We start from the raw sequence: 55207 nt of genomic DNA on the forward strand, positions 1-55207 counted from the left end.
GACGTGGTACATCTTCGAAAAGGGCGTTCCGGAAACCCAGACTGCGCTGGTCTCGCTCGTGCAGGACTGGTTCGTCCAGAACTCGAAGTCGGGCGAGGTGCCGGATGAAAGCACCATCCGCAAACGGCTGACCTCGCTCTGGCGCAAGCTGCGCGGCGAGGATGCCACGTGAGGGTCAGGCCGATTTCGGCAGGTCGGCCCCGTCCTGCACAGCGTCATGCACAAGGCGCGGCCGCGGGCGCAGGAGGCTGGCCACCGTGTCGACGCCTGCCCGCAGGGGGGAATCCATCAAGTGTGCGTAGCGCTGGGTGGTCTGCATCTGGCTATGGCCCAAGAGCTTGCCGATCATTTCCAGCGACGCGCCACCGCTGACCAAGAGCGAGGCGAAGGTGTGGCGCAGGTCATGGATGCGGACGTCGGCCAGCCCGGCATCCTTCTGAGCCTTGGCCCAGAAGCGGCGGATTTCCCGCACCGGTTGGCCGACGGTGTCGCCGGGGAAGAGCCACGGGTTGCCGCTTGGTACCGCCTGCTGCCGCAGCCGCACGATGGCCGCCACATCCTGCGAAATCGGGACGCGGTGGATCTTGCGCTGCTTGGTGGTCGAGGCGGGTTTCGACCAGATGGCATAGTCGAGGTTGAACTGCTCGAACCGTGCCGTCCGGACCTCGCCCACGCGGGCGCCGGTCAGCATGCACATGCGGATGATTCCCGCGGCGCGCTGATCCTCGGCGGCATCCAGCACGGCCGCCAGCCGAGTCAATTCTTCGGGCGACAGGAACCGTTCGCGGGCATGTTCAATGCGTCGATGGAAACCCTGTGCGGGGTTGTCCGTCCGCCATTCCCAATCCACCGCCAGCGTGAACATCTTGCGCAGGACCTCGCCCATGCGGTTGGCCCTGATCGGGGTGGGCTTGTGACCCTGCAGCTTGCGCGCCCGGTTGTTGGGCTTCGCCTTGCAGGGACGGGGGCGCCCCTCGGCCACGAAATCAAGGAACTTCGCGACGTCGGTCTTGGTGATCTCTGTCACCAACCGGTTGCCCCAGGCAGGTTCGACCATCTTCTTCAGCATCGACACCTGGTCGCCCGCGTTGGTCTTGGCGAGTTTCGGCAGATGCTCGGCGATGTAGCGGTCGATCATGTCCGTGACGCGCGGGGCCCCGCGCCACTCGTCGCGCGCCGCCAGAGGATCTTGCCCCTCGTCGATGGCGCGCCGCAGTTCCTTGGCGCGTTCTCGCGCGGCCGTGACGCTCCACTCCGGCCAGCGCCCGATGGTCATCCGCCGCTGCCGCCCGGCGTGCCGGTAGTCGATGGTGAAGGTCCGCGCGCCCGAGGCCTGCACCCGGGCGGCAAAGCCGATCACGTCCGTGTCGAAAATCTGATAGCTGACGCCGGGCTTGGGTTCCGCATCGCGCAGTGTTTTCTCATTCAGCTTCAGTCGCCTTACCATCCATCCCGCCTCCTTGCCCGACGACACAGGCGTAGACCCGCGCCACTATCAAGTCGGACCACGGAGCCGGGACCGGAATACAGGCGGAAGGTGGAATTGGGCTGGAGAGGGGCGTTCCGGCCAAGGAGATCAACGGGTTAGACCGAAATGCCCAGCGCACGACATCATCGTAGCACCAAATTGAGGGTGAAGCGCCGCTGCCGGTTTGATCGTGGCCGTCTCATGGGCTAGCACTGGTGGCGATCCCAAAGTTCGACAGCGCAATGCCAAGTACCAAGTCCCCGCGAAACCTTACCCCGGTGCTCTGCCAGCGGCTCCAGCAAGAGATGCTGAAGGCGTGCCAGGAAGTCGCCACCGGCCACGGCTTGGTGGTTGAGGCAAAGGAGATCACCGGCATGAATCTGCGCTGGGGGTTCGATGCCGCATTCCGGGTGTCGATTCCGATGGCCGACGGAACTGCTCTCGACCCCGAACGACTGCGCTTCGAGGCATTGGCCGAAGCCTTCGGGTTGTCGCCGACCGATTTCGACCGCCATTTCAGCACGGGACGCGAGCAGTTCAGGATCACGGGCATCGACCCCCGCCGCCCCAAATACCCGATTTCGGCCGAACGCATCCCGGACGGGCAGGGGTTCAAGTTCACCGCCGAACAGGTGGCACTGTTGCTGCACAAGGGGATGAAGGATGTGACGCCGAAGGGGTAGGGGCGGAGAGTTGCCCAGAGCTGCCATTCGACTTCGTTGCAACGAAGGTCCACTTGGAGCCCAACTCGCGCTTTCGACGGACCGCAGCGAACGGCCGCTCGAACCAGTGAGCCGCAATCGTCCCACAACCCCGAAGGTTTTGCCCGAGGGTTGTGCCCGTGCTAAGGCGCTGATGTGAGGCGGAGCCGTAGAGAGGGATAAAAACGACCGATTTCGCCGCTTTGCTGCGCCCGACCCCTTTCGTATTCGCTTTGGTCAATTGTCCTGAGGAGGCGGACCTCCGCGGTCTCCGCCTGGCGGCGGTGCCATGTTTGCGCCACGCTCGGCAGTGAAGTCTATCGGGATGGTCAGCGTTCCGCGGTAGCCGCTAATTGGGTCACCGGTCAGGCTCAATGTCTGCTGCTCGATCTGCGCCTCGGTATTGTCCGCGAATACATTGTCGCTGGCCAGCGTGATCCGGCCGAGGTTCCGCGTGCCGTTGGAATAGCGCGCGTCGGCGGCGTAGACGTCTGCGGACTCGGCTTCGGGCAAGGCTATCTGGGCGGTCAGTACAGAGGCTTCCCCACTCACCGCGGCTTCCGCGCTCGTGAACACCTCGAAGTGAATGTGCGGCCAGCGGCCATCATAACAGCCGGGAAAGATCGTCGTGAACCGCACGAGACCGCTCTCATCGCTGATGCCGACGCCGCGCAGGTAGTTGGCGTCGACAATATCATAGAGCGAGTAGTTTCCTGTCGTGTCGCAGGCCCAGACATAGATCGCATGGCCCGCGAGCGGCGTGCAGGAAGCTGCATCCTGTAAAGTCAGCTCGATGTCCAGAGGAAGGCCATCGGCCGTTCCGGAGAAGGCTCCGAAGGAGGCCCGCAGGTCTTCCCGGATCACGCCTTCCTGCGTCAATACATTGACGATCTGACCGGCCTTGGAATTGGTCCCGTCCCCGGGATAGGGACCGGCGGTCTCCCATGGAAGGGCAACGCAGTCGAGTGCCGAGGCGGGTGCGGCCGCCACGCCCGCGGTAAGAGCGCCGAGCATGGTCAGGACCCGACGGCGACCCAGCATTCTCTGCAGGTCGTCCGCAAAACCGGCGTCGTGGGCGTGATGGCCATTGTCGTGATGAATAGTCATTACCCGATCCTTTCAGATTTGCTGAGCCATAGGCTCGTCTTCGCGCGCAACGCGCAACCACAGGTGCTTCAGGCCCGCGATGATATGAAGCGCCAGAACCCCCGTTATGGACAATCCTAGCGTCCCGTGCATCCAATCCGCCAGTGCATCCAGCCAGGCGATCTCACCCAGCGACGGCAAGAGTGTCACGCCAAACACCTGAAGCTCCCGACTACCGGCCACAGTCATGAGAATGCCGCTGAGGGGCATGAGCAGGATGGCGGCCAGGAGGGCGATATGGACACCGCGGGCGATGCGGCGCTGCCAGACAGGCGTGGACAGATGGTCCGCGGCGAAGCCCTGAAGTATTCGCCAGCCGACACGCCAGAGGCCAAAGGCGAAGACAAAGACGCCGAGGGCCTTGTGCCAGTCCATCAAACCGCCGACCGCTTCGCGGTCAAGGCCACCATAGGCCATGACAAGACCAAGGCCGAGCGCCCCCATGAAGCCGACGGCGGCCACCCAGTGATTGACGCGGGCGAGAAGGTCATAGCCATTTCTTTGCGCACGTTCCATTGTCTCAACTCCCTTAGACCCAAACAAAGCTCAACAGCGTGGCGAAGGTCGGCGATCCGATCGCGAGGTCGCGGGCATTGACTTGGCCGTCGCCGTCCGCATCGGCGTTGGTGAACTCCCATAGAGCCTGTTCCCGGGCTTCCGCGGAACTGATCACACCATCTCCGTCGCCGTCCCAAACAGCGAAGACGTCCAGTTTTGCCTGCGCATAGGCGCTCGCTTTGCCGCGCTCATCGGCGAGATGGGCAAAGCCCATGTCCCAGGCAAAAAACTCGTCGCCATCGATTGTGTAGCTTTCGTCACTGTCCATGGACAGGAACGCCACTTCGGTGAAGTCACGGTGCTCCGCAGCAGCGACGACCCCGTCATTGGTCGCGTCGATGCTGGCCGCGATGTTTTCCAGCGTCTGGACGGGTTCTGGCACCTCCGTAGCGGAGCCTAACGTGGCGGCGAGGGCAACAGCGGACGCGGCTGCATAGCCGAGGGCCAGGCGTTTGGCGGATGTCGTGTTCATGGCTCGGTTCCTTCTTGCATGATTTAGCTTTCTGGAAAGATATATAGAGCGCACTATCTTTCTTGCAAGATATTTCTTCACCAGCTACAAATCCGGCATGACCGACAGCATCGAAGAGATCGTGGAAAGAATGCGCAGGAACTGGCCGGACGTATCTGCCGATCAGACGCGCGAAGTAATGTCGCTCACGCGTCGCACGAGGCTATTGCAGGAAGCTGCACAGACGGCTCTTAAGGCTTTCAGCCTGACCCGGTCGGAGTTTGAACTTCTGGCTGCGCTCAGGTCGCATGATCCTCCCCATATTCTGACACCGACCGATCTCTACGATGCGATTCTCATGTCTTCGGGAGGATTGACAAAGTTGCTAAAAGGCATGGAGGCTCGCGGGCTCGTCTCGCGCCCGGCAGGAGAAGGCGACGGTCGCTCCAAGCCTATTCAGCTGACGCACGCCGGTTGTGATCTGGTCGAGAAGGCAATGTCCGCCGTCCAGAAGGCAGAGGCACTGCTACTCGCAAAGCGGTAGCCTGGAACTGTCGATGAAGCGCCAAGCGTGCCAAAACCCATACGCTTCTGTCACCGGCGATAACGATCGTTTCTGTCGCGCACCGAAAGCTGCCGTTCGTCGGAAGTCCGCTTTGTTCGCATTGCTGACCTCCATCCTTTGCGCAGCGACCGTCCGCTCTTCGCCCTTCGCGTCGAGACCGATCCAAGGGATGTAGGGATGGCTTTCGCGTTCGATGAACATCGCTTGTCAACGTCTGGTCAACCCGCGAATGCGTCGCTGTGCGCACGTTGATCCGTCCAAATCCGGCGAGAAGCGCCGATAGTTCTCGAAAAAGTCTGCCGTCTCAAAGGCTTGTACGTTAAGCCTCTGAAAAGAAAAGAGTCATGAGAATTTAGGAGTTCGGCTCATAACCTGAAGGTCGTAGGTTCAAATCCTACCCCCGCAACCAAAAAATCCCCAGATATCAAATAGATATGCCGGTGGTAGCATTGTACCATCGCTCAATCGCGCGTCTACATCAACGCCACATCAACACCAGACACCAAAAACTGCAACAGCACGCATAGAGCGGCAGCCACAGGCATTGGCGGATGAAGAGGCCACGCTCAGCACTGTCACGGTCTGATGTTTGCCGATCAAATCGCTCCTCGCCGAGTCTATTGCAGGGCGGGCGCACCACCGAATCCGTGCGCCGGGTTGATGCGACGAATGATAGCATGCTGGTCGCGGTTCGTCCTGAGAAGCATTCTGGCGACGATTGCGCCTGCTCAATGAAAATCCCGGCTTGGAAACAGCTTTCTGGCCTGCTCTCTTGGGTGCCGGGCGGTTGACCGGATGCTGCCACCGACCGGCCGTTTGGTCTCGTCCGCACGACCGTCGTTTGCTTCGATCATAACGGGGCGACCGAGGGTGGCGAGCAGGTGCGAGACATCCTCGACCTGCTCAGCGATCAGATGCGTCACAGGGCCATCGCGTTCGATCCGGCCTGTCACCTGGATCAACCTACCGGCAATAACGGCTTTGCGGAACGTCTCGTAGACCTTCTTCCAGACCACGACATTTGCGGTTCCCGTCTCGTCCTCCAGCGTCAGGAAAATGACCCCAGAGGCGGTCCCGGGCCGCTGGCGTGTGATGACAAGCCCGGTCACCGTGACGCGGCCGCTGGCTTGCGACAGCCGGTCATGGGCCATGCTTTCGGGCAGGCTGGCCCGCAGCAGTTCAATAGGATGGGCGCGCAGGCTGAGGCGAAGCGAGAGATAATCCTCGATCATCTCCTGACCCAGCGTCATCTGCGGCAGATCGACAGCCGGTTCGGTCCCGCCTTCGCCATCCGCGCCAAACAGAGGCAGCGGCGCGGGCGCAGTCAGGGCCTTCGCCGACCAGAGCGCATCCCGCCGACTGAGGCCAAGGTTTGCGAAAGAATCGGCTTCGGCGAGTCGTTCGAGTGCGGAAGGATGAACGCCCGCCCGGCGCCACAGGCTTTCCACGTCAGGATAGCCGTTGCCACGTGCGGCGGCGATCCAGGCGGCGTCCTCCTCGCGCAGACCCTTGATCTGCCGGAAGCCGAGCCGCAATGCCAGCCCGCCATCGGTGCGAGGTTCAAGCGTGCAATCCCAGATCGAATGGTTGACGGAAACCGGCCGCACCTCGACGCCATGGTCGCGCGCATCGCGCACCAGTTGGGCCGGGGCATAAAACCCCATCGGCTGACTGTTCAGCAGGGCGCAGGTGAACACCGCCTGATGATGGCATTTCAGCCAGGCGGAGATATAGACCAGCCGCGCGAAACTGGCGGCATGGCTTTCGGGAAAGCCATAGCTGCCGAACCCCTCGATCTGGGCGAAACAGCGCGCCGCGAAATCGGCATCATACCCCCGCTCCAGCATGCCCGAGACGAAGCGGTCGCGGAAGGAACCGATGGTGCCCATGCGCTTGAAGGTGGCCAATGACCGGCGCAGCCGGTCGGCCTCGGCGGGGCTGAACCCTGCCGCGACCACGGCGATCTGCATTGCCTGCTCCTGAAACAGCGGCACCCCATAGGTACGGCCCAGGACCTCCATCATCGCGGGGCCGAGATCCTCGACCTTCTCGCGACCCATGCGACGGTTGATGAACGGGTGAACCATGCCGCCCTGAATTGGACCGGGGCGGACGATGGCCACCTCGCAGACAAGATCGTAGAATTTGCGCGGCCGCATCCTGGGCAGGAAATTCAACTGTGCGCGGCTTTCGACCTGAAACACCCCGATGGCATCGGCGCGGCAGAGCATGTCGTAGACCGGCGGATCCTCGGGGGGCACATTGGCAAGCGTCAGGCGCTGTCCACGATGATCTGCCAACAAGCCGAAGGCCTTGCGGATGCAGGTCAGCATGCCCAGTGCAAGGATATCGACCTTCAAGAGGCCCAGCGCGTCGATGTCGTCCTTGTCCCATTCGATGACGGTGCGGTCCTCCATCGCGGCATTCTCGATGGGGCAAAGCTCGTCCAGACGGCCATTGGTGATGACGAAGCCGCCAACATGTTGCGACAGGTGACGCGGAAAGCCGATGATCTCGCCAATCAGTTGCACAGCCAGTTGCACACGCCGATCCTCGACGGACAGGCCAGCATCGCGCAACCGCTCCTCGCCGGGTGCGGCGGAAGACCAGCCCCAGATTTGCCCGGAAAGCCGCGCGATGACGTCCTGGGACAGGCCCATGACCTTGCCCACCTCGCGGATGGCGGCGCGCGAGCGGAAGTGTATCACCGTCGCGGTCAGCCCGGCGCGCTCGCGTCCATAGCGGTCATAGATCCACTGGATCACTTCTTCGCGCCGCTCGTGTTCGAAATCCACGTCGATATCCGGCGGCTCGCCCCTCTCCTTGCTGATGAACCTCTCGAAAATCAGGGTAATGCTTTCGGGGGGCACCTCTGTGATGCCCAGCAGGTAACAGACCACCGAGTTCGCGGCCGAGCCACGCCCCTGACAGAGGATGCCCTGCGCGCGGGCAAACTGGACGATGTCATGGACGGTCAGGAAATATGGCGCGTAATCCACCTCGCGGATCAGGCTCAGTTCCTTTTCGACGCGGTGGACGATCTTCGGCGGCGGACCGGCCGGATAGCGCCAGCGCAGTCCTTCGCGGGCGAGGCGCTCCAGACGATCTTGCGCTGGTTCGCCATCCTGGGCCTCGTCCGGATACTGATAGCGCAGATCGTCAAGACGGAAGGCGCAGCGGTCGGCGATTTCCAGCGTGCGGCGGATCGCGGCGGGGTGGCGGTGGAAAAGTCGCGCCATTTCCGCCCCCGTTTTCAAGCGGCGCTCGCCGTTGGCCAGCCGCTGCTCGCCGATGTTATCGATCGTGCAGCCGACACGCAGGCAGGTCAGCACATCAGCCAGCGGACGACGGGCAGACCGATGCATCAGCACATCGCCCAGAGCGACCATCGGCAGGTTCAGGCCTTGGGCCAATATGGCCAACTGATCAATGCGGTTCTGGTCGCGCCCGTCATAGAGCGGTGCCGCACCGAGAAAACACTGACCGGGAAAGAGGCGGGCTAGGGATTGCAGATCGGCACGGGTGTTCAGGGGCTGCGCATCGTCCAGAGGGTCGGGCGGCAGGGCGATCAGGATCAGACCCGTGCCCCATTCCGCCACATCGCCCCGGTTTAGATGACATTCCCCTTTTGCCGCGCGGCGCTTGCCCAGCGACAGAAGCCGGGTCAGGCGCGACCAGGCCGCGAGATCGGTTGGCAAGGCCAGCCACTCAACGGCGCTGTCGGTCAGCACCAGCCGCGCGCCAGCGATCAGTTTTGGCAGGGGTGCATCCTGCGGCGCGGGTGCCGCCGTCCGGCCGGTGAAATGCGGCACGGTCTGGCGGCTGGAATGATCGGTGACATGCTGTGAGCGGATGGTCGGGCCGTCCTGAGCCGCCTCAGTCGTAGCAGAAGCCTCATCCCGCAGGCGGGCCAGTTCCTTCAGCGCCGAAAACGCCCTGACCACACCCGCCACGGAGTTGCGATCGGTGATGGCGATGGCGGCAAGGCCCAGTTCCGCTGCCCGCGTGACCAGTTCCTCGGGATGCGAGGCGCCGGTCAGAAAGGTAAAATTCGAGGTCACGCAGAGTTCGGCATATGGCTGGACGCAGGGCGCGATCATGCAAATTCCCCCTGCACATACCAATTCTGCGCCCGCGCGGTTGCAGGCAAAGCCAGCCCGGCGGTTGTCTGGGGCGTCACAAACAGCCAGAGCCGCGGCCCCTCCCTTGTTTCGATCCGCCAGTAGTCGCGAAGGCCCGAGCGCCAGGCCGGATCGTCGAACCACCACTCCGGGGTGATGCGTTCCGGCCCGGCCGCGCGCAATGTGGTGAAGCGCATGCGCCGCCAGCGGAAACTGGCAGGTGGTGTCCCGGATGCCGCTGTCACCGGCTCTGGTGGGAAGAGTGTGATGGGCCGCTTCGCTCCGCTGTAGTGCACCAAAGGCTCAGGTTCCGAATATGCGGCAGGTGCCAGCAGAAAGCTGCGTTCAGGGATCAGGCTGGTTGCCGGAAGAAGACGCAGCACGCGGTCAAATCCAATGCGATTGCCGACCGAAGACAGCAGGTCGGCCAGGACATCCTCGTGTCCGACCGTTGGTCCATCGCCGATCTGCTCTGGGGGGAGTGGCTCTGTCAGAGGCGCGCTGAGCCGCATCGCCTCGATCCCGAACCCGGACTCGACCCCTTCGACACCCTTTGCGAACAGCGCCGCGATCCGCACCGGATCGCGCATGGGCCGGGCAAGACCAATCTCGATCTGTGCAGCTACGTGATCCACGCGATGCAGTTCCAGCCTTAGCCGTCGCGCGCCCCGATGGGTGGCGAAAAGTTTGTCGCACAAGCGATCCAACAGGCGTTCCAGCCCAGCCATCACGTCAGCCTGCAGCCCGATGGGTTCGGGCAGGGTCATGCGCACACCGAAATGTGGCGCGTCAGGTTCCGCAGCCACCGGCTCGGATTGCGCGCCCAGCGCCTGATCGAGGCGCAGGATCAGCCCCGGTCCGAAGCGACGCGCCAGAGGCGCACGGGGCAGCGCGATCAGATCGGCGATACGGACAAGGCCGACCCGGCTCAACGCCTCGGTTGTGTCATGGTCGACACGCAGCGCGGATATCGGCAGAGGCCCGATCCCCTCGGCCAACCGTCCATCGGGAATGATTCCGCCGCCGTGTCGCGCCAGCGCGTGTGCCGCGCCACGGGTTCCGGCGATGGCGCTGGTGACATGCAGCCCAGCCCGCTCCAGCCGCGCCTTCAGGTCGTCCCGCAGGGCGTTCTCGCCACCAAAGAGATGCGGCACGCCCGAAATGTCGGCCATGAGCCCATCTGAACCATCACTCGCGACCATCGGCGCATAGCGTCCTGCCCATCGGCGCAGGGCGGACAATGTCGCTGCCTCGCGGGCCAGATCGGCGGGTCTGGTCGTCAGGTCGGGGCAGATGGCCCGCGCATCGGCCAGTGGCATTCCCTGTGAAAGGCCTTGCGTCGTCGCCAGAGGATTGAAGCAGTGCAGATGATCGGCATTGCCCGACCGGAGGGTCAGGGCAAAAGGCCCCTCAGCGGGGCGTCTCCGCAGGCTCGTGTCGCTGGCGAGCCTCGGAAACCAGATCGACAGCAGACGACGCGCCATTCCAGTTCAAGGTCCAGAATCCTGATGTTCCCATTTTGTTCTTACTAAGGGTCCAGTGGTGCAGAGTCGAGTCCGGGGATGAGCTGGCCTGTGGCGCGCAGTGCCACCGGGTTTCGGTGGCATTGCTGCCTGCGCCTTCACGGATCAGAAGAAGTCCGGTGGTGCGCCCGGCCTCGGCTGCCAGCTGGAACCGCCGCCCTGCGGTCAGCGACAGGGGCTTTTCCGGTTCGGCGATCACGAGGCCGACCGGAACCGCGCGCAGAGCCTCTTCCACGCACCACAGCAGATCCGTTTCACCCGAAGGGCGAAGCAGGTGAAGCCGCTCGCCCACACCCTTCGGCAGACCGCGCAGCATCGGAAGTTCGGGACTATGCGCGGGCGTGATCCAGACCAGTGGTCCCGGATGTCGCAACGCCTGAAACAGCGCGAAAGACCTTCGCCCCCGCCCTTCGGCCTCATGCACACGGTGCGGGCGCAGTTCGAATGGATCGGAAGGGGGCGGTTCAGGCCGCATCTTCCCTCACTCCTTCGGCGACGATCTGAAGCATTCCGTCCGGCAGCGGGCGCTGAAGCTGCAATGCTTCAGGCGTAGGGGCAGTCAGCCAACGCCGCCACTCTTCGGGTTTGGTCAGGATGACCGGCATCGCCTTGGGATGAACCGGCGCCACCTCAGCATTGGGCGGGCAGGTGAGAAATCCGAACAGCTCGGCTGTAACCTCGCCTTCCTTCAGCTTCCTGACCGAGGTCCATTCGGTGCGGATGCCGGCAAAGAAGGCAAGGGGGCGATCCGCATCGAGTGCGAACCAGACAGGGTGATTGCGTGGGGCGTACCCACGGTTGTCGATTTCGGAAAAGCTGGTGAAGGGCACGAGGCAGCGGTGTTCGATCCCCAGCCAGCGCCTCCAGTGAGGCGACCTGGTATTGCGGATGTTGGTCACGCCGGGGTCGGTGCGCTTGCCCTTCAGAAACACCTGCGGCGTTGGCATACCCCACCGCGCCATCGCCAATTGCCAGCCACCTATAGGTCCATGCCGTATGATCGGTGCGGAGTAGTCCGGAAAGATCCCGGCCATCGATGGCAGGTTGCCCGTCAGATCGACCAGTTCCTCATCGCCCTCACGGATGTCATCGAAGACATGGCGCATCGCGTCCTGGCTCTTGGTTTGGGAGTATAAATTACACATTGGCGAGTCCTGGAATCACTGAGGGCAGGCTGGAACATTGCCAGAACTTTTGCGTTGGCGAAAGCGCGGCACAACATGGCCGGATTCAGCATCTGGGCTGAGGATGTCATTGCTGGCCCGAGATGCAGGTGCAAAATTGTGCCCATTTTCGTGCGCGACAGGCTTGGCCCTCCTATGCGAACATCCCCGTGCAGCGAATCCCTGCCGCTTTTTGACATCGTTAACTATCGTACGTCAGATATTTCTGGCTTTTCGTCATGCTGCTGGCACAGATGAACAGCGGACCTTCGCGCAAAGCGCGGCGAATGCAGGGTCAGAGCCCATTCTCCCGTACTGCGCAGGCACAGCATTTTGCAGGTGCAGAGAAAGAGCGTCGGCAAGACCGGCCCGAAGCGGTCGGTCAGCTGCCCGGAATGCTGCATGGCCGCATTCACCAAAGCTGCCCTTCGACGGATGCCGCAAAAAAACGACAAGTGGGGTAGCTACCAGCCTTTCAGTTCCAGTTCGAGGATTGATTGCGGCTATCAAGTTGTCGTGCCATGGTTATCGGAGAGTTATTCGCACAGGTGAATTCTTGAAGGGTCTATACGTTCCTAAATTCGGCGATCTTGATGGCATGCACGACTTTGCCAATGAGCTAAGGTCTTCGTCCGATCTTGCCTTGGACTTCTCAAGGGTAGGCTTTGCTACTCCCACAGGGATGCTGGTTCTAGCCACACTAATCGAGGACGCCGTGAGAACTGGCCGCGTGCCCATCCAAAGCGGGATCACTCCGCGTGACTACCCTTCCAACATGGGCTTCTATGCTGCATGTGGCATCGATGTACCCAGGGACAAAGCGCCTGGTAGCGCCACCTACTATCCAATAACCCGCCATGATGTTGCTCAGCTTCGGTCCCGCGCTGCGGAACAAGGAATCCCGATCGGCGCGCACGTTAACCTGACGGTCGGGCGGCTTGCTTACCTAATCACTCAGCAAACCAGCGGCGACCTCTTCTATACGGTCAAGTACTGTCTCCGTGAAATCCTGCGCAATGTGGCCGAGCATAGCCAAAGCGATCATCTATTGGTGATGGGGCAGTACTGGCCGCAGCTAAATCAGGTCGAGCTGGCCGTCCTGGATCAAGGCATAGGTTTACGTGCCGCATTGTCGGAAAATCCGAAATTCTCGGGTTTGGCATCAGATCGATACGCAATCAGGCTTGCCCTCCTGCCGAGCACTTCAGGCAAGAAAGTCTACGACGCATCAGAAAAGGTGGATGAACCTGAGGCCGAAGGCAAGTGGGGCAACTCAGGGTTTGGGCTCTATGTAACCAGCCAGATGGCGCGGAGAACTGGCTCATTCATGATTGCTTCTGGCGACGCGAGGCTCGAGATAACTGGTAACCAAAAACGCTCCGGAGCATTCTTTCTTCCGGGGACGCTAGTTTCCGTGAAGATGGATCTCGCGCGACTCGGGCGTTTAGAGCCTGCTCTCAAACAGATAACAGATCGGGGCGAAACTATTGCCAAGCGCTTCTTGACCGCGGGCGCTGACGTGCTGGCGTCCGCGGCCTCGCGACTGATCATGGAAGATGAGGACTAGCTGGGCTGCTTCAATCATCCGTTTCAATATCACGGAACTCCTTGGTTTCTGAGTTCCAAAGCTCCCAGGCCCAGTCTTGCCCAGTTCGCTCGATCTGTTCATGAGGAACATACTGACTTCCGCCCTCTGGCGCAGGGTACTTATAGTAGAGCGCCGGGGCTGCGCCGGGCAGTTCGACAAGCGCCGGTTCGAGTATCTCACGTTCGAACAATACCCCATTCCTGTAGATTCCAACGATGCTTCCTCGCTTGTAGACCAGCCGCCAGCCATCTGGAACTTCGATATGGCTGACGTTCAGAGTTCCGGCTGGGGTGAGGGATTCTGCCCAGGCGCAAAGGCGCTCTGCCACAACATTGCTGACCATCGCTTCATCACCAGCAAGTGACGCGCCGCGTCCCAATCGAGCCAAATACTTTGTGAAAGCATCGTATAGAGGTTCTGTAAGCCTTAGGCTTCCATAGACGGCATCATAGATCACGATGGCATCTGTTAGCCGAGCTGGCCCAGAAGCAGTCAACAACCCTATGTTCGTGGAAGCCGAGTCAACGTCAAAAGGCGCGATGCCAAATTCGCTCGACAATAGATCGCGCAGACCTTCGGCAATGTGTTCTCGCACCAGTCTTTGAGCTTCGCTTGATCCCCTAAACCAATCCTCCTCAATCCGGAGGACAACGCCCGTAGTCCTGAAGTCGCGTTGCTTTCGCGACATGGCGGGGTTCTCAGCCCTGAGGTCGCGATACATTTTTGTGGTCCGGCCAATCCGGTATCCTTCAACGCTTTCATTCACTTGAACGTAGACCTCTGCGAGCAGTCCTGTCTCGTTCGACATCACTCTTCCGTCGATGACCCCATCTGCCTGAAGGCTGAAGTTCACTTGCTTTCGGAGGATCGGCTTCGTGGGCGCTGAAGACTTCGACGCCCCGACCCTAATGGCTCGCTCCCCTCGGCTCGTTCGCCACTCGTACACGGAATAGGCGCGACCTGCGTGCAGGTAGGTCGCGCCCGGGTAAGCCTCGCGTATCGCTTGGTTGACTGCAATGCTTCCTATCCTTGACGGGTCATTTCGGGCACCCTCTTGGATGTCGAAGCTGCTCTCACCTACTTGCCGAAGTGGGTAGTTGAAGTGTGGAGCATCAGCCCCAAGCTGAGCAATGAAGTCAAACTCCCGAGACCGAGCTGCACCGGGCCGTGCAGACGTGAGAATTTCACCAAAGCCTGTTGGCCAAGTTACGCCAGCAGGCAACGATGCCATATCCGCGCCAAGCACTTCCATCTCTTCAAGAAGGCAGCGAGCCTGTGCAAACTGAATGAACCGATTGCCTAAGTAAAGATTGGAAGGTTCGACCGGCATAAGAAAGTAGTCATTGAACGTTAAGCCCAGGCGCCCAAATGCGGCAGGAGGAGCGATGACAAAGAACGTGCCCGGTTTCGCGCGGCCAATTCGCCCGAGGCGCTGATGGAATGCTTTTCGCGACTGAGGAATCCCGAGCGTGACGCCTATTTCCATGTCCGCAATGTCGATTCCTAGCTCAAGTGCAGATGTGGCAACAACGCCATGGAGACTGCCATCCCTTAGAGCCGTCTCTATTCGCTCTCTGTCCTCTGCTTCATACCCACTTCGATAGGGCAGTACGCTGCTGTTATCGATGGAGCGCACAACACGCTCTACGCCTTGACGCGAGTCGATGAAAACAATGAAGCGACGCCGCTTCGGCAGATCCATTATGCCTCGCACAATGTCTGCAACGGCTGCTTCACCAGCAGCGCCGTAGTCGGCACCGCTTAAGTGCAGTATTCGACGTTGAAAATGCGGTGCCCCGTTTTGTTCTTCATCCACTACTGCAAAGTCAAGGCCGGTCAACAGGCGCAAATGCTCCGAAGGAGCTGACACCGTCGCCGTGGTGGCGATGCACTGAAACGGCTTCCTTTTAAGATCGCCTCTAGTTGCTTTTCTTTTCGCCGCGATCAAGCGGCGCAGAAGAAATGCGACATTGCTTCCAAAGGCAGATTCGTAGATGTGAGCTTCATCCAAAACGATCAGAGAGAGACCTTCGAGAAAACGCCTTACAGGGCCGCTGCCAACATTGCGCATCAGCCACGCGTGACAGACATCTGGTGTCATAAGAAGAATTCTTGCATTCGACAGTGTTGCGTCGCGCTCATATGTCGGCACATTACCGTCGATTCGGCCGACGATGCTTTCATCGATACCTATCGACTTGACGAGACGCTTCCAGCGCCCGAACTGGTCCGAAGCTAAGGCTTTCAAAGGATAGATCACTAGAATTCGTGACGACGTGTCGGAGGAGAGACGTCTTATGGCGTCAATCTGAAACACAAGCGACTTACCCGACGCTGTGCCAGTCGAAACAACCACGTTTCTGCGATTGGTAAGATGTTCGATGGCCTTTGCTTGGTGCTCCCATACAGTGAGGTCTTCACTCCCAAGCAGCCGCTTAAGGCGGTCTGGCATGGTGCCGACTAATATCTCCTCGGGTAACTTGCGTCTCTGCTCCAGACGGCTATCTGTTTGAATTTCTGAGATAACTTCTAGATTCAGCGCCTCAATCAACTCTTCGACGTAGGTATTCACGATGGATATCCCTTTGGGCCTAGCCTTTGCAGGTTAGCGAACCAAGGCATAGACTTACAATCGGCAACTGCACTTGCGCTTCTGGCGTTTCGCCCGATCCAGAAGGTGTCAGACTCCCAAGCTCGAGCGTACCCGGAGAAGAAATTTTCCAGCCAGTGCGGTCTGCATGGTGGCGGTCCGCAGTCTGCGCATCGGGTCCACCCTTGTTAGATGGCTAACGATCACTATCGCGACTTTCTGCGGATGCGATGCTGCAGTATCACAGTCCACTTTCCGCCCTCCTACCGGGTCGTGTCGCGGAAGTGGTAGAAATTGGATGGTGGCGTAATCTCCGGGTGAACCAACACCCACCCAACCGGCGGTGGCAACCGCCAGGGAGATCACGCCATGAAGCAGAATACCGACAGCTCATCCTTTTCGCTACTGCCCGACGCAGGGGCGTATGATCCGATCGAGGATCGCCTGCGGGCAAATGTCCGTGCCACCATTGAGGCCATGTTCGAAGAGGAGCTGGCCGACTTTCTTGGTCGGCTTCGTTACGGCCGCGGCAAAGAGCGGGCCAGGGGCTACCGACACGGGCACCGTGATCGGCAGCTGACCGGCACATTCGGCACCGAGACGGTGCGGGTTCCTCGTGCCCGGATCGAGGACGAGGCCGGCAAGATCACCGAATGGCGCTCGAAGGCACTGCCCCGCTACAGGCGGCTGACAAAGAAGGCCGAGGCCCTGATTGCAGCAGTCTATCTGGCCGGCACGAATACCCGGCGCGTCAAGCGGGCGCTGTTCGGGCTGTTCGAAGGGGCGGTGAGCAAGGACGTGGTCAGCCGCGCCTGGCGCAAGGTGAAGGTCGATTGGGACGCGTGGTCCACCCGCGACCTGGCTGAGGAGGATATCGTTCGGCTCATCCTCGATGGCACCGTCATCAAGACCCGGCTGGACCGCAAGGCCACCAACATCTCGGTGCTGGCGGCGATCGGCGTGCGGCGCGACGGGCAGAAGGTGCTCCTTTCTATCAGGAACATGGGCGGCGAAAGCACGGCTGCCTGGGGCAGCTTCCTCGCCGACCTGGACGCGCGGGGCCTCAGGCGGCCCGAGTTCGTAATTGTTGACGGCGCCCCCGGTCTTGAGGCCGCGCTTGTGGCGCTCTGGGGCGAGGATTTGGCTATTCAGCGCTGCACGGTTCACAAGCACCGCAACCTGCTCGGCCACGCCCCCAAGCGCCTGCATGACGAGCTGAGCGAAGACTACCGCGACATGATCTACGCCGACAGCGCCGCCGGGATCGATACGCGCCGCAAGGCCTTCCTCCGCAAATGGAAGCTCAAGTGCCGGGCCGTGGCCGACAGCGTGGAGGAAGCAGGTGACCGGCTCTTCAGCTTCACGCGCCTCGATCCCTCGCAATGGAAATCGGCACGGACCACCAATGCCATCGAGCGTCTGAACGAGGAGTTCCGCCGCCGCATCAAGACCCAGACCGTGGTGCCCTGCGCCGAAACCGTGCCGATGCTGCTCTGGGCGCTCTTGGCGTCAGGGCAGATCCAGATGCGCAAGGTCGATGGCTGGGAAACCCTTTCTCAGCCTCTCGTGCCGATGTCCCTTGACCTCGCGGCCTGACTGGAGCCAACGTTACATGCCCGGAGCCCGCTGCTCGGCAATTTCCACCACATTCGCGACACGACCTCCTACCGCATGGCTTCGCAGTTGCAGAGTAATCTGAGCAGGTGCGGCGAACGGCAGAAAAGTGTCCGCATCTGGCGAGTTCAAGCCCGCCGCAGCGAAGGTCCGGTGCCGGTTTGAGAATGCCAGAATCTCGTTGTAGGTTCAGGTGCCAGTGTTGCCCAGCGAGTTGCGGGAAGCCCGCCGCAGTGCGCCAAATACTTCGGTTGCATCTGTTGTCAATTCCCGGGTGCGACCGGGCGGATCAGAACCCGCCCGGTCGATGTTCATTTCGCCTCGCACACCCGTGCCTGCGCCCGCATGACCGCATAATCCGCCATCATCCCGACCAGCGCGGTATCGTCGGGCAAGGCCTCCAACTCTGCCGCCGCCCGGTCCCGCATCGCCTGATCGTAAGCGACGACCGGCGGGCAAGCCGCGCTGCCTGGATCAGAACCGCCCGTCGCGCAGGCGGTCAGCGAGATCGTCGCGATCACGAGGGCGGGTGCTGGCAGCCTCCAGCATGCGGCGTTGAGTTTCATTCTGGCGCTCCATCTGGTTCAGGCGCTCGGCGTGTCGGCCGGCGGTTTCACCGGCCCGCCGCAGGTTGAGAAGAAAGAGGAGGACCGCGCCGATCAGCGCGATCCAGATGGCCAGATGCCGCGCCCAGCGCGTGGCCAGCAGTGGAGACAGGGCACCCATCACCGACACCCCCGGTTCCAGTCGTCGATCCGGGCCCAGACGGTCAGGGCAATTCCGGCCAGCGCCAGGGCGATAAAGGCCCAGCGCAGGGTGTCGAGATAGGGGATCAGCGGTTGGATCGCCGATTGCGCATCGCTGAGCGTCTCCTGTGCGATCTCGATCCCCGCCGCACCGACGGTGGCGATCCCCGCCGCGCCACTGCCCTTCATGGTGCGGCTGTCCGCCAGATGTTCCCGCGCGGGCGGCTGATCCTCGGCGAAGGGGATGGCGCGGGCGGGAAAGGGCTCTCCCCAGCGCCGGGCAGGGCCGAGATCGATATGCATGAAGCCCGAGCGCGGATAGGTGCCGAAGCCTAGGAAACCCTCCGCCCGCGCAGCCTTCTCGAAGGCTGCGGGGTCGTGATTGGCCATGGAGATGTCGAAGGCCGTGCCTTCGAGATGCTTCGAATGTTTGGCGCCGCCGACGCGCCGGTTATGCTCCGGGCTGCGATAGGCGGAATTCACGATCAGCGGCTTGCCGAGCCGCGTGCGCAGCGCCTGCAGCCGGTCGAGGGCCTCTTCATGGATCAGGATCGATCCGGTGCCGCGACAGGCGATCTCGGCGGGTGAGAAGTTCGGCCAGCGCCAGATGTCTTTCGGCACGTCGCGCCAATGGCGATAGAAACGGGCGGTCATGAGGATCCTCCGGATACGAAAAAAGCCCGCCGGGAGGGCGGGCCGTGGGTAATGGGTTTGGTGCGGTTGGCGGTGTGCGCCGCGTCGCGCGTCAGCCGCCCTCGCCGAAGAGTTTCAGCTTCAGCGCAATTCCGGCCAGCAGCGTCAGGATCAGCCCGGCGGTCAGCATGCGAATGACGGTCTGGGCGGCGGTACGGCGCATGAGGCGGATGCCTTCCAGCAGGGCGCGCAGGTCGCGGATATCGAGGGCGGCTTCCCTGCCGTCGAGCCCGGCATCGACAAGGGCGCGTCTTGCGCCTTCCTGAGCGGCCCGGGCCAGCAGTTCTTCAAATTCGCTCTCGCTCATCTGCAGCACGTCGTCGAGACGTTTGGGTGTCATCCGATCTTCGCTCCCCAGAAAGTGGTGTGATCAGCGGCGAAATACCCATCCGCTGCCTGGAAGCTGCCCTGCAGCGCGACCGTATCGCCCGCGTCCAGCAGCACCATGGTCTGAAGCCAGAGGGCCGTGGCCTCGGACACATGCGCCCCGGATATCTCGCCCAGCGAGCCCCGGATCTCCGTCGACCCGTTCAGGACCAACCGTCCGCGCATCCGGGCGCTAGTATTGGCATTGATCTTGAAGAGCAGCGACGCGCCGAAGAGATAAGTCCCTGAGACCGGCGCGACGAAACGGTTCGTCGCGGCATCGAAACAGCCCTGGTCGTTATAGTCCGCGACATTGATCCCGAGCGTCGTCCAGCTGTCGGTGGCGACGTAATTGTCGTAATTCGTATAAGCCTTGAAGCGCGGCAGGTTCGGCTGGTCCACGATGCCCGTCGCCGGATCGACGCCCAGCGCGTCGCGGAAATTACTGCCATCGGGCGAGACAGCGATGCGCAGCCGGTCCGATCCGAACATGCCGATCAGCGCCCGGGTCGAGAATGCGGTCTGCAGGATCAGCCCGGCATCGTCAGTCCCTGTTTCCCGGTTCAGGGTCTGGGTCAGATCGCCGCTGCCGCCATCGGCGGCGTAGAGGGCTGTCCAGAGGGCGCTGTTCAGCTTGGCCGAAAAGGGGGAACCTGCGCTGGCCGACATGCCAATGCCGAGCCGGGTCAGATCGTCGAGGGCGGTCGGGATCACCCGTTGCCAATCGGCACCGTTCCGGACCAGCAGGACCGCCTCACCCTCGACCCATGCCCGCCAGCCGTCGCGCGGGGGTAGGCGCAGCCAAGCGCCATCGGTCCAGAGGGCCACGTTCAGATCCCAGCCGGCCCAACCGCCCGTCGCGCCGGGGGCGACAATATAGCGATCACCGTCGGACGGGCCAGCCGGCGGCACGGTCAGCCCCCGGCTTTTGACCGAAAGCTGCACCAGCCCGTCCAGCAGGCGCAGGGCCTCGTTATGGGTGACGTGCTTCTGCGCCTGCGCCGCCATCAGATATGGCAGCAGCAGGTTCGTCGTGCTGTCGGGCATTTTCTGGTTTCCCGGTCTTCAGAGATAAAGGGCGGTGGTGTGTGCGGTGCCGCGCCCGATGCGGGTCGAGAGCTGGCAGATGCGGAGCGTCACACTGTCACCCGTCGCCAGTTCTGCGCCCCAATCGGCGGTCTGTTGCGCGGCGCCGTAGGTGACTGAAGGCGCATTGCTGGTCAGGGTCCGCTTCACGACGTGCCCATCCATGATCCGGACCTCGTAGCTTTCCTGTTCTTCGCCCGGCGGCACTTCCATGCCCTGCCAGCTATCGGCGGCGAGAGTGCGGGACCGGCGTTTCCAGCGGATTGTCAGATCGCCCGGGACATGCGGGCGCCGCCACGGCTGGTCGATATGGACCGGCGAGAACGGCCGCAGGCCTTCGCCCTCGGGCGTGAAGGTAAGGGCGGCGAATGTATCGCTGCTGACCGGATGGCGGGCGGGTCCGATGCGCCAGTTAAACGGGATGCCGAGATCAGCTTCCGGGATCGGCAGCGGGGTCAGGGCCTCGTTCAGCAGCACCACCCGTGCCCCGGCCGGAGTCGGGTTGCCCATGGCATGTTCGGTGCCGCGTTGGCCGCGCAACAGCCGGGTCAGGCGGTATCGCCCCGGCGCGATCAGCTCGGCACGGCCTGCCTGGACGATCTCCCAGCGCCCCGGCGCGGTGTCCACGGCCAGCGCATTGGCACCACTGAGGAGCGCCAGATCGGTGACGCTGTCCAGCTGGCCGCTCATCAGATCGAGGATGAGGACATTGCCCAGATCAAACCGCGATGTCGGACCGGGCCAGAGATCGGTGGCAAGACGCCCGAGATTTGCCCGGCGGCGGATGGTTGTGACCAGTTCGAAGCCATCTGTGCCCGGGCTGCGATACACCGCCAGCGCGCCGGGCCATGGCTTTGCCGTGGCCGCGATCAGCGGCTGATGCGCGGGAACGTCGTCGCGAAGCTGGGGCAGATCGAGCAGGATCACCTCCGGCGGCCCGAAGGTCACTGCACGGGGCAGGGTGGCCGGTCGCTCAGCGCCGGGCGGCTGATCATAGGCCTCGCGGTCCTGCCGCACGGCTTCCACGCCGCGCGCCTCGGCATCGGCGATGGCGGTCAGACGAAACTGCTGCTGGCGCCCATCGTGATCCAGCGCAATGACATCCGCCGGGTCCAGCGCCAGCCTTGAGGGCGGCAGCCGAAACACCGCGCTTTCGCGGCCCGCCCAGGCTTCCTGCAGGGCGCGGCGGCAGCGGCGTTCAGCCTCTTTCGGCGGCACTGCCATCGGGAAACTCTCGGAGGCGATGCGGCTCGTGTCCACGGTGATGCGGGACGCCTCGACCAGCGCCGCGTCGTAATCCTCATCGGCCCGGGCCACTTGCCATTTGAGCGCCTGCGGCAGCTCGGTTTCCTGCGCCCGTGTCAGCTCGATCGCCTCGCCATCCGTGTTGCCCGCGACCAGATCGTCATGGGCTATGGTAGCAACCGGCGCCCGGCCGCGCATGATGAAGCGGATGACACCTTCGCTCTCGACCGCATCGAAGCCGAAATGCCGCGCCAGCGTGGTGATCGAGGCGCGCGGGCTTTCAAGCGCGGTGATGGCATAGCCCTCGGCCGCGCCCCAGAGGCCGGAGACATCGATGCGGGATTCCAGCAGCCCGGCGCGCAGGCAGAGATGGCGGACGAGAGCGGCCAGCGAGACCGCGCCCAGCCGCCCGGTCAGCCAATGCCCCAGTCGCCAGTTGGCGCCGTCGGTCCAGACATCGCTGAGCGCCGGAAAGAAGGGATAGGGTCGGGCATCCCAGGTCCAGGCCGCGCATTCCTTCACCTCGACCATGTTGCCCGCATACTCCGTCGAGACGGGGTTGCTCGCCGGTTTGCCCCAATGAAGATATGTCGCTTCCAGATATGCGCGCTGAATGGCATCGTCGCGCCAGCCGCGCGAGAAATATGGCACGAAGCTTTCCGAGGATTTGGGGTCATAGAAAACGTTCGGCTGGTTGGTGCCGCGGTCGATGGCCGGGCAGCCAAGCTCGGTGAAGCGAATCGGTTTTGATCCGGGCAGCCACGCCGTCGGTGTCACGGCCTCGACGCCGCCCGGCCGATCATAGTGCGGGTTCGACCACCAAGCGCGCAGGTCTTTGGGTCTGAACACCCACTGCTTGCCATAAGTCCCGTCGGTGATCGGGGTCCGGACCTGTGCCGCGCGGTCGGCCTCCGTGGCATAGAACCAGTCGAATCCCTCTCCGCCTGCGATGTTCGACTGCAGATAGGCTCGATCATGGATCGCGGGCCAGCCAGCCTGCGCGTCAAGGTGATCGAATCCGTCGCGCCAGTCCGACAGCGGCAGGTAATTGTCGATGCCGATAAAATCGATGGTCGAGTCGGCCCAGAGTGGGTCCAGATGAAAATGCACGTCCCCGCTGCCGTCGCTCGGCTGATGCCCAAAATATTCCGACCAGTCGGCGGCGTAGCTGATCTTCGTGCCGGGCCCGAGGATCGCGCGAACATCGGCCGCCAATGCGCGGAAGGCTGCGACGGCCGGGTAGCTGTTGCCAGCGGCGCGGATCGTGGTCAGCCCGCGCATCTCGGAGCCGATCAGAAACGCATCGACCCCGCCCGCCGCCGCGCAGAGATGGGCGTAATGCAGGACCATGCGACGAAGCCCGTGGTCACCGGGATCGCCGGCCCAGCGCACCTCGTCGCCGCTGACGGTGAAATCGCCCGCGCTGGCGCTGCCGAAAAAAGCATCAACCTGATCAGCTGCAGCCGCCGTCTTGTCGACTGTGCCTGCCTGACCAGCGGCAGGCGAACAGGTGATCCGCCCGCGCCATGGGAATGCGGGCTGACCGGTCCCAGCCGCATGGTTCGAATAGGGATTCGGCAGGGCATTGCCCGGCGGCACATCCATCAGAATGAAGGGATAGAAGGTCACCCGCAGCCCGCGCGCCTTCATCTCCCGGATCGCCTGCACCACCGCGAAATCGGCCGTTGTGCCGCCATAGACCGGACGATCCTGATCATCGCGACTGACGAGATGCGCATTGGCCCGGTTGACGCCATTCACCGACCATGTCTTCGGACTGCTCGCCTTCTCGGCGACCTCAACGCCGGGCCGGATGGTGCAATTCCCGCAGCGAAGATCGTTGCCGAACCAGGCGACGACGAGGCTGACACTTTCCACCTTCGGCGCCATTGCCTGCAGCCGGTCCAGCGCCACGTTCATGTCCGGGCTGCCGGGCATGGCGTTCAGATTCTCGGTCGAGGTGGTACCATTGCCGCCCTTGCGCACCGGCTCGGTGGCATAGGTGAACTCGCCCGAGGCCGGGATCAGGGTGACAGCCCGGGTCAGCCCTTCGGCGGTGTCGGGATCGGCCAGCGGTCGGAACACTTCGAACGAAAGCTGCGGCAGGCGATTGCCGTAATCGTTCAGCGGCAAATCCTCGAAGACGACATAGGCCGTTCCGCGAAAGGCAGGTGTTTTGTCCGCGCCCATGGTGGCAGCGATGAAGGGATCCGGCTCCTGCCTCTCGCTGCCCGGATACCAGCGCCACGTAATCCCCGATGTATCGAGCGGCTTGCCGTCCGCCCAGATGCGCCCGATGCCGGTGATCTCGCCCTCCGCCAGCGCCACGGCAAAGGATGCATAGTAGAGATATTCCGTGGTCTCGACCTTGGGCCCGCCGCCCTTGCCGCCGCCCTGACGGCTGGTCTTCGTCTCCTCCCGAAAATCCGTGGCCCAGATAATAGTGCCGCCCATGCGCATCCGGCCGAAGACCCGCGGGATGACCGCGCCCTCGGTCGAGGCGGTGATGCGCAGATTGTCGAGCCGGGCGCCTTCGATGCGCTGGGCTGGGGCGAGCGAGGAGACGATCCAGCTGTCCACGGCCGCGCCGATGGTGGAGCCGATCATGCCGCCGATGGCCGCGCCGGAGACGCCAAGAATCGCGCCGCCGAAGCCGCCGCCAATCGTGGCGCCGACCGAGGCGAGAACTAAAGTTGCCATGATGAAAAAGTCTCAGATGCTGGGGAAGAGGAAGGCGAAACCGATGCGACGGCGCCAGGCTTGTGTCAGCGGTTCTTCGATGACGCCCAGCCGCTCATAGGCATGGATGAAGCGGTCCGGTGCGGCGAGAATCCCGATATGCTTGGCGATGGCGCCGGGGCGCATGCGAAACAGGATCAGCGCGCCGGGACCGGCATCAGCGACCGGTACCTCGATCATCATCCGCCGTGCGCCTTCGGCCAGCACTTCACGGGTGCCGGTCTCGCCCCAGTCGCGACTATAGGGCGGGATCGGAAAAGGCTCTTCACCCACGACCTCCCGCCAGACGCCACGCGCCAGACCGAGGCAGTCGCAGCCGACACCCTTCAGGCTGGCCTGATCGTGATAGGGCGTGCCGAGCCATGCGCGCGCGGCGGTAATGACGCGGTCCGGATCGGCGGCGTTTTGCGGCCGGGTCAAAGCACACCGCCATCATGCCCACCGCCCGATGTGGCATAGCGCAGGATGGTGTCATGGCCGGGGATATGCGGAAAGCCCCGGAAGTTTACCACGTTGCCGAATTTTGCGCCGCAGGTGGCGATGCGCTTGTCGCAACCCGCCCGGAGGGTGAAACCATCGCCCGCGCCAATGGGACGGATCGGTGCTTCCAGCAGCGTCAGGACCGCAATGCCACCGCTGCGGTCATGGGCCAGGACCTCTGCGCGGCGCCCGGCATTGGGGCCAGAGGTCCAGACCAGCGTGCCGAAGCGGAACCAGCCGGGCACGAAACCGCCGAGCCCGGATGCGGTGAAGGCGCGGTCGCGCAACCTGTCGATGACGGTGCCGGTGCCCCGATAGGCCGGATCCTCCAGATCGACCCCGCAGCGGACATCGCCCAGCGCGGCATCGCAGCTGGCCTGAAATGTCCGGCCGACGGTCTGGCCGAGGAGATGCGACATCGAGCGGATCTCGGCCACGAAGGCATGTCGTCCGCGCCTGATCTGACCAATGGCGCCGCGTCGCATCAACACCCGCTGCGCAGGGTTGGCCCAGTTCACCCGCCAGAGCTCGACTTCGGCATTGTCCCAGCGGCCGTCCAGAATATCGGCCTCGGTGATCCGGTCGGAGCGCAGCGCGCCCGCCGCGTCCTGGGCATCGACCGAGAGATCGGCACCGGAGCGGATCTCGCTGGCCGTCAGCCCGCTTTCCGGTTCGAACTCGGTGCCATCGAAACTGAGGGGGCAATCGTGATCGGTGAAGCCGAAAGCCGTGCCATCGGCGCGGGTGATGCGCCAGCACCAGGCCAAGGTCGTGGTGCCGCTGTTCAGATGCGCCTGCAGGGCGGGCGGAATGTTCTTCATCGCCGGATCTCCACCAGCGGAATGGAGGCGATGGAGCCGAGCCGTTCGATATCCAGCGTCACATCCAGCGCATCGCTGTCGAAGCGCACCGGCACGTCGAATTCGAAACCCGCCGTGATGGCGATGCCATCGGTTGGCGCGGTGTCGAAACTGACGAGGCCGGTTTTATGATCGACCGACCAGCCGCCGGGCTGCGGCACAGCGTTCAGGGCGATCTGGACGGTGCCCGCGACCGGCTTGGTGATGGTCCGCACCCAGCTTTGTCCGCCCGAGGCATAGCGTTTGACCAGCTGAAAACTTGTCTTCACGCCATCTCCAATGCCGATCTGCTGATCCATTGCTGCTGGCGCCCGCGAAGGCAGGCAGGACCGATGATCGGCCCAGTCCTTGAAACGAAAGCCATAGAGCCTTCCGCTCCGGGCCTCGAAGAAGGCCACCACCGCCGCCAGATCGTCGGCGCGGCGGATGCCGTAGCTGACATCGTAGCGGCGGCGCGAATTGGCCCAGCTCGCGTTGCGTTCCTCGTCGCCCGAGGCCAGTTCGACGATCTGCGTACGACGCTCCGGCCCGCCGCGCGCGCCGCGGCTGATATTGTCCGGAAACCGGACCTCGTGAAATGCCATGCTTGGCGTTCCTTTAGTGCAGGTTCTGTCAGAGACCGCGCCGCCCCAGCGAGACCGCACGGGCGATATCGGCGGCGATCTGGGTGCGGGACTGTCGAAAACTCTCGGCGTCGCGGGCGTTGATGTTCACCGTGACGGCATTGCCGTAATCCTGCGCTTCCCGGCGCGACAGCACCCGTTCGCCGCGCTGCAGGATCGCGGGCACCTCGTCATGACGCAGCCCGACCATCCCGCCGCTATGCATGCGTGGTGCGCCTGCGAAGGCGAGTGCAGGGACGGTGCGGCCAGGACCTGTGGCACCGACCATGCCGCCCGTGTGCATGATGCTGGCAAAGATTCCGCCTGCGCCGCCCAGCGCGCCCGAAAGCGCGTTGGCGATGGGGCCGAGCAGAAACCGTCGCGCGGCCAGCTTCGAGAGATCGGCCAGTAGCGAGGTGACTAGATCGCGAAAGTCGAGCTTGCCGGTCTTCACGAATTCCCCGACCGCATTCTCGGCGCTCTGGAACGCGCCGACCAGCGCCTGGCCGATATCGGCACCGATCTCCTTTGCCTTCTTCGCATAATCCGACAGAGCCTCGGTCACGGCCTTCCAGTCGGTGGCGGTGGCTTCAGTGGCGGGTTTGGCCTCGTCAGCAGCCGCCTTGCCCGCGGCCCCGGCCTCCTTCGCGGCGGCGCCTGCGCCGGTTGCGGCCGTTTCGACCCCGCCCAGCGCATCTTCATAACTCCCGGCCGCTTCGGTCGCCACGTCCAGCGCCGCGCCACCGGCGTCATCCTCGCCGCCCGACATCGCGGCGCGCAGCGCCTCCATGGCCGGTCGGACCCCATCGAAGGCGGAGGCGCGGCTGGAACTGGCCCGGTCGCGATAGCGGCCCGCCATATGGGCGGAATTGCTGGCCGCATGGTCCAGCATGGAGGCCCGGCCCAGCGCCTCGAACACATCGATGCGGGTGTCCGAGCCGATTTCTTCGGCGACCTTGTTGAAAGTGGGCGCGATCATGCCCAGAAAATCCGACCATTTCCCGGCGAGGAATGCCATCAGCCGGGTCCAGATCGCCTCGATCTCCGATTGCATGGCCCGGAAATCGTCGGCGAAGGACATGGCCGTGGTCTTGATCCCCTCCCAGACCGCTTTCGCCACATCACCCATCAGCGCCATGGCATTGCCGAACCCGCCCGCGCCTCTGACCAGCCGGGTGAACTGATAGACGAGTTCCCCGGCGCCGACGATCAGGGCGCCGATGCCCGTGCGGATCAGCGCGCCACGGAGGACCACCAGTGCGGTGGCGAGACCCCGGACCGACAGTGCGGCCGCCGCCAGCCCTGCCACCCAGCGTCCGGCCATGAAGGCGGCGAAGCTGGCTGCGTAGGTGGACAGCCTGCCGATCTGGTCGAAAAGCCCGCTGATGGCCATCCCCAGCGGTCCCGTGCGGCTGGCCAGAGCTGCCATGGCATCGGCGACGGCTTCCAGCGCAGGCGCGGCCGCCACCGCCAGTTGGTTCGACAGACCCCGCCAGACAAGTCCCAGCCGCGAGATCGCGTCATTCGTCCGTTCGATCCTGTCGGCATCCTGTTCGGAGACGACGACACCGAAGGCGCGGACATCCTCGGTCGCCTGCCGCAGGGTGGCGGTGTCGATGCGGGACATGGCAATCGAGCCTTCCTCGCCGAAGAGTTGCCCTGCCACGGCCGCACGCTGGGCGACTGGCACGAAATCGGCAATGGCGGCATTGATCGCCCCGACGCGCTGATCCAGCGGCAGTTCCAGCAACTCGCCTGCGGTCAGGCCCAGCCGTTCCAGCGCATCTGCCGCCGGACCACCGCCCGCCGCTGCCTGGCTCAGCCGCCGGGTCAGATCCTTGGTCGCCTGTTCGATGCCGGACATCGAGACACCGGCCAGTTCCCCGGCACGCTCCAGCGTCTGGATCGAGGCAACGGTGGTGCCGAGCGACTGCGCTAGCTTCGCCTGCGCATCCACTGTCTGGAGGCCCGACCGCACCATGGCGATACCAGCAGCCGTGGCGGCGGCCACCGCAGCGGCAGCCGCGACGCCGACCTTGCGGGTGAAACCGGCCATGCGGGCATTCGCAGCCTCCATCTCGCGCGAGAGCCGCCCGAAGCCTCGCGATCCGGCCTCGCCCACACCTTCCAGCTCGGCGCGCACCTGCCGCCCGCCCACCGCCGCGAGGCGGACGCTGACCCGTTTCTCTGCCATCTCATCGTTCCATCTGTTCGTTCACCTTCCGGACCATCACCGCTTCAATGATGGGCAGCAGCTCAGCGGCGGCCATGGCCGGGATGCCCAGTGCTGCCGCCAGCCCCAGCGCGGCCGTCAGATCCCAGCCGATCACGGCGCTTGGGATCACCCGCAGCTGGCCGCCAAGGCGCCCGACCAGATCCCAGACCTGCCAGCCCTCGAAGGTCAGAGGCTGGTTCTGCCGCGCCGGGCAGTCTTCGCAGGCTTGCGTGCAGGTCGCGCAATAGCTGTCGCCACCGCCGAAGGACCATTCGGCAAGGGCGTGGAGACGTTTTTTTCCTGCTCCAGCAATAGTCCCTTCGAAACATAGACCAGCTGGAACGCCTCGAAGATCGGCCAGATGTCCAGAAGCGCGTCGATGGCCTGCGGGCTGGGAGTGATGACATTTCCATCGGTATCGCCGACGCCCTCCCAGTCCAGCACCGCACGGCGGGCCAGCGCCTTGGCGAAGACCAGTGCCCGTTCCTCATCGCTGGTTCCGTCCGGGACGGCTTCCACACCCGGATCGCTGCGCGTGGCGACCATCAGCGCGGTGGTCAGCGGGCGCAGCAGCACCCGGACGCCGGTGGCCAGATCGTGCCAGCGGGGTTCGTTACTCAGGTCCAAGGTCAGCATGGGTTCAATATTCCTCGCGGTCGTTGATCAGGGTGGCGGTGCACATGCGGCCCAGCGCGCCGTCGCGCGCGGCCTGCCAGTCGAATGTCGCCTGCACGCCCTGCGGCCCGGAAATCTCGATCCGGGGACGGGGCAGGTAGACGGCGTGCACGGTGAAGGTGAAACTCTCGCCCGATGGCAGGGCATAGGAAAATTCCAGCGCGCAAGGATCGCCAACCATGGCCTGGGTCACCAGCGAGCTGTCGGCGAACCGGACCTCGATGGACCCGGTCAGCGCGGCAATCGACGGATCGGCACCATCAATGCGGCCATCGGCGCGGATGGTCTCGATCCGGTCGAGATTGTTCGCATAGCTGATCTGGGCTGAGACGACATTGCCCAGCGCCGCGCCATTGCGGGTGATCGACCCGTTGAAATGGCCGAAGCGCTTCAGGCCGATCGGCGCGGGTGTACCGGCGATGCTGACGGTGCCGACCGCTTCGCCCTGCGCGACCAGCCGGGCGGTCGCGGTCAGCAGCCCGGATCGCTGCATCTGCCAGCTGAGCTGGTCGAGCACGCATCCGGAATAGATGGCATAGCGTGGCACCTCGGGCATGCCGGTCTCGATGGAGAGGCTCGGCAGCGTCCAGGCCCCGGACCGGAACTCATGCGTCCAGGGACCGGTGCCGGTTGTGACCGGGTCGCCGAACGCTGCCTTCAGCCAAAAGCCGAAACCTTCCGCATCGATTGGCACCACGACATCGCCATCGGCTGTCACCGCGTCCTTGATCGGCGCCAGCGGATCGCGGCCATAGCCCAAGAGTTCGGAGTTCAGCAGCGGCTGTTCGGCCCCGAGCGTTGTGCTGGCAAAGGGCATCTTGGTGAAGCCGCCGACCGGCGGCGTGCCGTAGACGGTCTCGAACGCCAGCGCCATCTGCGCCCGCGCCCCCTGGGCTCGTGCCATGAAAGATCCTTTCGGTCAGTGTCGGGTTAAGAAGGTTTGCGGCGCGCGGTTGCGGGTCCGAGCGCCGCGCCACAGAATGGGCAGGTGTTGGGATAATGGTCGTGAGGAGCGGTATGGTAGGACTGGGATTGCTAAGAGCGGCGCATTGGCTGTCCGGAGTGCAGGTGACCCTCGCGGTCATGGCGGCCATGGTTTTGACAGGATGCGTGCCGACAGAAGTCGCGGCACCCGCGACGCCATCACGGTTCGATTTTGCCGGTCAGGTGACGCGGGTTGTCGATGGCGACACGTTCTGGATCAACTCCCAAAGCACCCGAATCAGGGTCTGGGGGCTCGACGCGCCGGAGATCGGACGGGCGGGAGGGTCAGCCGCCACGGCGCAATTGGCGGGCCTCGTCTCCGGGCGATCCGTTCAGTGCAACATGCGCGATGTGGACCGTTACGGACGCATCGTCGGGCAATGCTGGCTGCCGGACGGTCGCGATATCGCGGCGACGATGATCGCCAGTGGCACCGCGCGTGAATATTGCCGCTTCTCGGGCAATTATTACGGCACCTGCTGAGAGCCGCTTATGCCAGCGGGTCGGCGGTGGCGTAGTGCAAGATCACCGGGATCACCGCCGCCTTCAGGCTGGCCGCGCCCTCGACCGGCAGATCGACCGGGCGAGGCGCCTCGGCTTCGACCCAGTCGCAGAGACCGCCCAACGTTCGGTCGGCTGCGATGGTGGTGCCGATGCTGGCGCAGAGGGTGTCAAAGGCTGCGTCACGGTCAGAGCCCTGAATGGCCGCCTCGATTTCGGCGCGGTGCTGATAGTGATAAGCGACCGGCGACAGCGTGACCTCGGGTTCTCCAGGATCGCCGTCGCGCAAGACCAGCAGGCCGTCGGGAGGCACGCGTTCGGGCAGGACGTCGCCGCGCAGTGCGGAGGCGGGCAGGGCAGACAGGCGCGCGTGCAGCGCGGTGAGAATGGTTTCGCGGAAGGTGGGCATCGTTTATGTCTTAAGCCATGACTTTTATCGAGGAAGGCAAATGAATTTCGAAAGCTGCGGACCATTTCATTTTCCAAGGGAGCGGACCGGACGCTGGAGAGCGGCTTTCTGGGACGACGTCGAAGAATATTGGGACGGCCTAAGCCGCTCGGTTGGCTGCTACGCCTTCTGTACAGACAATGGTAAGAAAGTGCGCCCATGGTACGTTGGGAAGACGCTTGCGCAAGGAGGTTTTCGAGATGAAGTATTCACTCCTCATAAACTCCAACACTACTCGGAAATCTTAGCTCCGCAGGATGTCGACAAATCATATCGTCGCGGAAAGCCTTGTATCCTTCTGTTCCCTCTTGTGACTGAATCTTGGCGACTATCTAGCAACCGCAGCAGTTCTGAGCCTTACATCGACTGGCTGGAGACAACCCTTATCGGCATGGCATTGTCGCAGAATCCAGAAATCGCAAATACAAGCAAGACCCGCTTCCACCGGGAGGTCTACGTTAATGGGCTGATAGGAGGACAACTCCAAGGTCGACCCAGCAACGACGCCAACTTTGCGAAGCGGGCGTTCTTGTCAAAATAGGAGAAGGTCTAGTTGACCGTCCATTTCCCGACGATCCTCCCCGGCACCGCATCCACCGCCCGTTCCGCATCCCTTGCCAGATCCAGCCGCTTGGGCAGCCTGACCTGCGGCACCAGCAGGAAGATCGGCACAGTGGCCCGTCCGCGCCCGGTTTTGGACCGCGACACCACCGCGCGGCCCTTGGTATTGAGCCGCCCCTCGGCCACCAGCAGGCTCGGCCCGCGCCGACGATAGACGAAGCGCAGGCGCAGCCCGGTCCGTCTTTCCCATTCGCCCGGTGTGATGCGCCCGCCTCGCAGGGACTTTCCGGCAGCTTCGGTGGGGATCGCCAGCCAGAAGCCGTCCTTGGACCGGATCAGCGGCCCGGCATTATGGGCACCGATGATGACCGGCGCCTTGGACCAGACCAGTGCGGTGGCGTTCAGGCTCTCGCCAGCTTTGGGATAGGTGGCGTTGCGGATCGAATTCGCCAGCCGCCGTCCCAATCCTGCCCCGGTGATCTGCCCGCGCCAAGCTGTCTTGAGGCCTGCGCCCGCTTCGCGCATGGCGCCGGTCACGGCCTTCTTGCCCGCCTTGATTTCGGCCTGCATCATGGCGACGATATCGGGATCGATATCGAGTTTCAGCCTCACGCGGGCACCAGGTCCACGGTCCAGATCAGCCGGTCGCGGTCGCGGATCGGCTCGCCGTGGATCGCAAAGCTGTCGGCGCCGATGACGATCAGATCGCCCGGACGGGGATCGGGGAGATCGCTGACGCGGATATCGGCGGTCAGGGTTTCGGACAGGATCCGCGCCGATCCGAACTCGGTGATCCGGTCCGGCGCGCGGCGGATGAGGCGGATCGGGCGTTCTTCGGATGTGCCACCCGCGATCCAGACGGCGGATACCGACATGTCTGGATGGCCGAAGATGCGATCCATGGCGGCGCTGAAGGCGTTCATCGCGTCGCCGATCAGTTCGAGCTGTGCAGCCGGATCGCCAGCCGGGGCCGCTTGTTCACCGGCAGGATCGAGGCCTCGGTCATCAGGTCGATCCAACGGCCCTTGGGGTCGAGATGCTGGCGGGCATAGAGCGGCAGGCCGATGGTATTGGCGGTTTCCAGCAGGTTCGCCGGGCCGCCATAGGTCGTAAACGTGTCCATGGTGCCGGTCGGGAAGGCGATGCCCTCATTTGCCGGAACCAGACGCTCCGAGGTCTTGGTCGAGAGCGTCACCGCGCCCGCATATTCCTCGAACAGAATCCCCGCGAAGGGGAAGTTGCGCCGCACATCCTGCCGCAGAGGCTGGGCGCCGGTCGCGGCATAGAACTTATAGGCTTCTTCCGTTTTGGGGTGCGAGATCAGCTTGTCGAAGAATTCGCGGCTGACCAGAGCATGGACGCCCGACATGCTCTCGCCTAGCAGATTGTCCTCGACCGCGCGCAGCACCTCGCGGACCTTGCCTTGCACGTTGGTGCCAGCTGTGCCGAGGACGAAATCCACGGAGATCTGCGCGATGCCGAATTCGGTAAAATAGTTGTAGAGCATGGTCCCGGCCCCATCCTTCACGATGCCGCGGAGCGCGTTCATCTCCATATATTCGCGGGTCTGGGCGTGTTTGCGGCGCATCAGGGTCAGCTTGCGGGTCATCACCGCGACCAGGGGATCGGCCTCGTCGCCTGCGCCGATGGCGGGCACGCCCTGAATATCGGCGGGCAGGATCACATCGTCATGCGGGATCCAGGGCAGGGCAAAGCTGCGCATGGCACGGCCTTCGCGGCTGCCGACGGTGGCGGGACCGCCCAGCGGCACCGAGGGCAGGAGGTTCAGCACGCCCTCGATCTGCTCGATGATGACGCTGCGCTGGGAGACGCCCTCGAAGCGGAAGAGGCCCAGTTCTCCGAGGCGGGTATAGAGGTTCGGCAGGATATTGATGGCCTGCGTCATCTCGGCCAGCGAATAGCCGCCGGCATCGAAGGGATTGCGGATGATGGTCATTGGGAAGCCTTGTCAGGAAGGAGGAAGAAAGATGCGATGCCGCCGTGACGGTTCGAGCCCGCCGGGCGGGTCCGTGACGCCCGGGACGGTTCGCAGCCGCCGGGCGGGTTTGTGACCCCCGGGCAGGTTCGTAACCCGTCAGGCGCTGTCGCGGATGACGATGCCCAGCGCGGTCAGTTCCGCGTGCTTCAGGGCGATCTTGGCGGCATCGTCGACGCTGCCATCGTAGAAGAGGGCGTCGCGGGACAGGATCGCGGGGCCACGGGCGAGAAGGATGCCGGTGGCTTCCGCCAGCCTTGTATCGACCGGATAGAGCAGAATGCCCGCAGCCAGTTCCGCGCCATCGCTGCCGCCATGGCTGGCGAAGGTGTATTGGCCGCTGACGGTGACGCGGCCGAGGACCGCACCTGGTGGGTATTCGGTTCCCTCGGCCAAGGTGACGGTCTCGCGGGTATAATTGGGGTTCAGCTCATATTTGAGCGCATCGCCCATGCTGGGCGGCTGGGTCAGGACGGGCATCTTGGTCTCCGAAAGGTGTCAGGCGATCAGCGGCTGGCGCTGTCGGCGGATTTGCGGACGGCAGCGACGAGCGGGCTCGGTTTGTTCGTCGGCGCGGGCGCGCTGGCGAGAATGCCGCTGGCCTCGCTCTTGGCTGCGAGGCTGTCGAGGATCTGGCCGCGCAGGGCGTCTGGGCCTATGCCGCGCCGCACCGCGTCAGCGGCGTCCAGGGTGACGCCCAGCTTTGCCGCCTGCGCGCAGATCGAGGCCACTTCGGCGGCTTCGGCGCGGATGGCATCGGCGGTGGCATCGACCGGGGTGGTAGTCGCTGCGGCGCCGGGCGCGTGCGGCACTCCCGCCGGTTCCTGTGCCGTCGACGCGGCGGTTTGCGTCGGCGCGGGGGCTTGCTGCTCTGGCGTTCGGGCATCATCATCTGTCTGATCACTCATGATCATCTCCTGCTTGGGGTGGGGTGGTGAAAGGGTTTGGCGCTGCGGCGCGAGAGCGATCGGCATTGCCGGGCGGCCGAGACTGTCGGCGAAGGCGCGGAAGGCGGCGCGGGGATCGGCGACGGCATCGACGAGACCGGCCTCGACAGCCGCCGCGCCGCGAAACACTGCCGCTTCTGTGGCCAGCGCCGCCTCTTTGCCGAGCTTCGCCCCGCGCCCAGCGGCAACCGTCTCGGCGAAGAGCATGCGCAGATCCTCCAGCTCGGCTTGCAGCCGGTCGCGAATGCCGTCGGGCAGGGCGGCATAGGGATTGCCATCGGCTTTTTGGGCCCCGGCATGGATCAGCGTCACCGCCACACCCTTCTGGGCCAGCATGCCGGACATGTCGGTATGCATGGTGATGACACCGATGCTGCCCGCCGCCCCGGTGCGAGGCAGGGCGATGCGGTCGGCCTGCGAGGCCAGCGCGTAACCGGCCGAGAGCGCATTTTCCGCCAAGAAGGCGTGAACCGGCTTTGCATCGCGCGCCGCGCGGATGCGGTCGGCCAGATCGAAGGCCCCGGCCACCTCGCCACCAAAGCTGTCAATCTCGAGCGCAATGCCGCGAACGGCGGGGTCGTGGACCGCCGCTTCAATCTGGGCGGCGAGGCACTCATAAGAGGTCACGCCCGAACTCTGGCCGATCCAGGCGCCGCGATGGACCAGCGTTCCGGCAATGGCGATCACCGCCACGCCATCGATGACCGGGAACGGCGCATCGGCATCATCGCCATGCCGCCCGACCAGATTGCCGCCGATCAGCGAGGCACGGGCCGTCTGACGCGCGGCGATCAATTCCGGTTCTGCGACTGTCGCCCCATCAAAGCGAATTTCCTGTCCGGTGATGCGGGGCCCAAGTCCGGAGAGAAAGGCCAGTGCCTTGGCGGGGGCAATCATCAGCGGCGTATCGAAGGCGCGCTGGGCGATCTGGACGTGGTGCATCAGCGGTCCTCCCCGGGTTTGGCACCGTCATCGTCGTCGGCTGGGTCGGCGACACGGTCTTCGTCATCGTCCTTGCCATTGCTGACGTCCGTGCCATCGCCAGCTGCCTCACCCTTCGGCCCCTGCGCGGGCGAGCCTGGGCGGCGGAAATCGAGGCCCAGCGCCGCCTCGCGGTTGCGCTCGGCCGCGATCTCGCGATCCACCTGTTCGGCGTCATAGCCGCGCTCGGAGATGGCCTGGCTGCGGGATTTGAGGCCCGCCTCGATCTGCAGGATCTCGGCCGAGGCGTCCTTCATCGGATCGACCCAGTCCCAGCGCGTCGGCAGCCAGCTGACGGATTGGTATGCCCGCCGGTCGCGGTCATAGTCTGGCAGGTCGATGGCGCCCGAGAGCACCGCCAGATCGAGCCAGCGCTGCCAGACCGGTCGGCAGAGCTGATGGACGATCACGCTGTGCTGGATCGCCGAGACCCGGCGCCGAAAATCCAGCAGCGCGACGCGGGTATTGGAAAAGTTGCCGCGCGCCGCATCGCCGGTCAGATAGGGGTAGGGAATCCCCAGCGCCGCCGCGATCTGCAGCAATGTCCGGTATTGAAAGGGCTCATAGGTCGAGCCGGAATCCGGAGTCGCGGGTGTCGAGACATCCTCGCCCGGATCCAGACGCACGACCTGGCCCGGTTTGACCTCCAGATCCTCTTCGGCCGGTTCCAGGGGCGTTTCCGGGGCGGGCGAGGTGATGAACATGGCGAACATCGCCGCGGTCTTCTTTCGCTCCAGTTCGGCATCGTCATAAAGATCCAGCGTGAAGAGTTTCACAATCGCCGGGGCAAAGCGCGAGACGCCGCGCAGCTGACCTGCCTCGACCGGGTCCAGCACATGAATGATGTCGCTGGCCGACACGCGGACCGTTTCGCCCACCAGCCCCGGATCGGTCATGTCGCCGGGATGACGGCGCAGGAGGTGATAGGCGATCCGCCTGCCGATGCCGTCGAATTCGATGCCCGCCCGGATGGACCCGCCGCCGGGCAGTTCGCGGTTCAGATCCATCGGCAGCATCTCCGAGGGCAGCATCTGCAGCTGCAGCGGCACCGACAGCCCGTCCTCGGGGCGGCGAGGACGCAGCCGCAAGAAGACCTCGCCCGCCAGGAACAGTTCCCGGGCAGCGCGGCGTTGGAGCCCATAAAAGTCCGTCAGCCCTTCGGCATCGGCCTCGTCGGTCCAGGCGAGCCACAGCTTTTGCAGCGCCTCCTTTTGCGCGGCATTGGCGATGGAGGAGGAGGGCTTGATCCCGTCACCGACGACATTGCTGGCGAAGGCCTCGACCGCCCCGGATGCATAGCCATTGTTCCGGGCCAACCAGCGGGCCCGCGCCGTGATGGTTTCGCCCGCGCCCGCGATCAGCGTGTTCACATGGGCACGGGAGGCTCGGAAGCCGCGCAACCGGCGATGCGACTGCGCCGCGTCGAACCCGCCAATGATCGCGCCAAGCCTCTGACGGATGCCGTCGAATGCCATGGATCAGAGCCCCTTCGTGGCCACGGTGCCCCAGCGCCGACGGCGGGTCGAACCGGACGCGCGACTGATGCGGGATTCCAGATCGGCGATGGCAGCGGCCAGTTCGGCATCCGAGCCATAGGTCAGGGTCTTTCCGTCATAGCTGACGCTGCGCAGCCCGCTGAAGCGCGCTTCCTGCAGCGCACTCAGCAGCGCCCGCATCCGGTCGATCTCCATTTCTCACCTCATGAAACGCGGTGTATAGGTTTGCCGCTTGCGGCGTGGCATGGTCGGTGGCGCGCCCGCCTGACGGACAGGCGGGTCGATTGCGGGTTCGGCGGTGTCGCTGATCGCTGTCTCGGGTGCAGCGACACCCGCCTGGTCTTCCAATTGCCGCCACATCCGTTCGTCCCAGCGATCCGCGCCCATGATCCAGGCGGCGGCACGGGCATAGACGCGGGTGTCGAGCGCCTCGTTGCGTTCCCGCAGCTTCTGCCATTCCTGACGCCCGTAACCGCGCTTGTTCCGGACCGTGACCAGTTGTTCGGCCACCAGCTGCTTCAGCCATTCGCTGTCGGCCCAGTCCGGCAGATGGATCATCCCCGGCGGATCGGGCTGATCCTCTTCAGGCCGTTCCAGCCGCAGCAACCGATAGGTCTCGATCTTGAAGGTGGCCGTGGCCACCGACCAGAGCCGGGCGCCTCGCCGCAGGCGTTTGCCGCCCACCGTCGCATCGACAAAGGTTGGCCCGGAGACCGGCGTGGCCCGGTTGAAGCCTTCGAGCCCTTTTACCGGCGCGACTTGATCGAAGCCTTGGGCCCGCGCCCAGGCATAGACCGCCGCCGCTTCATAGCCGGTATCGATGGCGAGCTTTGCGATGGGCATGACCGCGCCATGCGCATGCTGCCATGTGCGGCCGAGCAACTTGGTCAGCTCCGCCCATGCCGCTGGGCTGTCAGGACCGCCCGGGATGACGATGTGATCGATGAGCCAGCTTTGCAGTCCGCGTCCCCAGGCCCAGGTATCGACCTCGATCCGGTCTTTCTGGATATCGGCTCCGGCGGTCAGGAAGAGACCGCCCTCCGGGATCTGGGCGCCAAAAACTTCCCGCCGGTCGGCCAGCCGCTGCCATTCCGGCGCCTCGCCGCGCTCGACCCAGGTCTCGCCCAGCAGCGTGTTGCGCGCCGCGCGCAGCATCTCGTCATTGCCTTGCGCGGCCAGCCATTCCCGGGCGATCTGTTCCCAGCTTTTCCAGCCGATGGGCGAATAGAGCGCCGAGAGGTGATAGCCGACATGATGCGGATCGGCGGCGCTTGCGGTCGCGCGCCATTCGCCCGCTTCCAGCATGGCGGTCTTGTGATGCTCGGCGATCAGAGTGTCGCAGGCGTTGCAGGCATAAGCCGCCGTTTCCGGCCGACCCTTCTCCCAGCGCAGGCGCTCGAATTCCAGCCATTGCATCACCCCGCAATGCGGGCAGGGGACGAAAAAGCGCCGCTGATCGCTGGCCTCGAATTCCTGCTCGATCCGGCTCAGCCCCCGGATCGTCGGGGTCGAGACCAGAAACACCTTTCGGCGATGCGCAAAAGTGGTGCTGCGCGCCTCGGCCAGCGTCACCGGATCGCCCTCCTCATCGGCGGAGGGCGGATAGGCGTCGATCTCGTCCAGAAACAGGTAGCGCGCGGGCATCGACCGCAGACCGGTGGCCGAGTTCGCCCCGGTCAGCACCAGAATGCCGCCTGGAAACTCTTTCGACAGCATCGAATTGCCTGCATCGCGGGACCGGGCCGGGCTGATGCGTTCACGCAAGGCGGGACTGTCCGCGATCAGCGGATCGAGCCGCCCGCGTGAGGCGCGCTTGGCCATCTCGACCGTCGGCAGCACCGCCAGCATCGGCCCCGGCGCATGGTGGATGACAAAGCCGATCCAGTTGTTGCCAGCCTCGGTCGCCCCGACCTGCGCGGCTTTCATGAAGCTGATCCGCTGCGCCGGATGGCCGGGCGAGAGCGCATCCATGATCTCGCGCAGATAGGGCGTCCGCGCGGTGCGGTAGCGCCCGGGCTCGGCTGCTGCGCGGGATGAGAGCCAACGATGCTTGTCCGCCCATTCGGACACGGTCAGATCGGGGTCGGGCCGGATGCCGCGCGACCAGGCGCGCAACATGTCCTCGGCGCCATCGAAACTCAGATCGGGTCCGGTATCGTCGTCATCGGTCCCATCGTTATGGGTCAAGCGCGACCTTGAGGTCGGCGAGGGCGGCAAGCTGGTCTCGGACATGGGCTTCCAGCACCCTCTGCAGCACCCCGGTGCCGATGCTCATTGCTTCCCCGGTGGTCTTTTCCATCTCGGCTGAAAGCTCCGCCGCCATGATCGCGGCGACGCGCGCGGGCCAGGTCACCCAGGCATCGCGCTCCTGACGGGCCAGCCGGAAGACCAGTGTCTCGGCCCGGGCCCGGTCGACCAGCACGCCCTTCTTTTTCTGGATCGCGATCTGGCGCTCCTGCGCCTGATAGACCGTCAGCGCCGTCCGGGCCTTCAGATAGGAGGACGAGTCGCCCGGGCCGCTGATCGATGGGGCGGTGAGGTTATCGGCGGGGCGGGTCGGCCTTTCCGGTGGCGTCGATGAGGTTGCCTGCCGTGCGGTGCCACCGTTGGACCGGTTCTGCTGATCCGGGTCTGTCGTGGCCCCGCGCCTTGCGTCCGAGGCCGCCGCGTCGATGGAGCCATCGGCGAAGAGGACCAGCCGGCCGCTCTTGCGCGCCTTCTGCACCCCGCCGCGCGACAGCCCGGCATGGGCCGCATAGGCCCGCTCGCTCATGCCCTGCATCGGCGCTCTCCCGGTTGATTATAAAGCAATGATATTGCTTGTGATTTACTTGATATGGTCGCGGATCAGAGCGAATCTGATGGTGCGACAGAGATGCAACTCACCACCGGAAGCCTGATCATGACCCGACCGAACCAGACCGCCACCGACACCCTGCTGACCGACATCGCCCAGCGCCATTTCCACGGGCTGGAGACGCTGGAGACCCGGAACCGCGACGCACTGGATTTCCACGATGTCGCGGTCTGGGCGATCCGGCACGCGCTTGAAGAGGCCTATGCCGCAGGCCTCGCCGCCGCCACGAAATGAACCGGAGTATCGACATGACCCTCAAACCCGCCCGTACCAATGACGCCGCCCTCGCCGCCTTCATCGCGAAGAAAGCGGAAATCGACGCGATGCTGGCCCGGCTGCAGGCGTTAAGCGCGAACCATTTCGGCACCGATCCCGAGCAGGTGAACTGGGGCCATGTCGGCAGTCTCGAATATCAGGCGAACCTATTGCAACAAATCAGCGACTTAGCTTTTGGCGAGGGCGAGCACGCGGCCTGACAGGCTGGCCTGCGCCGACCGCTGTGCCCCGGATAGCGGGGCCCGCCTCCGTAGAAGCCGACCGCAGCACGCGGCGGCGATGCACGGAGCCAGCCATGACCAAGCTCACCGACACCCAGACCCTGATCCTGACCCGGGCCAGCGCCCGGCCGGGCAATCTTGCCCTGCCGCTGCCGGAGGGGCTGCATGGCGCCGCCGCGAAGATGGCCGTCGGTCGGATGATCAAGCTCGGCTGGCTTGAGGAAGTGGAGTCCAATCTCAGGCGCAAGCAGCCGCTCTGGCGCGAAACCGGCGACGGGCATGGCACCACGCTGATCGCCACCGATGCCGGGCTGGACGCCATTGGCATAGATCCGGTGGTGGTCAGGACCATGGCGGCGCTGCGGGACGCCAAGCCCGAGGCTATCGCCGCCGCCCAGCGCCCGGGCACGAAACAGGCCCAGCTGATCGCCATGCTGGAGCGCCCTGAAGGCGCGACCATCGCCGAGATCGCCGAGGCGACGGGATGGAAGCACCACAGCATCAGGGGAGCTATATCAGGTGCGCTGAAGAATAAGCTGGGGCTGAACGTCACCTCCGAGAAGGTTAAAGACAGGGCGCGAGTCTATAGTTTGAAAAGCGGATAAAACCAAGTTGCTGCGCTTGGTTGGGCGACATCATTTACTGAGTAGAATGGAACGACCAGCGGAAATCGCCATGCAGAGCAAAGCGATGCCAAACGAAAGTCCGGCGAGCATACCGAGAGATACCGAGCCTAAATTTAGCCGATTAACGTTGCAGTCGAAAAAAGGGACCGATTTGTAAACGACGCATCCGCCGGCAGCAGCGATGTAGATTACACTTCCGCCGCCAAAAATTAGCGCCATAAATAGTAATGACCATGCCGAAAACATCAGCATTCTGACAAGTCTGTCGGCTTCATGCGTTTTCGTTATTTTCTCAGAGAATGCTATTGATATTACCAATGTCCCAGAGGTCAAGGTTAAGAATTTAGTCATCAGATCTTTGATTTCTGTATAATTGTAAGTCATAAAAATTATCTCATTCGAACTCAGAAGGTTTTCCATTTCTGTTCTCCTGAAGTGCCTAAAGTCGGCAGGTTGCTGAAGTCGCAACTATGTTCAATATTGTTCACCTAATCAATAATTTAACAATAGCACTCGTAAGCTGCTGTTCGAGTAGGTGGGCGTCTCAAAGGTTCTGCCTTTACGCGGCACGACGGTAGATAAAGCCTAATCGTTCTCGGTCTCATTGCCGGGTGGCGGTCAGGTCGGCATAGCTCTGGTCGGTGCCATCGAGAATGGCGGATTGGCCCGTCAGGTTCTGCCAGCGGGTGATGGCGACATCGACATAGGCGGGGTTCAGCTCGATGCCGTAGCAGACCCGGCCGGTGGTCTCTGCCGCGATCAGCGTGGTGCCTGACCCCATGAAGGGCTCATAGACAGCCTGCCCGGGGCTGGAATTGTTCAGGATCGGGCGGCGCATGCACTCGACCGGCTTCTGGGTGCCATGCACCGTTTCCGCATCCTGATCGCGATTGGCGATCTGCCAGAGCGTCGTCTGCTTGCGATCCCCGGCCCAATGGCCCTTGCCGCGCTTCTTCACGGCGTACCAGCAGGGTTCGTGCTGCCAGTGGTAATCGCCCCGGCTGAGGACCAGTCGATCCTTGGCCCAGATGATCTGCGAGCGAATATCGAACCCGGCGGCGATCAGGCTGTCGGCGACGGTCGTGGCATGCAGTGCACCATGCCAGACATAGGCAACATCCCCCGGAAACAGTGCCCAGGCCTCGCGCCAGTCGGCCCGGTCGTCGTTCAGAACCTTGCCCGTGCGCTTCGTCTTGGCCGCACCCGTGGCATTGCGCCATGCCGGGTCATAGTCGACGCCATAGGGTGGATCGGTGACCATCAGCAGTGGGCGGACATCGCCGAGCAGCTTTGCGACGACATCGGCGCTGGTGCTGTCGCCGCAGATCAGCCGGTGGGCCCCAAGCAGCCAGAGATCGCCCGGCACCGAAACCGGGTCGGTGGGCGGCTCCGGAACATCGTCTTCGCCCTCGGCGGCGCCATCCTCCGCCAGATCGGGATCCTGCAGCAAGGCCTCCAACTCGTCGTCGGCAAAGCCCAGCAACGACAGGTCGAAATCATCGGCCAGCAGCTCGGCAACCTCGTCGCGCAGCAGCGCCTCGTCCCAGTCACCGAGTTCCGTCAGCTTGTTGTCCGCGATGCGGTAGGCGCGGCGCTCGGCCTCGTCGAGATGGCCGAGCCGGATCACCGGCACCTCCGCGAGCCCCAGTTCGGTCGCCGCCAGCACCCTTCCGTGACCCGCGATCAGCTCGCCATCGTCGCCGACTATGCAGGGCACGGTCCAGCCGAAGCGCGCCATGCTGGCGGCGATGCGCGCCACCTGATCGGGCCCGTGCATCTTTGCGTTCCGGGCATAGGGGCGCAGCCGCTCGATCGGCCAGAACTCGATCTGGCGCGGCGCGAAGGTGAGGTCCATGGGGCAGGGTCGTCCTGTGGTTGGGTGGCTTCCAGCAGGTGGCTTCCTGCTGGCTTCCGGTCGTGGTGGCTCCCGCAAAGTGGATCCCGGAATCCACCTTGGAATCCAGCGGGAATCCACCCTGCGGAGGCAGCTAACGCCTTGTTTTTTTTGATGGAAACGGCGCTCTGGTGGCTCAAGTGGATTCCGCCTGGATTCCCCGGTGAAATCGCCTGACGCTGGCAAAGTTCCGCGCTGCGCCCCCCCGAATACGGATCGCGCCGGGGAGGAACCAAGGCAGGGGGGTAGGGCTGGGGGGTCTGACGGGAAGAGCGCCTGTTCTCCGGGCGCTCGTCTTCGATGCTTGGGTTATGAGTCAAGAGGGGCACGAATGTCAAACTGTTTTGTTGCCGATCTGTTCGCTGCCCGTCGGACGTGCCCACGGCTGCCGTTTCGGCATCATCTCCGTCACGTCGATGCTCCGCAGCATGCTGCCGTCGCGCAACCCATTCCGCACCCAGTCCATCGCAAGCCACCATTGGTCGTAGTGACGGCGCGCGGCCGCGATCTGGTCCGGATGCGGCGAGAAGGTGACCGGGCAGACTCGCAACTCGACCGTCCGCCATTTGCCGCGTGACAGCACGCGGGCCGAGCCGACCGCGACGGTGATCGCGCGTTCGCCATGCTGGTTACGCTTCATCTCGACCGGTACGCAACGCGGCACGGCGCCGGGCATCCAGTCGGGCGTCATCCCGGCCCGGGCCAGCTCGGCGACGCGGATAGCCATGCGCAACCCGCCAAGCGAGGTTGGCAGGCCTGCGACGCAGGCGGCGATGACCTCGGCATCCTCGTGGGTGGAACTGTCCGGCTTGTACCGACCGCCATCGATGCGGCAGCCCAGCGCGGCGCGTTGCATCAGCACATATTCGAGGCCGAAGCCCGGACCTTCGCCGCGTTCGGGGTCGGCCGGTTCCGGCAGCTCCAGCCGGGCCTTCTCGGTGCGAAAGGCCCATTCCAGCACCTGCTGGACGCCCAGCTTGCTCTTGGTTCGGGCGCTGCTGCTTGGGAAGCGGGAATGGATGCTCATGCTACGCCCCGTTCTCGCAGCCGTTCGGCCGTTACCAGCCCTCGCTCCAGCATGGCATTGCGCACGGTGTTCGATATGGCGTTGGAAGGCAGGTAGCCATCCCCGTTCACCAGCCCGGCGTAGAAATCCGCAATCTCGTCCATGCTGGCGCGTGGCGCGTCGGCGGGTTTGCTACCGCGCTTGCGGCGCTTGTCGCCCTCAGTGGGTGTCTTGACCTCGGCGCTCCGTGCTGCCCGTTCCATGGCCCTGTCCAGCGCCCTCGGACCGTCCGGCGGGTTCGGGTGGGTGCTGCGGCTGTCCCGGGCCACGGCGATGATCCGCTCTTCGGTCAGGCCGAGATCGGTAATCCAGCGACGGACATGTTCGCGAGGTGGCCAGCCCTGCCACCAGCCGGGAAGGCCGGCATCGGTGTCCAGACCGAGGGCGTCGAGCAGCTTCCCGAAAAACTCCTCAAATCGATCATCGCGCGCTCGCGCGCCCTCCTCCTCCTTTACTGGTTCCCTTAATGGTTCTCTTACAGGGTTAGTGTCCGGATTCCGGACACGGAAATCGCCATTTTCCGGACACGGCTTTGCCCGAAATCCGGACACGGCTCCGTGTCCAGTTTCCGGACACGGGTTGACGGTATCCGGCGACGTTGGACGACATTCGCCGTCAGGATGATCGTCTGAAAACCCGGGAAAATCGCCATGTCCGAATTCCGGAGACGGCTCGGATTCGGGGTCGTCGAACCCGTCCTCGAAGCCGAGAATGTAGCGGGTCGGCTGCTGGCGTTTTGTCACCGGATCGACGCTGGCGCAGCGGCGGATCAGTCCGGCCAGTTCCAGTTTCTTGAGATGGTCGTTCAGGGCCGAGCGGCTGATCTCGCAATCCGCCGCCAGCCGCGCCTGCGTCGGAAAGCAGCCGAAATCCGGATTGTGGCGGTCGCAGAGATGCCAGAGCACGATCTTGGTGGCAGGCTTCAACCCGCGCTGCAGGATCGCCCAGTTGGTCGCGAAATGGCTCATGCGCTGGCCCTCCGGCGCGGGTTCAGGGCCTGCACCCGGCTGGTGATGCCATGATCGGCCAATGCGCCCAGCGCGTCCTCAACCGAGCGCACCAGCGCCCAGCCGAAGCCCTGAGGTTTCACCATGTCCCTAAAAGCCTTCTGCGCTGGGCTGACCCTGCCGGACGGACTTTTGACCTCCAGAAACAACACCTGACCGCCGGTCAGGACGATCAGATCGGCAAAGCCCGGAAACACACCCATGCCCGTCAGGATCGCCTGGCGTTGGCGTGCGGCCGTGCCGCCAGAACCCACTTCGTTGGCGGAGTGGTGGATGATGGCATCGCGGGGCAGGACGATCCGCAATGTGTGGACAATGGCGCGCTGGATATCGGCCTCGGGTGTACGGCGGGTCATGCGTCACCCCGGTTCGACACGGCGATCAGCAGTCCAGCCAGTGCCAAGGCCTCGCGGCGTTCCTGATCTTCGGGGCTGTGCGCGGCGATGGCCCGGCAGGCGAGGACGATCAGGCTGTCCGGGTGGTGGACGAAATCGGCGACAATACCGCGCGCTTCCGCCAGACACTGGGCGCGCCAGCCAGCGGTGCTGGTGGTTTCGGTGACATCGCCGCGTTCGGTTTCGGAGATATGTGTCATGGCGTTCATTTCCGCCCCCGCACCTTGCCGGGTTTCGCCTCAGTGACACGTGGCATCTCCTGCGACTGCAGCCAGTCCTGCACCACGCTCATCCGGTAAAAGATCTTGCGACCGGCGCGGACGCAGGCCGGACCTTGCCGGCGCCGCTCCCAGCGCCCCAGTGTATCGACCGTCAGACCTAGTTCCTGGGCCAGATCGTAGCGGCTGATCCAGCCGCGCAGCAGGCGCGGTTCTATCGCCGGTTCTGCACTCATGGGTTGTGTCATGCTCTTGCCTCCATCTTGCATCGCCCTGACCGGGCGACTGATGGGGAGAAGAACAATCACAGAAAAAGCACCGGCAGGGAGGCGGAAGGTGGCGTAATTCCCCCGGACTTATGCCACCCCATGTTTTGCTGGGTTTGCGGCGGTTCACGGCCAATCAGCGTGATTCGGTGCCGGGTCTGAATGCCGTCGAAAGCCGTCGAAACTACAACCGGCGGAATTGATTATGCCGGTTGCCGCTAACAAGATCAGCACTTGCAGGCGGCGGAACATGTCAAGAACAAAGACTCGCTTATCCACAGTCAAATCGGCTGGACAAGTCGCGCCCTGGTGGTGAACAAAGCGGCCCAATCACGCCGGATGCGGTCGAGTGACGCGAGCCTTCTCAGGGCCTGCGATCAGGAGAGATGTGTCTGCGCGTAGGTTGGATGAGACAGGCGCTTGGCTTGGGGGAAGGGTGGTCAGCGCCGACGGATAAAGGGAGATGAGACAGATATGCCATTGCCGCAACGCGCATTTTACACGGTCCAGGAGGCCGCGCTTCGATTGGATTGTACATTGGGCGGGCTCGCCGGCTGGGCCGCGACCGGACGGCTGGAGATTGTGACAGCGATCCCGCCGGTGATTCAGGGCGGCCACGTCTATGCTGGCTTCGTCGCCGTGCCGGTGTCGGATATCATGTATCTGTTCTGGGGCGGATCGGAAGTGGCGACCCTGCGGCGGTTTCGCCCAATCGAGGCCGAGGATTGGGTGCTGATCGAAAGCAATGCAGATTTCGTTGAGGTTTGCCTTTCTCGTCTGATGATTGCAGCTGAGGAGATGCAGCGCTTCGAGGCGACGAACGGGTTGACGCGACGTGTCAATAGCGGCGCCCCGTCACGCCACGACTGGGAAGGGGTTATGGCTTACCTGATCCGCCGCGTTCATGTTGAAGGTGTGCCTGCGACGCAGGGTGAGTGGATCGCCATCGCACAGGACTGGTTCGCACAGAATTCGGAGGGTGGCGAGATTCCCGATGAAAGCACCATTCGGCGCAAGCTCGGGCCCATTTGGAAGGAGCTGCAAGAGACGGTTTAGGGCGGCGCTTGATTGCAGCCTCGCCGCCCTATCGCCCAGCGCTCTGTTAGGGACGATCAGGCGCTTCTGCGCGCCTGCTCCTCAACATCATGCACCAGCACCGGCTTCGGCCGGAAGGCGCTGGCCACGGCATCGACCCCCGCGCGCAGCGGCGAATCCATCAGATGCGCATAGCGTGCCGTGGTCTGAGTCTGGCTGTGACCCAGCAGCTTGCCGATCATTTCCAGCGATGCGCCGCCGCTGACCAGCAGCGAGGCGAAGGTGTGGCGCAGGTCGTGGATGCGGACATCCTCGATCCCGACCTGCTTCTGGATCTGATGCCAGAAGCGACGGATTTCCTTCACCGGCTGGCCCGGCACGTCCCCCGGAAACAGGAAGGCGCAGCCGCGCGGTGCCAGCAGTTGTCGTTGTCCGACGATTGCGGCTGCCTCATCTGAGATCGGCAGGCGGTGAATCTTCCGCTGCTTGGTCATGCTGGCGGGTTTCGACCAGCTGAGATGTTCCAGATTGAAATGCTCGAACCGCGCCTGCCGGACCTCGCCGACCCGCGCGCCCGTCAGCATGCAGAGCCGGATGATATCCGCAGCGCGCCGGTCCTCGGCCGCGTCCAGCGCTGCCGCCAGTTTCCGGATTTCCTCCTGCGACAGAAACCGCTCGCGCGGGTTCTCGATGCGGCGCCGAAATCCCGAGGCCGGATTGTCCTCGCGCCAGCCCCAGCCCTGCGCATAGGTGAACATCTTGCGCAGCACCTCACCAACACGGTTAGCGCGGACGGGAGTTGGTTTCGACCCCTGCAGCTTGCGAGCCCGGTTGTTGGGTTTGACCTTGTGCGGCCGGGACCGGCCCTCGGCGATGCGGCTCAGCAGCTTTTCAACGTCATAGGGCGTGATCTCGGTGACAAGCCGGTTGTTCCAGTCCGGTCCGACCAGCTTGGTCAGCATGGAGCGCTGATCCGAGGCATTAGTCTTCGCCAGATTGGGAAGATGCACCTCGGCATAGCGCTCGACCAGATCCCTGAACCGGGGCGCGTCCCGCCCGTCCTCCTTTGCACCCAGCGGATCGCCCCCTGCATCGATGTCGCGCCGCAGCTCCTTGGCCCGCTCCCGCGCTGCCGTCGTCGACCATTCCGGCCAGCGCCCCAGCGTCATCCGCCGCTGCCGCCCGGCATGGCGGTAGTCCAGCGTGAAGGCCCTGTTGCCGGAGCGGTAGATGCAGATCGCAAAGCCCCGCACCTCGCTGTCGAAAATCTGGTAGTCCCGCCCCGGTTCCGGCGCTGCCTCCCGCACCGATTTCTCGTTCAACCTCAATCGCTTCACCATGCCCAGCGCCTCCTTCTTGCATCCCACATGAGGCTCAGCCTCGCGCGCATGGCAAGTCATACATCGGCCATCAGACCGGCAGGGAGGCGGAAGGTGGCGGAAGTCGGCAGGAGGCGTGCCGGTGGCAGCCGTGATCACAAAACAGATTACCATACAAAACTGACAACAGACTCGTCATGGCAAGGAAACTTTGTTGTCAGCTCAAAATCATGCAGACTGGCGACACGCCACTCGACAGGGCGCCCACCGTAGTAGGTTCGAAAATTGATTTTCGATGGCTCGGTTCTAGGCATCTGTTGAAAGGCACCGCCCTCAGAATAAAGCTCGATCCTGTCGCCTACGGCGATGACAGTGCCATAGAACCGCCACATGGTATCGGGGGAATTTCGGCGACGGTAGGCGATGTGGACGGCTCGGGGGAAGCTGTTCGTCGGCGCGAGGAAACGTGCCGAAACCTGAACGTAATCGCTAGTGCGCCAATTGTCACCATTGTCGAACTCCGCACCGAACCAATCGCGGCCAAAGCAGCGGAGCGCCATGTCGTCGGCAGGCCAGCGCGGGCCAGGCCTATAGAGCCGGTACAATGGGCTGAACACACCTGCGGCGGCCAATCCTCGTTGGAGATATACGCGTATCTTGGCGAAGTTGGAGAAATAGCCATTGCGATGATAGTCGAAGAGCGCCAAGGGGTCTACATTGAGGAGAGCGCACAGAGCGACTACCTCCTCGCCCCGCGACGGCAAGCCATCCTTAAGCCAGCGATAGATCGTGGATCTTTGTCTTGGCGAAGGGAACCCGGATGAAGTTTCGGCTAGGTGCTCCCAAGCACTGACTAAGTCGTCGATGTCGCCGTGAAGGTGCTCAATTAGGGACTGGGTCAGTGCCGGACGAAGGTAGATGGGCATCGTTTCTCGTTTCGTAAGACTGTTTTGGGATGACTCACTCTCGCAATGAGCTAATCCTTACTCTAGTGCATATAGATTCGGTGAGGCAAAAAATGGCAACGCTTAGCCCGCGTGATGTTGTTTTGGCAGCGGACTTTGCAAAGGCCGCGTACAGGGGTGAGAGTGACCTAAATTCGTGGTTGCGATCATCTGGCTGGGCCGCGCTAACAAACTCCGAAGGCCAAACGCTGTTCTCAAACTCTTTTGAGCAATCCGCCTTGTTTAGCGATGCAAATGCACTGGCCGCAGTTCGCGATGGTACCCTAATTGTAGCATTCGAAGGAAGTGGCGATATCGCAAACCCGTCCAACTGGGACGACTGGGTATCAAACTTCGGGGGTGGCCTCGCGACGTGGGCACCGCTGTATTCAGCCTTCGGCGGCTTTTTCAGGGCAATAATCGAACACCTTCAGTCAAATCCTATAGAGCGCATTATCGTAACGGGCCACAGCCAGGGAGCTGCTATTGCAGAATGGTTCCTTGCTGAGTGGTCGTCCGATCCACGCGTTCTTGGCGTGACATTTGCTTCCCCTGGCACCGAAAGAAACTTGAGTTCACTTGAGAATGGAAAGCTTATCCGAGTTGAGCACACAGGTGATATAGTTGTAGACGCAGCCGAACGCATAGCTGCCGGGTTTGGATGGTTTAGTACCGCTTTCCCTGATCCCGAAGGAGACCTGAAAGCTCAACGCCCCGAAGGAAATTTGGGCTTTGCTGAACACTCAATGGACCTTTATCACGATACTGCGATCAGGATATTTACCTCTGCGTTGGCTGACGAATTTATTCAGCGATATGAGACTATTCGTCCAATTTTTCTAGATGGCTCTACCAATAACTTTGTCAGTACCTCACCTTCAGATGCTATTTTTGGTGGGAGCAGCAATGAAGTAATTCGGGGTGACGGGGAGCAAGATCTGATCTCTGGAGGCGCCGGCAACGACGATATTCGTGCTCTTGGCGGAAATGACAAGATTGATGGCGGCCCCGGTTTGGACGCTCTCTATGGGGGATCAGGAAGTGACACGCTTTTTGGCGGGGACGGAGTCGACCTCCTACGAGGAGAAGGAGGTGCAGATATACTATATGGCGGTGAAATGGGTGACCGTCTCTATGGGGATGAAGATGCCGACTACCTAAAAGGCGAAGGAGGCGCAGATAGAATCTGGGGCGGCAGTGGCAATGACCGAATATTTGGCGATGAAGCCAATGACACGCTGATCGGTGAAGCCGGCAACGATACCGTGGATGGAGGTTCCGGCGTCGATACGGCGGAATATGCGCGATCATTCCAAGGCTCCGGCGGAGCTTTCAACTATCAGCTCGTGTCTCTTAGTGGCGGTCGCTTTACCGTACGTGACCTTTCCAGCGGATCGGTTGAAGGAACAGATACGCTTGAGCGCATTGAGTATATAACCTTCGGTCGTGAGACTTTTACTGTAGCGGAGTGGTTTGAGCGCGCTGGAAGCAAAGCTCCTAGCGTCCCTACGCCAACGCAGGAAACGCCTTATGTCCCGACGAGTCCCATCCCCGATACGCCGAATGGCGTTTCGAATTCGCGACTTTCGGTAACGCCCGTAAATCGTGAGCTTACTGTGGGACAATCGGTTGCCCTAAGCGATCTTTTCCCCACGTCTTACTGGCGCGATAACGACGGCGCATACGATATCGTTCGTTTTTCGGTTCAAGACCGGACTGTGGGCGGTGGCTATCTGACGCATATGGGGCGCGCGGTGGCATCCAATCAAGTGCACGAAATGCCAGTTTCTGATTTGGCAAACTGGCGATTTGTTGCCGCTTCGGGTGCAGCGGCGGATCAGATCGGGTTCAATATCATTCAGGCTGACGGTGATTTTAGCCCAAGGCTGACGACCGGCGCAGTGGTTACGACTGTGCAGCCTATTGTTGTAAATCCGTCCAACCCTGATCCAGTAGTTGTACCCGGAGCCGAGATAGCCAGGCTGGATCTTGATCGCAGAGAAGGAAGTTCCGCTACGGAAGGGGATCGAGCTCAGTTTGCGATTCAGCGTCGCGGAAGTCAGGATGGCGATATCGTCGTCGAATGGCGGATCGAGGGCATCGGCGATAACCCTGCCGACCGGCGCGATTTCCCAGCTATGTCCGGGACCGTAACACTCTACGATGGTCGGGGTGACCGCAACTTCAGTATTGGCGTGACACAAGATCAGGTTGACGAGCTTGATGAGCGGTTCCGGATCGAACTGCGTGTCGTCTCTGGCGACGCAGTGTTCGATGATGACGAAACGACGTTCACAATTATCGATGACGATGAACCTTTGGGCATTGATCCAAGCGTCGATGATCATGGAAACAGCTTTTCGACCGCCACGATCATCGGTGAAAATCAATGGGCGAGAGGTTTCATAGAGCAGCCGGGCGATCAGGATTACTTCCGGCTCGAACTTCTGGGCGGCGTCGGATACGAGTTCATCCTGATAAAGGATAATGATCTCTCGCTCATTGGTGGAGACCGAGATGCTGATTATCCAACCATCCCGCAGCCGATTACCGAGCTTTATGACGAAAGCGGTCATCTGATTGCGACGCTTCCGTCAACCAGCATCAGCAATAGATGGGCATTCGAATACGAGACACCAGAGGATGGCACCTACTACCTTCGTGTGCGCGAGAACGGCGACAACGACGTCGGTCAGTACTTTGTTAATGCTGACATTCGTGTGCCAGCAGATGATTTCGCCGCAGACATGTCGACTTCTGCCCTGTTAATCGGAGAGGGCCGGATCATCGGTAGCCACGAACGATCAGCAGATGTTGACTGGATCGCCGTCGAGGTGATCCAAGGCAAAACGTATCGCTTTTCTCTTATCAGTGACAGTCGGCAGACCGTTAATGCTGACGGAAGCGGCGGATGGTACTTCTTTGGCTGGCCTGATGCTGGCTTCAGCCTGGTTAATTCAGCAGGAAACGTGATTGCCTCAAGGACAACCGGTTATCCGACAAGCTCGAACCTAATTGAATTCGAAGCAACTCATACCGGTCGCCTCTATATCGAAGTCGATGCCTCGACTGACCAAATGTATGATTATGTTGTGAATGTCGAACATCTTGAGGTCAGGCCCGAAAACCCAGCGTTAATTCTCCAGCCTACATCTGCAAGCGTTGAAGACGTGCGATTTTCTGGGATTCGTGACGCCGATCTCGTTGCTGTCGATGATGATATCTTGACAGTTAACGGTGAGACCACAAGCGCCATACGGTTTGATCTGACAGGATTAGCCCCCACTGCCAGCTACGCCGCGATTGAGGTCTATATGTTCGCCTCCGATGGAGGGAGCGTTACGGGCGATATCGCTGTTGATACGCCGTCTAACAAGATTAATGCAGGCACCACTCTCGGTAGCGTCGGCTCGCTCGAATTTGTCACCGCTGTTCAAACATCGGGCGTCGGGCGGTGGGTCACGATTGAAATCACGGAACTTTACAATCAATGGATGTCGGGAGAACGCGAAAATACTGGTATCGTTCTTTCCACGACAGAGTTCTCCAGCCTCACTGACGTCATGTCATTCTATTCGTCCAACTATTCGGGCGACCCTTCGCTGCGACCGCGCTTGGTACTTGATGGCCCCGACGTTGAAGAGACGGTTTTTGGGGAAACAGCCGGCACCATTATTGAAGACGCAGGTAGCGTGACTGGTGCCATTGGCGTGACCGGTGGTAATTCGAGCTTCGCGGAGGCTTCTGCACGCGGAAATTGGGGATCGATTTCTGTAGATGGCAGCGGTGGCAGTTGGACCTACACCCTAGATGGGCGTTCTGATCGCCTGCGCGACGGTCAGGTTGTTACAGAAGATTTAGTTCTGACTTCATCTTCAGGCATTTCTCAGTCTGTACGCATTGTCGTCACTGGTCGAGATGATCCGGCCACTTTGATTGGCGAGGGAACATATCAGTTGAATGAAGCCGGACGTACAATCTCCGGTCGCGCCGCGATTGCCGACATTGACGCTTCAGTGGAGCCTGTCTTTGTAGCGGCACAGGTTTCTGGTACCTATGGTCGGATCACGATGACTCGCGACGGTCACTGGAACTACACGCTTTCAAATACCGGTATGCTTGCACTTGGAGCGGGAGAGACGGGGTCTGAAGAGTTCCTACTGAATGCTTCAGACGGAACTGAGCTACAGCTAAACGTCACGGTAGATGGCAGCGATAATGACCGACTACTTGGTACAGTAGCCAACGAGACATTCTCGGCTGGTATTGGCAACGATACCCTCAATGGCAGCGGTGGCAACGACACACTGATCGGCGGCGCAGGCAATGATGTCTACATCGTCGATGGCGGCGACAGGGTCTGGGAGGCCGCGAATGCCGGGATCGACACCGTGCGCAGTTCGGCAACGTTCTGGCTTGGCGCAAATGTCGAGAACCTCGTCCTGACGGGATCGGCCGCGGTCAATGGCGTCGGCAATGCCGGGCATAACAGGATTAACGGGAACGGCGCGGCAAACTGGCTGAACGGAAACGGCGGCAACGACACCCTGATCGGCGGCGCAGGCAATGACGTCTATATCGTCGATGGCGGCGACAGCGTCTGGGAGGCCGCGAATGCCGGGATCGACACCGTGCGCAGTTCGGCAACGTTCTGGCTTGGCGCAAATGTCGAGAACCTCGTCCTGACGGGCTCTGCAGCGATCAACGGCGTGGGTAATTCCGGGCATAACAGGATCAACGGGAACGACGCGGCCAACTGGCTGAACGGAAACGGTGGCAACGACACGCTGGCCGGTGGCGGCGGCAATGACAGACTGCTCGGCGGCAATGGGCATGATCTGCTTCAGGGTGGAGCAGGACGCGACACGCTGGAGGGCGGCGCGGGAAGCGATCGCCTCTATGGAGGGGCGGACGGTTGGCAAAGCGACATGTTCGTTTTCCGCACAGCCGCAGATAGCGCCGTCGGCTCTGGGCGCGACCAGATCCACAACTTCCGGCCGGGAACCGATGTTATCGACCTGCGAAGCATCGATGCTAATCTGAGCCTGCGCGGGAACCAGAAGTTCGAATTCAGCGGCGGTCGTCCCGATGATCATTCAGTCTGGGTTGCCAAGCAAGGCTCGAACATGATCGTCCGTGGCGACATTGACAACGACGGTCGCGCCGATTTCGAGATCCTGGTGGTCGGAGTATCGCAGCTGACAGAGAACGATTTTCTGCTGTAGCGAACCCATCCGTGCGCCAAGATGGGTTCCTACACGACGGCTATTGGAGATCTTACGTTGGAAAATGGGATCGGCAAATTGATCGTCAATAAATCGTCTACCTCAACGCCACCTCAACCCTTGGCTGCAGTTTTCGCGCAGGTTGTGCTGCCCAAAGTCGTCCGATGCGGTCCAATGTCGGAATGGAAATCGCAAGAAATCAAACGGTTATCGCGCAACTCATTGAAATCGTTCAGTTTCGCAATTTTCCTTCTGATCGGCTCATAACCTGAAGGCCGCAGGTTCAAATCCTGCCCCCGCAACCAGAAAACTTCGTATTATCAAACGCTTATGCGCCGCCCTCCGGGGCGGCGTTTGCGTTTCCAAAACCGGTGGAAGCACTGTGGAAGCAAGAGGGAAAGAAGTTCCTCGTAAACAAGCGAATCGAACCTAGAACAACTCGAGGCTTCCAATAAGGCGAACTCAAAGAAGGAAGGGTCTCTAGGGCTGATTCAATCTACCCTGGATCATACCAAGCGTTTCCCAAAGCCTTCCAACTTCGTTTCCACGCGCTTCAAGCAGCTGCGCCAATCGCCTGAGAAAAGTCACCGTGTCGCGATCGCCATATGTCCTGGCGAGTCCAACGAGGCTGGCCGAGCAGTTCTTCCCACCCGACGAAAGGACAAGTAGCTCAATCTCACGCGCCTTGATACTTATCTCAATACGCTCCTTTTCGATCAAGGCTCGTTTTTTCATCTCCCGATCAGTCA

General features: G+C 62.7%; 52 protein-coding genes. 11 read left to right on the plus strand and 41 right to left on the minus strand.

Translation table 11 applies throughout. From position 1 onward, the window contains the following. Window positions 1–175: 175 nt before the first annotated feature. Entirely contained in the window at window positions 176–1447 is a 1272-nt protein-coding gene (locus Q5Y72_RS16235) for a tyrosine-type recombinase/integrase (protein WP_305964473.1), read from the minus strand. 263 nt (window positions 1448–1710) lie between these two features. Here Q5Y72_RS16235 and Q5Y72_RS16240 point away from each other — a divergent pair, with 263 nt between their 5' ends. After that, window positions 1711–2151, plus strand: coding sequence for a hypothetical protein (locus tag Q5Y72_RS16240; RefSeq protein ID WP_305964474.1), 441 nt, complete (start codon window positions 1711–1713; stop codon window positions 2149–2151). 255 nt (window positions 2152–2406) lie between these two features. On the opposite strand, the gene Q5Y72_RS16245 is transcribed toward Q5Y72_RS16240, so the two are convergent. Genes Q5Y72_RS16245 through Q5Y72_RS16255 form a run of 3 tightly spaced genes read right to left on the minus strand, consistent with a single transcriptional unit; the run spans window position 2407 to window position 4345 of the window. Continuing rightward, window positions 2407–3276, minus strand: coding sequence for a peptidase associated/transthyretin-like domain-containing protein (locus Q5Y72_RS16245; RefSeq protein ID WP_271112109.1), 870 nt, complete (start codon window positions 3274–3276; stop codon window positions 2407–2409). Window positions 3277–3288: 12 nt separating this feature from the next. Further along, entirely contained in the window at window positions 3289–3831 is a 543-nt protein-coding gene (locus tag Q5Y72_RS16250) for a cytochrome b (protein ID WP_305964475.1), read from the minus strand. 13 nt (window positions 3832–3844) lie between these two features. Then, on the minus strand, window positions 3845–4345 hold the full coding sequence (locus tag Q5Y72_RS16255; RefSeq protein WP_271112111.1) for an EF-hand domain-containing protein: 501 nt from the start codon (window positions 4343–4345) through the stop codon (window positions 3845–3847). 97 nt (window positions 4346–4442) lie between these two features. Between Q5Y72_RS16255 and Q5Y72_RS16260 the strand changes: the two genes are divergently transcribed. After that, window positions 4443–4868, plus strand: coding sequence for a MarR family winged helix-turn-helix transcriptional regulator (locus tag Q5Y72_RS16260; protein ID WP_305964476.1), 426 nt, complete (start codon window positions 4443–4445; stop codon window positions 4866–4868). 749 nt (window positions 4869–5617) lie between these two features. On the opposite strand, the gene Q5Y72_RS16265 is transcribed toward Q5Y72_RS16260, so the two are convergent. The 4 genes from Q5Y72_RS16265 to Q5Y72_RS16280 all read right to left on the minus strand — a co-directional run bounded on the left by Q5Y72_RS16265 (window position 5618) and on the right by Q5Y72_RS16280 (window position 11678). Then, on the minus strand, window positions 5618–8989 hold the full coding sequence (locus Q5Y72_RS16265; protein ID WP_305964477.1) for an error-prone DNA polymerase: 3372 nt from the start codon (window positions 8987–8989) through the stop codon (window positions 5618–5620). Beyond that, a complete protein-coding gene (locus tag Q5Y72_RS16270) occupies window positions 8986–10494 on the minus strand; it encodes a Y-family DNA polymerase (RefSeq protein ID WP_305964478.1) in 1509 nt (502 codons plus the stop codon). Before Q5Y72_RS16270 ends, Q5Y72_RS16265 begins: the two co-directional genes overlap by 4 nt. Continuing rightward, a complete protein-coding gene (locus tag Q5Y72_RS16275; protein ID WP_305964479.1) occupies window positions 10421–10849 on the minus strand; it encodes an ImuA family protein in 429 nt (142 codons plus the stop codon). Before Q5Y72_RS16275 ends, Q5Y72_RS16270 begins: the two co-directional genes overlap by 74 nt. 148 nt (window positions 10850–10997) lie before the next feature. Beyond that, window positions 10998–11678: an SOS response-associated peptidase gene (locus Q5Y72_RS16280; protein WP_305964480.1), complete on the minus strand. Its 681-nt coding sequence runs from the start codon at window positions 11676–11678 to the stop codon at window positions 10998–11000. Between the two features lie 700 nt (window positions 11679–12378). On the opposite strand from Q5Y72_RS16280, the gene Q5Y72_RS16285 reads away from it, so the two are divergent. After that, a complete protein-coding gene (locus tag Q5Y72_RS16285; protein WP_305964481.1) occupies window positions 12379–13263 on the plus strand; it encodes a hypothetical protein in 885 nt (294 codons plus the stop codon). 10 nt (window positions 13264–13273) lie between these two features. On the opposite strand, the gene Q5Y72_RS16290 is transcribed toward Q5Y72_RS16285, so the two are convergent. Continuing rightward, window positions 13274–15856 carry a DEAD/DEAH box helicase gene (locus Q5Y72_RS16290; RefSeq protein WP_305964482.1) on the minus strand — a complete coding sequence of 861 codons (2583 nt, stop codon included), beginning with the start codon at window positions 15854–15856 and terminating at the stop codon, window positions 13274–13276. Window positions 15857–16243: 387 nt separating this feature from the next. Here Q5Y72_RS16290 and Q5Y72_RS16295 point away from each other — a divergent pair, with 387 nt between their 5' ends. Continuing rightward, a complete protein-coding gene (locus Q5Y72_RS16295; RefSeq protein ID WP_305964483.1) occupies window positions 16244–17470 on the plus strand; it encodes an IS256 family transposase in 1227 nt (408 codons plus the stop codon). A gap of 492 nt (window positions 17471–17962) precedes the next feature. Here Q5Y72_RS16295 and Q5Y72_RS16300 read toward each other — a convergent pair whose 3' ends face one another. The 12 genes from Q5Y72_RS16300 to Q5Y72_RS16355 form a co-directional block, all read right to left on the minus strand. Further along, on the minus strand, window positions 17963–18214 hold the full coding sequence (locus Q5Y72_RS16300; protein ID WP_305964484.1) for a hypothetical protein: 252 nt from the start codon (window positions 18212–18214) through the stop codon (window positions 17963–17965). Then, on the minus strand, window positions 18214–18888 hold the full coding sequence (locus Q5Y72_RS16305) for a YcbK family protein (protein WP_305964485.1): 675 nt from the start codon (window positions 18886–18888) through the stop codon (window positions 18214–18216). The genes Q5Y72_RS16300 and Q5Y72_RS16305 overlap by 1 nt, the downstream gene beginning before the upstream one ends. Before the next feature lie 91 nt (window positions 18889–18979). Then, on the minus strand, window positions 18980–19267 hold the full coding sequence (locus tag Q5Y72_RS16310) for a DUF6127 family protein (RefSeq protein WP_305964486.1): 288 nt from the start codon (window positions 19265–19267) through the stop codon (window positions 18980–18982). Then, window positions 19264–20340, minus strand: coding sequence for a DUF2793 domain-containing protein (locus Q5Y72_RS16315; protein WP_305964487.1), 1077 nt, complete (start codon window positions 20338–20340; stop codon window positions 19264–19266). Before Q5Y72_RS16315 ends, Q5Y72_RS16310 begins: the two co-directional genes overlap by 4 nt. 18 nt (window positions 20341–20358) lie before the next feature. Next, window positions 20359–24324, minus strand: a complete 3966-nt coding sequence (locus Q5Y72_RS16320; RefSeq protein WP_305964488.1) for a baseplate multidomain protein megatron — start codon at window positions 24322–24324, stop codon at window positions 20359–20361. Between the two features lie 12 nt (window positions 24325–24336). Next, window positions 24337–24783 (minus strand): NlpC/P60 family protein, encoded by a 447-nt coding sequence (locus Q5Y72_RS16325; RefSeq protein WP_305964489.1) that lies wholly within the window; start codon window positions 24781–24783, stop codon window positions 24337–24339. Further along, entirely contained in the window at window positions 24780–25664 is an 885-nt protein-coding gene (locus Q5Y72_RS16330) for a phage/gene transfer agent baseplate hub protein (RefSeq protein ID WP_305964490.1), read from the minus strand. Before Q5Y72_RS16330 ends, Q5Y72_RS16325 begins: the two co-directional genes overlap by 4 nt. Continuing rightward, window positions 25661–26287, minus strand: coding sequence for a DUF2460 domain-containing protein (locus Q5Y72_RS16335; RefSeq protein ID WP_305964491.1), 627 nt, complete (start codon window positions 26285–26287; stop codon window positions 25661–25663). The genes Q5Y72_RS16330 and Q5Y72_RS16335 overlap by 4 nt, the downstream gene beginning before the upstream one ends. Window positions 26288–26315: 28 nt before the next feature. Further along, window positions 26316–28499 (minus strand): phage tail tape measure C-terminal domain-containing protein, encoded by a 2184-nt coding sequence (locus Q5Y72_RS16340; protein ID WP_305964492.1) that lies wholly within the window; start codon window positions 28497–28499, stop codon window positions 26316–26318. 1 nt (window position 28500) lies between these two features. Further along, window positions 28501–28650 (minus strand): DUF7697 family protein, encoded by a 150-nt coding sequence (locus Q5Y72_RS16345; RefSeq protein WP_305964493.1) that lies wholly within the window; start codon window positions 28648–28650, stop codon window positions 28501–28503. A 56-nt stretch (window positions 28651–28706) separates the two neighbouring features. Then, entirely contained in the window at window positions 28707–29156 is a 450-nt protein-coding gene (locus Q5Y72_RS16350) for a phage-derived protein YdaY family protein (RefSeq protein WP_305964494.1), read from the minus strand. A 4-nt stretch (window positions 29157–29160) separates the two neighbouring features. Continuing rightward, window positions 29161–30099 (minus strand): phage tail tube protein, encoded by a 939-nt coding sequence (locus tag Q5Y72_RS16355; RefSeq protein WP_305964495.1) that lies wholly within the window; start codon window positions 30097–30099, stop codon window positions 29161–29163. 164 nt (window positions 30100–30263) lie between these two features. Here Q5Y72_RS16355 and Q5Y72_RS16360 point away from each other — a divergent pair, with 164 nt between their 5' ends. Further along, window positions 30264–30662 (plus strand): thermonuclease family protein, encoded by a 399-nt coding sequence (locus tag Q5Y72_RS16360; RefSeq protein WP_305964496.1) that lies wholly within the window; start codon window positions 30264–30266, stop codon window positions 30660–30662. A gap of 7 nt (window positions 30663–30669) precedes the next feature. Here the strand turns inward: Q5Y72_RS16360 and Q5Y72_RS16365 are convergent, their stop codons facing one another. Then, a complete protein-coding gene (locus Q5Y72_RS16365) occupies window positions 30670–31089 on the minus strand; it encodes an acyl-CoA transferase (protein WP_305964497.1) in 420 nt (139 codons plus the stop codon). Between the two features lie 40 nt (window positions 31090–31129). On the opposite strand from Q5Y72_RS16365, the gene Q5Y72_RS16370 reads away from it, so the two are divergent. Beyond that, window positions 31130–31669: a hypothetical protein gene (locus Q5Y72_RS16370; RefSeq protein WP_305964498.1), complete on the plus strand. Its 540-nt coding sequence runs from the start codon at window positions 31130–31132 to the stop codon at window positions 31667–31669. A gap of 8 nt (window positions 31670–31677) precedes the next feature. On the opposite strand, the gene Q5Y72_RS16375 is transcribed toward Q5Y72_RS16370, so the two are convergent. The 9 genes from Q5Y72_RS16375 to Q5Y72_RS16415 form a co-directional block, all read right to left on the minus strand. After that, window positions 31678–32301 carry a DUF6441 family protein gene (locus tag Q5Y72_RS16375; RefSeq protein WP_305964499.1) on the minus strand — a complete coding sequence of 208 codons (624 nt, stop codon included), beginning with the start codon at window positions 32299–32301 and terminating at the stop codon, window positions 31678–31680. Then, window positions 32298–32612 (minus strand): head-tail joining protein, encoded by a 315-nt coding sequence (locus tag Q5Y72_RS16380; RefSeq protein ID WP_305964500.1) that lies wholly within the window; start codon window positions 32610–32612, stop codon window positions 32298–32300. The genes Q5Y72_RS16375 and Q5Y72_RS16380 overlap by 4 nt, the downstream gene beginning before the upstream one ends. Window positions 32613–32623: 11 nt before the next feature. After that, window positions 32624–33646 carry a major capsid protein gene (locus Q5Y72_RS16385; protein ID WP_305964501.1) on the minus strand — a complete coding sequence of 341 codons (1023 nt, stop codon included), beginning with the start codon at window positions 33644–33646 and terminating at the stop codon, window positions 32624–32626. A gap of 138 nt (window positions 33647–33784) precedes the next feature. Next, a complete protein-coding gene (locus Q5Y72_RS16390; RefSeq protein WP_305964502.1) occupies window positions 33785–34165 on the minus strand; it encodes a head decoration protein in 381 nt (126 codons plus the stop codon). 26 nt (window positions 34166–34191) lie between these two features. Continuing rightward, the gene (locus Q5Y72_RS16395) at window positions 34192–35574 is read right to left on the minus strand and encodes a S49 family peptidase (protein ID WP_305964503.1); all 1383 of its coding nucleotides are present in this window, start codon (window positions 35572–35574) and stop codon (window positions 34192–34194) included. Further along, window positions 35574–37088: a phage portal protein gene (locus Q5Y72_RS16400; protein ID WP_305964504.1), complete on the minus strand. Its 1515-nt coding sequence runs from the start codon at window positions 37086–37088 to the stop codon at window positions 35574–35576. Before Q5Y72_RS16400 ends, Q5Y72_RS16395 begins: the two co-directional genes overlap by 1 nt. 3 nt (window positions 37089–37091) lie before the next feature. Continuing rightward, window positions 37092–37304 (minus strand): phage head-tail joining protein, encoded by a 213-nt coding sequence (locus Q5Y72_RS16405; RefSeq protein ID WP_305964505.1) that lies wholly within the window; start codon window positions 37302–37304, stop codon window positions 37092–37094. A gap of 3 nt (window positions 37305–37307) precedes the next feature. Continuing rightward, window positions 37308–39341, minus strand: coding sequence for a phage terminase large subunit family protein (locus Q5Y72_RS16410; RefSeq protein WP_305964506.1), 2034 nt, complete (start codon window positions 39339–39341; stop codon window positions 37308–37310). Beyond that, entirely contained in the window at window positions 39286–39891 is a 606-nt protein-coding gene (locus Q5Y72_RS16415) for a hypothetical protein (protein ID WP_305964507.1), read from the minus strand. The genes Q5Y72_RS16410 and Q5Y72_RS16415 overlap by 56 nt, the downstream gene beginning before the upstream one ends. Before the next feature lie 93 nt (window positions 39892–39984). Between Q5Y72_RS16415 and Q5Y72_RS16420 the strand changes: the two genes are divergently transcribed. From Q5Y72_RS16420 to Q5Y72_RS16430, 3 genes are all read left to right on the plus strand, one after another. Further along, window positions 39985–40200 (plus strand): DUF6900 domain-containing protein, encoded by a 216-nt coding sequence (locus Q5Y72_RS16420; RefSeq protein ID WP_371930854.1) that lies wholly within the window; start codon window positions 39985–39987, stop codon window positions 40198–40200. 14 nt (window positions 40201–40214) lie between these two features. Next, window positions 40215–40442 (plus strand): hypothetical protein, encoded by a 228-nt coding sequence (locus Q5Y72_RS16425; protein WP_305964508.1) that lies wholly within the window; start codon window positions 40215–40217, stop codon window positions 40440–40442. Window positions 40443–40537: 95 nt separating this feature from the next. Beyond that, entirely contained in the window at window positions 40538–41068 is a 531-nt protein-coding gene (locus Q5Y72_RS16430) for a DUF3489 domain-containing protein (RefSeq protein WP_305964509.1), read from the plus strand. A gap of 30 nt (window positions 41069–41098) precedes the next feature. Here the strand turns inward: Q5Y72_RS16430 and Q5Y72_RS16435 are convergent, their stop codons facing one another. The 7 genes from Q5Y72_RS16435 to Q5Y72_RS16465 form a co-directional block, all read right to left on the minus strand. Continuing rightward, window positions 41099–41509: a hypothetical protein gene (locus Q5Y72_RS16435; protein ID WP_305964510.1), complete on the minus strand. Its 411-nt coding sequence runs from the start codon at window positions 41507–41509 to the stop codon at window positions 41099–41101. 181 nt (window positions 41510–41690) lie between these two features. Beyond that, a complete protein-coding gene (locus Q5Y72_RS16440) occupies window positions 41691–42944 on the minus strand; it encodes a site-specific DNA-methyltransferase (protein ID WP_305964511.1) in 1254 nt (417 codons plus the stop codon). 373 nt (window positions 42945–43317) lie between these two features. Further along, window positions 43318–44010 (minus strand): hypothetical protein, encoded by a 693-nt coding sequence (locus Q5Y72_RS16445; protein WP_305964512.1) that lies wholly within the window; start codon window positions 44008–44010, stop codon window positions 43318–43320. Continuing rightward, window positions 44007–45017, minus strand: coding sequence for a helix-turn-helix domain-containing protein (locus tag Q5Y72_RS16450; protein ID WP_305964513.1), 1011 nt, complete (start codon window positions 45015–45017; stop codon window positions 44007–44009). Before Q5Y72_RS16450 ends, Q5Y72_RS16445 begins: the two co-directional genes overlap by 4 nt. Continuing rightward, window positions 45014–45412, minus strand: coding sequence for a VRR-NUC domain-containing protein (locus Q5Y72_RS16455; RefSeq protein WP_305964514.1), 399 nt, complete (start codon window positions 45410–45412; stop codon window positions 45014–45016). The genes Q5Y72_RS16450 and Q5Y72_RS16455 overlap by 4 nt, the downstream gene beginning before the upstream one ends. Continuing rightward, on the minus strand, window positions 45409–45660 hold the full coding sequence (locus Q5Y72_RS16460; RefSeq protein ID WP_305964515.1) for a hypothetical protein: 252 nt from the start codon (window positions 45658–45660) through the stop codon (window positions 45409–45411). The genes Q5Y72_RS16455 and Q5Y72_RS16460 overlap by 4 nt, the downstream gene beginning before the upstream one ends. Next, the gene (locus Q5Y72_RS16465; RefSeq protein WP_305964516.1) at window positions 45657–45917 is read right to left on the minus strand and encodes a helix-turn-helix transcriptional regulator; all 261 of its coding nucleotides are present in this window, start codon (window positions 45915–45917) and stop codon (window positions 45657–45659) included. Before Q5Y72_RS16465 ends, Q5Y72_RS16460 begins: the two co-directional genes overlap by 4 nt. Window positions 45918–46409: 492 nt before the next feature. Here Q5Y72_RS16465 and Q5Y72_RS16470 point away from each other — a divergent pair, with 492 nt between their 5' ends. Then, window positions 46410–46991, plus strand: a complete 582-nt coding sequence (locus Q5Y72_RS16470) for a hypothetical protein (protein ID WP_305964517.1) — start codon at window positions 46410–46412, stop codon at window positions 46989–46991. A gap of 56 nt (window positions 46992–47047) precedes the next feature. Here the strand turns inward: Q5Y72_RS16470 and Q5Y72_RS16475 are convergent, their stop codons facing one another. Then, window positions 47048–48310 carry a tyrosine-type recombinase/integrase gene (locus tag Q5Y72_RS16475; RefSeq protein WP_305964518.1) on the minus strand — a complete coding sequence of 421 codons (1263 nt, stop codon included), beginning with the start codon at window positions 48308–48310 and terminating at the stop codon, window positions 47048–47050. A gap of 146 nt (window positions 48311–48456) precedes the next feature. Then, window positions 48457–49215, minus strand: coding sequence for a hypothetical protein (locus tag Q5Y72_RS16480; protein WP_305964519.1), 759 nt, complete (start codon window positions 49213–49215; stop codon window positions 48457–48459). Between the two features lie 65 nt (window positions 49216–49280). On the opposite strand from Q5Y72_RS16480, the gene Q5Y72_RS16485 reads away from it, so the two are divergent. Next, window positions 49281–54458 carry a VCBS domain-containing protein gene (locus Q5Y72_RS16485; RefSeq protein ID WP_305964520.1) on the plus strand — a complete coding sequence of 1726 codons (5178 nt, stop codon included), beginning with the start codon at window positions 49281–49283 and terminating at the stop codon, window positions 54456–54458. A 480-nt stretch (window positions 54459–54938) separates the two neighbouring features. Here Q5Y72_RS16485 and Q5Y72_RS16490 read toward each other — a convergent pair. Continuing rightward, window positions 54939–55207, minus strand: a 269-nt coding sequence (locus tag Q5Y72_RS16490) for a hypothetical protein (RefSeq protein ID WP_305964521.1), incomplete at its 5' end; no start/stop codon positions are given.

Origin of the sequence: Paracoccus spongiarum, from assembly GCF_030732095.1 — a bacterium.
In the GTDB taxonomy this organism is placed as follows: domain Bacteria; phylum Pseudomonadota; class Alphaproteobacteria; order Rhodobacterales; family Rhodobacteraceae; genus Paracoccus; species Paracoccus spongiarum.

What these genes read in the sequence shown, in the direction of transcription:
- Q5Y72_RS16400 (WP_305964504.1), bottom strand. Translation starts at nt 37,088, where the DNA reads ATGGCATTCGACGGCATCCGTCAGAGGCTTGGCGCGATCATTGGCGGG.
- Q5Y72_RS16305 (WP_305964485.1), bottom strand. Translation starts at nt 18,888, where the DNA reads ATGACCGCCCGTTTCTATCGCCATTGGCGCGACGTGCCGAAAGACATC.
- Q5Y72_RS16330 (WP_305964490.1), bottom strand. Translation starts at nt 25,664, where the DNA reads ATGAAGAACATTCCGCCCGCCCTGCAGGCGCATCTGAACAGCGGCACC.
- Q5Y72_RS16260 (WP_305964476.1), top strand. Translation starts at nt 4,443, where the DNA reads ATGACCGACAGCATCGAAGAGATCGTGGAAAGAATGCGCAGGAACTGG.
- Q5Y72_RS16395 (WP_305964503.1), bottom strand. Translation starts at nt 35,574, where the DNA reads ATGCACCACGTCCAGATCGCCCAGCGCGCCTTCGATACGCCGCTGATG.
- Q5Y72_RS16450 (WP_305964513.1), bottom strand. Translation starts at nt 45,017, where the DNA reads ATGAGCCATTTCGCGACCAACTGGGCGATCCTGCAGCGCGGGTTGAAG.
- Q5Y72_RS16470 (WP_305964517.1), top strand. Translation starts at nt 46,410, where the DNA reads ATGCCATTGCCGCAACGCGCATTTTACACGGTCCAGGAGGCCGCGCTT.
- Q5Y72_RS16415 (WP_305964507.1), bottom strand. Translation starts at nt 39,891, where the DNA reads ATGCAGGGCATGAGCGAGCGGGCCTATGCGGCCCATGCCGGGCTGTCG.
- Q5Y72_RS16390 (WP_305964502.1), bottom strand. Translation starts at nt 34,165, where the DNA reads ATGCCCGTCCTGACCCAGCCGCCCAGCATGGGCGATGCGCTCAAATAT.
- Q5Y72_RS16405 (WP_305964505.1), bottom strand. Translation starts at nt 37,304, where the DNA reads ATGGAGATCGACCGGATGCGGGCGCTGCTGAGTGCGCTGCAGGAAGCG.
- Q5Y72_RS16240 (WP_305964474.1), top strand. Translation starts at nt 1,711, where the DNA reads ATGCCAAGTACCAAGTCCCCGCGAAACCTTACCCCGGTGCTCTGCCAG.
- Q5Y72_RS16310 (WP_305964486.1), bottom strand. Translation starts at nt 19,267, where the DNA reads ATGACACCCAAACGTCTCGACGACGTGCTGCAGATGAGCGAGAGCGAA.
- Q5Y72_RS16315 (WP_305964487.1), bottom strand. Translation starts at nt 20,340, where the DNA reads ATGCCCGACAGCACGACGAACCTGCTGCTGCCATATCTGATGGCGGCG.
- Q5Y72_RS16245 (WP_271112109.1), bottom strand. Translation starts at nt 3,276, where the DNA reads ATGACTATTCATCACGACAATGGCCATCACGCCCACGACGCCGGTTTT.
- Q5Y72_RS16365 (WP_305964497.1), bottom strand. Translation starts at nt 31,089, where the DNA reads ATGCCCACCTTCCGCGAAACCATTCTCACCGCGCTGCACGCGCGCCTG.
- Q5Y72_RS16320 (WP_305964488.1), bottom strand. Translation starts at nt 24,324, where the DNA reads ATGGCAACTTTAGTTCTCGCCTCGGTCGGCGCCACGATTGGCGGCGGC.
- Q5Y72_RS16265 (WP_305964477.1), bottom strand. Translation starts at nt 8,989, where the DNA reads ATGATCGCGCCCTGCGTCCAGCCATATGCCGAACTCTGCGTGACCTCG.
- Q5Y72_RS16340 (WP_305964492.1), bottom strand. Translation starts at nt 28,499, where the DNA reads ATGGCAGAGAAACGGGTCAGCGTCCGCCTCGCGGCGGTGGGCGGGCGG.
- Q5Y72_RS16380 (WP_305964500.1), bottom strand. Translation starts at nt 32,612, where the DNA reads ATGAACGCCTTCAGCGCCGCCATGGATCGCATCTTCGGCCATCCAGAC.
- Q5Y72_RS16445 (WP_305964512.1), bottom strand. Translation starts at nt 44,010, where the DNA reads ATGAGCATCCATTCCCGCTTCCCAAGCAGCAGCGCCCGAACCAAGAGC.
- Q5Y72_RS16350 (WP_305964494.1), bottom strand. Translation starts at nt 29,156, where the DNA reads ATGCTGACCTTGGACCTGAGTAACGAACCCCGCTGGCACGATCTGGCC.
- Q5Y72_RS16475 (WP_305964518.1), bottom strand. Translation starts at nt 48,310, where the DNA reads ATGGTGAAGCGATTGAGGTTGAACGAGAAATCGGTGCGGGAGGCAGCG.
- Q5Y72_RS16335 (WP_305964491.1), bottom strand. Translation starts at nt 26,287, where the DNA reads ATGGCATTTCACGAGGTCCGGTTTCCGGACAATATCAGCCGCGGCGCG.
- Q5Y72_RS16250 (WP_305964475.1), bottom strand. Translation starts at nt 3,831, where the DNA reads ATGGAACGTGCGCAAAGAAATGGCTATGACCTTCTCGCCCGCGTCAAT.
- Q5Y72_RS16285 (WP_305964481.1), top strand. Translation starts at nt 12,379, where the DNA reads ATGCTGGTTCTAGCCACACTAATCGAGGACGCCGTGAGAACTGGCCGC.
- Q5Y72_RS16455 (WP_305964514.1), bottom strand. Translation starts at nt 45,412, where the DNA reads ATGACCCGCCGTACACCCGAGGCCGATATCCAGCGCGCCATTGTCCAC.
- Q5Y72_RS16465 (WP_305964516.1), bottom strand. Translation starts at nt 45,917, where the DNA reads ATGACACAACCCATGAGTGCAGAACCGGCGATAGAACCGCGCCTGCTG.
- Q5Y72_RS16280 (WP_305964480.1), bottom strand. Translation starts at nt 11,678, where the DNA reads ATGTGTAATTTATACTCCCAAACCAAGAGCCAGGACGCGATGCGCCAT.
- Q5Y72_RS16295 (WP_305964483.1), top strand. Translation starts at nt 16,244, where the DNA reads ATGAAGCAGAATACCGACAGCTCATCCTTTTCGCTACTGCCCGACGCA.
- Q5Y72_RS16410 (WP_305964506.1), bottom strand. Translation starts at nt 39,341, where the DNA reads ATGTCCGAGACCAGCTTGCCGCCCTCGCCGACCTCAAGGTCGCGCTTG.
- Q5Y72_RS16255 (WP_271112111.1), bottom strand. Translation starts at nt 4,345, where the DNA reads ATGAACACGACATCCGCCAAACGCCTGGCCCTCGGCTATGCAGCCGCG.
- Q5Y72_RS16460 (WP_305964515.1), bottom strand. Translation starts at nt 45,660, where the DNA reads ATGAACGCCATGACACATATCTCCGAAACCGAACGCGGCGATGTCACC.
- Q5Y72_RS16425 (WP_305964508.1), top strand. Translation starts at nt 40,215, where the DNA reads ATGACCCTCAAACCCGCCCGTACCAATGACGCCGCCCTCGCCGCCTTC.
- Q5Y72_RS16270 (WP_305964478.1), bottom strand. Translation starts at nt 10,494, where the DNA reads ATGGCGCGTCGTCTGCTGTCGATCTGGTTTCCGAGGCTCGCCAGCGAC.
- Q5Y72_RS16435 (WP_305964510.1), bottom strand. Translation starts at nt 41,509, where the DNA reads ATGGAAAACCTTCTGAGTTCGAATGAGATAATTTTTATGACTTACAAT.
- Q5Y72_RS16385 (WP_305964501.1), bottom strand. Translation starts at nt 33,646, where the DNA reads ATGACCATCATCCGCAATCCCTTCGATGCCGGCGGCTATTCGCTGGCC.
- Q5Y72_RS16420 (WP_371930854.1), top strand. Translation starts at nt 39,985, where the DNA reads ATGCAACTCACCACCGGAAGCCTGATCATGACCCGACCGAACCAGACC.
- Q5Y72_RS16440 (WP_305964511.1), bottom strand. Translation starts at nt 42,944, where the DNA reads ATGGACCTCACCTTCGCGCCGCGCCAGATCGAGTTCTGGCCGATCGAG.
- Q5Y72_RS16355 (WP_305964495.1), bottom strand. Translation starts at nt 30,099, where the DNA reads ATGGCACGAGCCCAGGGGGCGCGGGCGCAGATGGCGCTGGCGTTCGAG.
- Q5Y72_RS16275 (WP_305964479.1), bottom strand. Translation starts at nt 10,849, where the DNA reads ATGCTGCGCGGTCTGCCGAAGGGTGTGGGCGAGCGGCTTCACCTGCTT.
- Q5Y72_RS16480 (WP_305964519.1), bottom strand. Translation starts at nt 49,215, where the DNA reads ATGCCCATCTACCTTCGTCCGGCACTGACCCAGTCCCTAATTGAGCAC.
- Q5Y72_RS16235 (WP_305964473.1), bottom strand. Translation starts at nt 1,447, where the DNA reads ATGGTAAGGCGACTGAAGCTGAATGAGAAAACACTGCGCGATGCGGAA.
- Q5Y72_RS16300 (WP_305964484.1), bottom strand. Translation starts at nt 18,214, where the DNA reads ATGGGTGCCCTGTCTCCACTGCTGGCCACGCGCTGGGCGCGGCATCTG.
- Q5Y72_RS16430 (WP_305964509.1), top strand. Translation starts at nt 40,538, where the DNA reads ATGACCAAGCTCACCGACACCCAGACCCTGATCCTGACCCGGGCCAGC.
- Q5Y72_RS16370 (WP_305964498.1), top strand. Translation starts at nt 31,130, where the DNA reads ATGAATTTCGAAAGCTGCGGACCATTTCATTTTCCAAGGGAGCGGACC.